General features: G+C 65.4%; 52 protein-coding genes (2 of these 52 cut by a window edge). 29 read left to right on the top strand and 23 right to left on the bottom strand.

Annotation, left to right across the window (positions count from 1 at the left end; all coding sequences use genetic code 11):
- Positions 1–527, bottom strand: partial view of a helix-turn-helix domain-containing protein gene (locus ACOOFO_RS15255; RefSeq protein WP_420427606.1) — the 5' portion only. It extends 292 nt beyond the left edge of the window; only the first 527 of its 819 coding nucleotides appear in the window; it begins with the start codon at positions 525–527; its stop codon lies beyond the left edge, outside the window.
- A 141-nt stretch (positions 528–668) separates the two neighbouring features.
- Between ACOOFO_RS15255 and ACOOFO_RS15250 the strand changes: the two genes are divergently transcribed.
- Complete coding sequence (locus ACOOFO_RS15250) at positions 669–1,088, top strand: DUF6713 family protein (protein WP_420427605.1); 420 nt, start codon at positions 669–671, stop codon at positions 1,086–1,088.
- Here ACOOFO_RS15250 and ACOOFO_RS15245 read toward each other — a convergent pair.
- Entirely contained in the window at positions 1,085–1,507 is a 423-nt protein-coding gene (locus ACOOFO_RS15245) for a PGPGW domain-containing protein (RefSeq protein ID WP_420427604.1), read from the bottom strand. The two genes, ACOOFO_RS15250 and ACOOFO_RS15245, sit on opposite strands and share 4 nt — an antisense overlap.
- A 181-nt stretch (positions 1,508–1,688) precedes the next feature.
- Here ACOOFO_RS15245 and ACOOFO_RS15240 point away from each other — a divergent pair, with 181 nt between their 5' ends.
- Complete coding sequence (locus ACOOFO_RS15240; protein ID WP_420427603.1) at positions 1,689–3,056, top strand: DUF445 family protein; 1,368 nt, start codon at positions 1,689–1,691, stop codon at positions 3,054–3,056.
- On the opposite strand, the gene ACOOFO_RS15235 is transcribed toward ACOOFO_RS15240, so the two are convergent.
- From ACOOFO_RS15235 to ACOOFO_RS15225, 3 genes are read right to left on the bottom strand one after another with little or no spacing between them, the layout of a single operon-like run.
- A complete protein-coding gene (locus tag ACOOFO_RS15235; protein ID WP_420427602.1) occupies positions 3,053–3,649 on the bottom strand; it encodes a DNA-3-methyladenine glycosylase I in 597 nt (198 codons plus the stop codon). The genes ACOOFO_RS15240 and ACOOFO_RS15235 overlap by 4 nt on opposite strands.
- A 53-nt stretch (positions 3,650–3,702) precedes the next feature.
- Positions 3,703–5,037 (bottom strand): dihydroorotase, encoded by a 1,335-nt coding sequence (locus tag ACOOFO_RS15230; protein ID WP_420427601.1) that lies wholly within the window; start codon positions 5,035–5,037, stop codon positions 3,703–3,705.
- Positions 5,038–5,061: 24 nt separating this feature from the next.
- Positions 5,062–5,664, bottom strand: a complete 603-nt coding sequence (locus ACOOFO_RS15225) for a pyridoxamine 5'-phosphate oxidase family protein (protein ID WP_420427600.1) — start codon at positions 5,662–5,664, stop codon at positions 5,062–5,064.
- Positions 5,665–5,703: 39 nt separating this feature from the next.
- Here ACOOFO_RS15225 and ACOOFO_RS15220 point away from each other — a divergent pair, with 39 nt between their 5' ends.
- Positions 5,704–7,251: an FAD-binding domain-containing protein gene (locus tag ACOOFO_RS15220; protein WP_420427599.1), complete on the top strand. Its 1,548-nt coding sequence runs from the start codon at positions 5,704–5,706 to the stop codon at positions 7,249–7,251.
- A gap of 29 nt (positions 7,252–7,280) precedes the next feature.
- Here the strand turns inward: ACOOFO_RS15220 and ACOOFO_RS15215 are convergent, their stop codons facing one another.
- Positions 7,281–8,012 (bottom strand): DUF3047 domain-containing protein, encoded by a 732-nt coding sequence (locus ACOOFO_RS15215; RefSeq protein ID WP_420427598.1) that lies wholly within the window; start codon positions 8,010–8,012, stop codon positions 7,281–7,283.
- Between the two features lie 96 nt (positions 8,013–8,108).
- Positions 8,109–8,810 (bottom strand): ComF family protein, encoded by a 702-nt coding sequence (locus ACOOFO_RS15210; RefSeq protein ID WP_420427597.1) that lies wholly within the window; start codon positions 8,808–8,810, stop codon positions 8,109–8,111.
- A gap of 122 nt (positions 8,811–8,932) precedes the next feature.
- On the opposite strand from ACOOFO_RS15210, the gene bioB reads away from it, so the two are divergent.
- Genes bioB through bioD form a run of 3 tightly spaced genes read left to right on the top strand, consistent with a single transcriptional unit; the run spans position 8,933 to position 11,835 of the window.
- Positions 8,933–9,937, top strand: a complete 1,005-nt coding sequence (gene bioB / locus ACOOFO_RS15205; RefSeq protein ID WP_420427596.1) for a biotin synthase BioB — start codon at positions 8,933–8,935, stop codon at positions 9,935–9,937.
- A 6-nt stretch (positions 9,938–9,943) separates the two neighbouring features.
- Positions 9,944–11,146: an aminotransferase class I/II-fold pyridoxal phosphate-dependent enzyme gene (locus ACOOFO_RS15200; RefSeq protein WP_420427595.1), complete on the top strand. Its 1,203-nt coding sequence runs from the start codon at positions 9,944–9,946 to the stop codon at positions 11,144–11,146.
- The gene (gene bioD, locus ACOOFO_RS15195) at positions 11,143–11,835 is read left to right on the top strand and encodes a dethiobiotin synthase (protein WP_420427594.1); all 693 of its coding nucleotides are present in this window, start codon (positions 11,143–11,145) and stop codon (positions 11,833–11,835) included. Before ACOOFO_RS15200 ends, bioD begins: the two co-directional genes overlap by 4 nt.
- Here the strand turns inward: bioD and ACOOFO_RS15190 are convergent.
- Positions 11,826–12,797 carry a M56 family metallopeptidase gene (locus tag ACOOFO_RS15190; RefSeq protein WP_420427593.1) on the bottom strand — a complete coding sequence of 324 codons (972 nt, stop codon included), beginning with the start codon at positions 12,795–12,797 and terminating at the stop codon, positions 11,826–11,828. The two genes, bioD and ACOOFO_RS15190, sit on opposite strands and share 10 nt — an antisense overlap.
- Complete coding sequence (locus ACOOFO_RS15185) at positions 12,794–13,210, bottom strand: BlaI/MecI/CopY family transcriptional regulator (RefSeq protein WP_420427592.1); 417 nt, start codon at positions 13,208–13,210, stop codon at positions 12,794–12,796. Before ACOOFO_RS15185 ends, ACOOFO_RS15190 begins: the two co-directional genes overlap by 4 nt.
- An 86-nt stretch (positions 13,211–13,296) precedes the next feature.
- Between ACOOFO_RS15185 and ACOOFO_RS15180 the strand changes: the two genes are divergently transcribed.
- From ACOOFO_RS15180 to ACOOFO_RS15150, 7 genes are all read left to right on the top strand, one after another.
- Complete coding sequence (locus ACOOFO_RS15180; RefSeq protein WP_420427591.1) at positions 13,297–15,309, top strand: TonB-dependent hemoglobin/transferrin/lactoferrin family receptor; 2,013 nt, start codon at positions 13,297–13,299, stop codon at positions 15,307–15,309.
- Between the two features lie 8 nt (positions 15,310–15,317).
- A complete protein-coding gene (locus ACOOFO_RS15175) occupies positions 15,318–16,049 on the top strand; it encodes a DUF4198 domain-containing protein (RefSeq protein ID WP_420427590.1) in 732 nt (243 codons plus the stop codon).
- Positions 16,050–16,137: 88 nt separating this feature from the next.
- Positions 16,138–16,668, top strand: coding sequence for a DUF2244 domain-containing protein (locus tag ACOOFO_RS15170; protein ID WP_420427589.1), 531 nt, complete (start codon positions 16,138–16,140; stop codon positions 16,666–16,668).
- 7 nt (positions 16,669–16,675) lie between these two features.
- Positions 16,676–17,890 carry a cytochrome c oxidase subunit II gene (coxB, locus tag ACOOFO_RS15165; protein ID WP_420427588.1) on the top strand — a complete coding sequence of 405 codons (1,215 nt, stop codon included), beginning with the start codon at positions 16,676–16,678 and terminating at the stop codon, positions 17,888–17,890.
- 22 nt (positions 17,891–17,912) lie between these two features.
- Positions 17,913–19,541, top strand: a complete 1,629-nt coding sequence (ctaD, locus tag ACOOFO_RS15160; protein ID WP_420427587.1) for a cytochrome c oxidase subunit I — start codon at positions 17,913–17,915, stop codon at positions 19,539–19,541.
- 116 nt (positions 19,542–19,657) lie between these two features.
- A complete protein-coding gene (locus ACOOFO_RS15155; protein ID WP_420427586.1) occupies positions 19,658–20,224 on the top strand; it encodes a cytochrome c oxidase assembly protein in 567 nt (188 codons plus the stop codon).
- A gap of 15 nt (positions 20,225–20,239) precedes the next feature.
- The gene (locus ACOOFO_RS15150; protein WP_420427585.1) at positions 20,240–21,118 is read left to right on the top strand and encodes a cytochrome c oxidase subunit 3; all 879 of its coding nucleotides are present in this window, start codon (positions 20,240–20,242) and stop codon (positions 21,116–21,118) included.
- Positions 21,119–21,187: 69 nt separating this feature from the next.
- Here the strand turns inward: ACOOFO_RS15150 and ACOOFO_RS15145 are convergent, their stop codons facing one another.
- Entirely contained in the window at positions 21,188–21,391 is a 204-nt protein-coding gene (locus ACOOFO_RS15145) for a DUF2909 domain-containing protein (protein ID WP_420427584.1), read from the bottom strand.
- A 32-nt stretch (positions 21,392–21,423) separates the two neighbouring features.
- Here ACOOFO_RS15145 and ACOOFO_RS15140 point away from each other — a divergent pair, with 32 nt between their 5' ends.
- The 5 genes from ACOOFO_RS15140 to ACOOFO_RS15120 are packed head-to-tail and all read left to right on the top strand — an operon-like array spanning position 21,424 to position 25,312.
- Positions 21,424–22,152, top strand: a complete 729-nt coding sequence (locus ACOOFO_RS15140; protein ID WP_420427583.1) for an SURF1 family protein — start codon at positions 21,424–21,426, stop codon at positions 22,150–22,152.
- Positions 22,149–22,754, top strand: a complete 606-nt coding sequence (locus tag ACOOFO_RS15135; RefSeq protein WP_420427582.1) for a hypothetical protein — start codon at positions 22,149–22,151, stop codon at positions 22,752–22,754. Before ACOOFO_RS15140 ends, ACOOFO_RS15135 begins: the two co-directional genes overlap by 4 nt.
- Before the next feature lie 2 nt (positions 22,755–22,756).
- Positions 22,757–23,779 (top strand): COX15/CtaA family protein, encoded by a 1,023-nt coding sequence (locus ACOOFO_RS15130; RefSeq protein WP_420427581.1) that lies wholly within the window; start codon positions 22,757–22,759, stop codon positions 23,777–23,779.
- The gene (gene cyoE / locus ACOOFO_RS15125) at positions 23,776–24,696 is read left to right on the top strand and encodes a heme o synthase (protein WP_420427580.1); all 921 of its coding nucleotides are present in this window, start codon (positions 23,776–23,778) and stop codon (positions 24,694–24,696) included. Before ACOOFO_RS15130 ends, cyoE begins: the two co-directional genes overlap by 4 nt.
- Positions 24,683–25,312, top strand: coding sequence for a GNAT family N-acetyltransferase (locus ACOOFO_RS15120; protein ID WP_420427579.1), 630 nt, complete (start codon positions 24,683–24,685; stop codon positions 25,310–25,312). Before cyoE ends, ACOOFO_RS15120 begins: the two co-directional genes overlap by 14 nt.
- Positions 25,313–25,322: 10 nt before the next feature.
- On the opposite strand, the gene ACOOFO_RS15115 is transcribed toward ACOOFO_RS15120, so the two are convergent.
- The 10 genes from ACOOFO_RS15115 to thiD all read right to left on the bottom strand — a co-directional run bounded on the left by ACOOFO_RS15115 (position 25,323) and on the right by thiD (position 36,430).
- A complete protein-coding gene (locus ACOOFO_RS15115; RefSeq protein WP_420427578.1) occupies positions 25,323–26,294 on the bottom strand; it encodes a universal stress protein in 972 nt (323 codons plus the stop codon).
- Positions 26,291–27,958: a cation:proton antiporter gene (locus ACOOFO_RS15110; protein ID WP_420427577.1), complete on the bottom strand. Its 1,668-nt coding sequence runs from the start codon at positions 27,956–27,958 to the stop codon at positions 26,291–26,293. Before ACOOFO_RS15110 ends, ACOOFO_RS15115 begins: the two co-directional genes overlap by 4 nt.
- 187 nt (positions 27,959–28,145) lie before the next feature.
- Positions 28,146–29,021, bottom strand: coding sequence for an RNA polymerase sigma factor RpoH (rpoH, locus tag ACOOFO_RS15105; protein WP_420427576.1), 876 nt, complete (start codon positions 29,019–29,021; stop codon positions 28,146–28,148).
- Positions 29,022–29,107: 86 nt separating this feature from the next.
- Entirely contained in the window at positions 29,108–30,055 is a 948-nt protein-coding gene (gene ftsX / locus ACOOFO_RS15100) for a permease-like cell division protein FtsX (RefSeq protein WP_420427575.1), read from the bottom strand.
- Entirely contained in the window at positions 30,052–30,723 is a 672-nt protein-coding gene (gene ftsE, locus ACOOFO_RS15095; RefSeq protein ID WP_420429802.1) for a cell division ATP-binding protein FtsE, read from the bottom strand. Before ftsE ends, ftsX begins: the two co-directional genes overlap by 4 nt.
- Before the next feature lie 28 nt (positions 30,724–30,751).
- Entirely contained in the window at positions 30,752–31,696 is a 945-nt protein-coding gene (ftsY, locus tag ACOOFO_RS15090; protein WP_420427574.1) for a signal recognition particle-docking protein FtsY, read from the bottom strand.
- Positions 31,693–33,684 (bottom strand): DedA family protein, encoded by a 1,992-nt coding sequence (locus ACOOFO_RS15085; RefSeq protein ID WP_420427573.1) that lies wholly within the window; start codon positions 33,682–33,684, stop codon positions 31,693–31,695. The genes ftsY and ACOOFO_RS15085 overlap by 4 nt, the downstream gene beginning before the upstream one ends.
- Before the next feature lie 21 nt (positions 33,685–33,705).
- Positions 33,706–34,983, bottom strand: a complete 1,278-nt coding sequence (gene hemL, locus ACOOFO_RS15080) for a glutamate-1-semialdehyde 2,1-aminomutase (protein ID WP_420427572.1) — start codon at positions 34,981–34,983, stop codon at positions 33,706–33,708.
- On the bottom strand, positions 34,980–35,639 hold the full coding sequence (gene thiE / locus ACOOFO_RS15075) for a thiamine phosphate synthase (protein WP_420427571.1): 660 nt from the start codon (positions 35,637–35,639) through the stop codon (positions 34,980–34,982). Before thiE ends, hemL begins: the two co-directional genes overlap by 4 nt.
- Complete coding sequence (gene thiD, locus ACOOFO_RS15070) at positions 35,636–36,430, bottom strand: bifunctional hydroxymethylpyrimidine kinase/phosphomethylpyrimidine kinase (protein ID WP_420427570.1); 795 nt, start codon at positions 36,428–36,430, stop codon at positions 35,636–35,638. The genes thiE and thiD overlap by 4 nt, the downstream gene beginning before the upstream one ends.
- A 471-nt stretch (positions 36,431–36,901) precedes the next feature.
- On the opposite strand from thiD, the gene ACOOFO_RS15065 reads away from it, so the two are divergent.
- From ACOOFO_RS15065 to ACOOFO_RS15015, 11 genes are all read left to right on the top strand, one after another.
- The gene (locus ACOOFO_RS15065) at positions 36,902–37,675 is read left to right on the top strand and encodes a DUF3450 domain-containing protein (RefSeq protein WP_420427569.1); all 774 of its coding nucleotides are present in this window, start codon (positions 36,902–36,904) and stop codon (positions 37,673–37,675) included.
- On the top strand, positions 37,672–39,054 hold the full coding sequence (locus tag ACOOFO_RS15060; protein WP_420427568.1) for a MotA/TolQ/ExbB proton channel family protein: 1,383 nt from the start codon (positions 37,672–37,674) through the stop codon (positions 39,052–39,054). The genes ACOOFO_RS15065 and ACOOFO_RS15060 overlap by 4 nt, the downstream gene beginning before the upstream one ends.
- On the top strand, positions 39,051–39,587 hold the full coding sequence (locus tag ACOOFO_RS15055) for a MotA/TolQ/ExbB proton channel family protein (protein ID WP_420427567.1): 537 nt from the start codon (positions 39,051–39,053) through the stop codon (positions 39,585–39,587). The genes ACOOFO_RS15060 and ACOOFO_RS15055 overlap by 4 nt, the downstream gene beginning before the upstream one ends.
- Positions 39,584–40,003 carry a biopolymer transporter ExbD gene (locus ACOOFO_RS15050; RefSeq protein ID WP_350204852.1) on the top strand — a complete coding sequence of 140 codons (420 nt, stop codon included), beginning with the start codon at positions 39,584–39,586 and terminating at the stop codon, positions 40,001–40,003. The genes ACOOFO_RS15055 and ACOOFO_RS15050 overlap by 4 nt, the downstream gene beginning before the upstream one ends.
- Entirely contained in the window at positions 40,003–40,626 is a 624-nt protein-coding gene (locus ACOOFO_RS15045) for an energy transducer TonB (protein ID WP_420427566.1), read from the top strand. Before ACOOFO_RS15050 ends, ACOOFO_RS15045 begins: the two co-directional genes overlap by 1 nt.
- Positions 40,623–41,864 (top strand): tetratricopeptide repeat protein, encoded by a 1,242-nt coding sequence (locus ACOOFO_RS15040; protein WP_420427565.1) that lies wholly within the window; start codon positions 40,623–40,625, stop codon positions 41,862–41,864. Before ACOOFO_RS15045 ends, ACOOFO_RS15040 begins: the two co-directional genes overlap by 4 nt.
- Positions 41,825–43,444, top strand: coding sequence for a peptide ABC transporter substrate-binding protein (locus tag ACOOFO_RS15035; RefSeq protein ID WP_420427564.1), 1,620 nt, complete (start codon positions 41,825–41,827; stop codon positions 43,442–43,444). Before ACOOFO_RS15040 ends, ACOOFO_RS15035 begins: the two co-directional genes overlap by 40 nt.
- Positions 43,441–44,367, top strand: a complete 927-nt coding sequence (gene oppB, locus ACOOFO_RS15030) for an oligopeptide ABC transporter permease OppB (RefSeq protein ID WP_420427563.1) — start codon at positions 43,441–43,443, stop codon at positions 44,365–44,367. The genes ACOOFO_RS15035 and oppB overlap by 4 nt, the downstream gene beginning before the upstream one ends.
- Positions 44,364–45,230, top strand: coding sequence for an ABC transporter permease subunit (locus ACOOFO_RS15025; RefSeq protein ID WP_420427562.1), 867 nt, complete (start codon positions 44,364–44,366; stop codon positions 45,228–45,230). Before oppB ends, ACOOFO_RS15025 begins: the two co-directional genes overlap by 4 nt.
- A complete protein-coding gene (locus ACOOFO_RS15020; RefSeq protein WP_420427561.1) occupies positions 45,223–46,194 on the top strand; it encodes an ABC transporter ATP-binding protein in 972 nt (323 codons plus the stop codon). The genes ACOOFO_RS15025 and ACOOFO_RS15020 overlap by 8 nt, the downstream gene beginning before the upstream one ends.
- Positions 46,195–46,424: 230 nt before the next feature.
- The gene (locus tag ACOOFO_RS15015) at positions 46,425–49,427 is read left to right on the top strand and encodes an EAL and GGDEF domain-containing protein (RefSeq protein ID WP_420427560.1); all 3,003 of its coding nucleotides are present in this window, start codon (positions 46,425–46,427) and stop codon (positions 49,425–49,427) included.
- A 93-nt stretch (positions 49,428–49,520) separates the two neighbouring features.
- On the opposite strand, the gene ACOOFO_RS15010 is transcribed toward ACOOFO_RS15015, so the two are convergent.
- The 3 genes from ACOOFO_RS15010 to uvrA all read right to left on the bottom strand — a co-directional run.
- A complete protein-coding gene (locus tag ACOOFO_RS15010; protein ID WP_420427559.1) occupies positions 49,521–52,118 on the bottom strand; it encodes a DUF1302 domain-containing protein in 2,598 nt (865 codons plus the stop codon).
- A 201-nt stretch (positions 52,119–52,319) separates the two neighbouring features.
- Positions 52,320–54,800: a DUF1302 domain-containing protein gene (locus ACOOFO_RS15005; protein ID WP_420427558.1), complete on the bottom strand. Its 2,481-nt coding sequence runs from the start codon at positions 54,798–54,800 to the stop codon at positions 52,320–52,322.
- Positions 54,801–54,939: 139 nt separating this feature from the next.
- Positions 54,940–56,630, bottom strand: the 3' portion of a protein-coding gene (uvrA, locus tag ACOOFO_RS15000) for an excinuclease ABC subunit UvrA (protein WP_420427557.1). Its footprint extends 1,144 nt past the window's final position; only the last 1,691 of its 2,835 coding nucleotides appear in the window; the start codon falls outside the window, past its right edge; the stop codon is at positions 54,940–54,942.

The following is a 56,630-nucleotide window of genomic DNA, read 5'->3' as shown; positions in this document are numbered from 1 at the left end:
GCCTCGGCCGCGTCGTCGCTGAGCTGACGCCAGATCCACGGGGCGATCTCCGACCAGTTGCGACAGCAGCGCCGCAGGCCCTCGGGTTGCCAGATCCATTGCATCAGATTGCGCGGCCCGGCGGCGGCTCCTCCCGCGAGCTCCGGGTCGAGGGCAGCGAACAAGCGGTGCATGGGCGTATTGGCCTGATACAGATTCCAGTGCCGGTCCGCCGCCAGCGCCGGATTGGGCGCCGTGTGGTCGAGCAGCAGTTGCACTGCGTCGCGCAGCGCAGCCATGTCCGCGCTGTCCAGCGCGTCGGCGCGAAAGCGCGGAGCAAAGCCCGCCGCCTCCAGCAGGTGATTGCGCCGACGCAGCGACAGATGCAGGGCCTGTGCAAGACGCAGCACCATGGCCTGGCTGGGGCGGACGTGGCCGCTTTCCAGGCGGCTGATGTGGCGCTGCGAGGTGCGCGCCTCCAGGGCCAGACGCAACTGGGGAAGCCCAGCGCGGGTGCGTTCGTGGCGCAGCGCATCGGCAAAGGTCATGGTCTGGCGCGTCGCCCAAAAAGCCGGAGATGGCCCAAGCATCGCCCAAGGGCGGGCTGAAGGCTATGACCTGACAGGACATTGCCACCATGATGCGTGCGGGAAAGACTGCCCGTTCACTCCCGATGAGGCGCACCCGCCATGTCGCAATCCTCCTCCGCTTCCTTCCTGTCCGACCTGGTCTGCTACACCGGCTTCTCGCTTATCCTCTGCCACGAACTCGACGCCGTCCTGCACGCGGAATGGCGGGTATTGCCGGTGACCAGCTTTCTGCCGGAATCGGTTGCCTATCCGGTCTTCGTGCTGATGCATGTGCCGATGTTTGTGTTGCTGTTCTTCGGCATCGCGGCGACTTCGGAGCAGGTGCGTCGCTACACCAAGGTCGGCGTCAGCGCCTTTCTGGTGGTGCACGCCGGCTTGCACGCCGCTTTCCAGGGGCATCCGCACTATCACTTCGCCGGCTGGCTCTCGAACGGCCTCATCGGCGGTGCTGCGCTCTGCGGTCTGCTCTACCTCGCGCTGATCTGGCGGCAGCGGCGGGTGCAGGCCATGGGCGCTTAGAGCCGCAGTGGTGGGACACCGCGTCGTGCCCGAAGCCAGTTCATCGCGCGCAGTACGCTGGAATAACTGACGATGCGGCGCTCCAACCGGAATTTGCCCGGAAAGTCGAGCAGCATGAGACCGATGAACAGGGTGATCAGCCCCTGCCCGGGCAGCACGAGCATGGCGATGCCCGCGGCGATGAGTACCGCGCCCACCACATTCTTGAGCAGCGCATAGGCCAGACGCAGCAGCAGCGGCCACTGCTGCCGCGGGCGTTCGGGACGCCGGCTGTGGGCGAAGTAGTCGTGCGGGATGCGCACGACGACCCAAGGCACCACGATCAGGGAGCCGACGAACATCAGCACGGAGGCCGCGGCCAGCCACCAGAGCAGGGTGGAGTGGGTATCCGCCCAGGCAACGAGCCACTCAACCATCATGGTGCTTGTCGCGGCTCGCAGGCCTTTGTGGTGATGAGGCCGAGTGCTTTGGCATGAAGGGCGTGTCGTGCATGCGCGGCAGTATGCCGCGCCAGAGATTAGGCTTGGCTTGATCACCGCCTGCGCCGCTGGTGTCCCACCATGCGAAGGCGAGCCAATTCATCGGGGAACAGGAGAGTGCATGACGCGCGACGTGACCGCCTGGGACCGCAATTTCCGCACGGTTCTGCTGCTCGCCACCTTGGTTTTCGGTGCCCTTGACTACTGGTATGCCGGCGCGCAGGGCTGGCTTCGCTCCGGCTTTGTTGTGTGCGTGGCCGGCTGTGTGGGCTACTTCACTAATTTCCTGGCCATCAAGATGCTGTTCCAGCCCAAGCGCGGTCAGGTGCTGGGCTGGCGCGGCCTGGTGCCGAAGAATCAGGCCAATATCGCGCGCAGTCTGGGCGAAAGCGTGCAGCAGCAATTGCTCTCGCCAGACATCGTGCTCGCCTATATCTCCGAGAAGCGCCTGATCGAAGTCAGTACGCAGGCGCTGGCGGACTGGGTGGATGCCAATCTGCAGAAGCCCGAGGTCCGGCGCGAAATCACGGCCCTGCTGGTGCGCCTGATGAACGAGCGCGGCCCGGAGTTGCTCACCGCTTCCTTTGATCTGGGCGAGGAAGCCGCGAAAGGGCTGGCGCGCAATCCGCAGGCGGTGGAGGCCTACTGGCAACGCATCCGTGCCGCGCTCAGCGAATTTGCCGAAGACAGCGAGAACCGCGAAATGGTGGCGCGGGTCATCCGCCAGATGCTCAGCGAACGGCTGCCCCATATCGCCACCTGGGTCGATCACGCCATCGAGCACTATCTGCATCAGCATCGCGGCGTCGGCCGCATCGGTCTCGGCCTGAAGAATCTGCTGTCGCTGGACGAAGAGGCCATCGAGAGCTGGCTTAAGCGCTTCGTCGAGGATCAGAGCCTGGCAACCGAGGGCTTGCGGTTGCTCGACGCCATCATGGCCTCGGTGCAGCTCGATCTCGCGTCCGAGGAAAAGCAGGCCCAGTTGCAGGCGGAATTGGAAAGCTGGATCGAAACGGTCAGCAATCTTTCGCGCCGTCACCTGCTGCCAGCGATGACCAGTCAGATCGGCGACTACCTCAACACGGCGGAGAACTGGCAGCAGATCGAAGACGTGCTCATCCGCATCCTGCAGTGGCTCAAGGCGCGCGCGCTGCTGATGCTGGATTCGCCCATCGGCCGCACCTACGTCCGCGCCGCCATCGAACGCGCGGTGCAGCAGCTCAATGTCACCGAGCTGGTGGAGCAGCAGGTCATGAAGCTCGACACCGACGAGCTCGAGAAGATGGTGCTCGACAATACCGGCGGCAATCTCACCATCATCCAGGTGCTGGGGGGCTGTCTCGGACTCATTGCCGGTGCTGTGCAGGTGCACATCCTGTTCGCCGTGCCCATCGGCCTCGGCGTCCTCGTTGTCTGGCTGGCGTACCGCATCAACGAATACCGCATGGACCGGCTGGAGTCGCGACGCGACGCGGCCTCGACGCGCTAGCGCGGCACCGTTGCCTCGTCCGCGCACAGCGGCGCGTGGCGAAAACAGTGCACGAGGTGGTCGTTGATCAGGCCGGCGGCCTGCAGATAGGCATAGACGATCGTGCTGCCTACAAAGCGGAAGCCGCGTTGCTTGAGGGCCTTGCTGATGCGGTCCGACAGCGCGGTCTGTGCGGGCACCTCCGCCATGTGCTGCCAGTGATTGATGATGGGCTTCCCGTCCACGAAATCCCACAGAAAGGGTGACAGGCCGCCCACGGCGGCGCGCAGCTCGAGATAGGCGCGGGCATTGCCGATGGCGGCGTCGATCTTCAGGCGGTTACGTACGATGCCCGCATCGGCCATCAGGCGCGCCCGGTCGCGGTCGTCATAGCGCGCCATGCGTTCCGCATCGAAGCCATCGAAGGCGGCCCGGAAGTGATCGCGCTTGGCGAGGATGGTGCGCCACGACAGCCCTGCCTGCGCCCCTTCCAGAATCAGGAATTCGAACAGGCTGTGCTCGTCCCGCTTGGGAACGCCCCACTCGTGATCGTGGTAGGCAGTCTCGATGGCGCTGTTCAGCGCCCAGTCGCAACGCGATACATCCCCAGACATACGCTGACTCCCTGATGCCATCCATGCACCGGCCGCACACGCGGCGATGCCGGCTAGGCACGGTGAAATTGCAGGCGCTGGCCTACGGCGCGCTCCGCGACATCCCGGCCATCCCAGACCTGGATGCCGTTGACGAAAGTGGCGTCGATGTGGTGACTGAAGCTGGTGCCCTCCAGCGGCGACCAGCCGCATTTGTAGACCAGATGATCGGCGCAGACATCGGTGTGATGGTCCGGGTTGACCAGCACGAGGTCGGCAAAGGCGCCTTCGCGGATATGGCCGCGGTCCACGATGCCGAAGCGGGCGGCCGGGGCGTGGCTCGCGCGGGCGACCGCGGTGGGCAGATCCATCACCCCCTCGCGCACCAGCTCAAGGATGACAAGCAGGGCGTGTTGCGCCATCGGCAGACCGGCGGCGGCCTTGCGATAGGGCTGGATCTTTTCCTCCAGGGTATGCGGTGCGTGACCGGTGGCGACGATGTCAATGCGGCCGTCGGCCAGGGCTGCGCGCAACGCGCTGCGATCGGCTTCGGTCTTGATGGCCGGGTTGCATTTGATGCGCGCCCCTTGGGCCTCGTAGTCCTGGTCGCTGAACCAGAGGTGGTGTACGCAGACCTCGGCCGTGATCTGCTTGCCCTCCACGGGGCCTGCGGCGAAGAGGTCGAGCTCTCGCGCGGTGCTGAGATGCAGCACATGCAGTCGGCTGCCGTGGCTGCGCGCCAAGGCCATCGCCTGCTCGGTGGCCTTGTAGCAGGCCTGTGCCGAACGGATCAGCGGATGCGCGTCGAAGGGGATGTCCTCGCCGTAGCGCTGCACAAAGTGCGCCTCGTGCTGCTGGATGGTAGGTCCGTGTTCGCAATGGGTGGCGATGACGCCGCCGTAGTGGGCGAACAGGGCCTCCAGGGCAGCGGGGTCGTCGATCACCATGCCGCTCGTCGACGGCCCCATGAAGGCCATGACGCCGCAGGCCTCGTCGGGCGCCAGCGCCTTGATCTCCTCGGTGTTGTCGTTGTCGGCGCCGAGGTAGAAGGCGTAGTTGGCGCGCGCCCGGCCGCTTGCGCGGTCGTACTTGTCCGCCAGCGCCGCGCGGTCGGTGGCATGCGGAACGGTGTTGGGCAGATCCATGAAGCTGGTGACACCGCCCGCCACGGCGGCGGCCGATTCGGTGATCAGATTGCCCTTGTGGGTCATGCCCGGCTCGCGGAAATGCACCTGATCGTCGATCATGCCGGGCAACAGCAGGCGTCCGTGGGCGTCGATCTCCCGGTTGACGCCTTCGCTGCCCAGCGCACCGCCCACACGCGCGATGCGTTCGCCATCGATCAGGACATCGCCTTCCTGAATGCGTCCATCAGTGACGATACGGGCATTGCGGATCAAGCTCTTCATGCGCCTCTCCCCAGGCCATGCGCATCACGGTGCAAGCCACTGTCCGGACCACTGCGCGCCTTGACGCGTCCATCGGGCCCGGCGATGACCCGCCGCGGCAAGATAGAGCCATTCCAGTTGCGTGATCTGCACCACGACTGCGCGAAACTGCGCGTAGCCAGCATCTGTTGCGCCAGGGGGTACGTCAACCTCACTGCCGGGCAGATAGGCATCCGGGGCATGCAAGAGCGTCCCTGGGCCGGGTTGCATGCGATAGCAGGTGCGGCTCATGGGGCGGGATTCAGCCCACGCCTGCTCGGTCAAGGCGTCACTGGCGTGCAACTGGGCCTCGCCCTTGATGCGGAGCTGCAATTTGGCGCGGGCGTCATAGGCGTGGAGCGCGACTGTGGGCTGCGCCTCCATTTCCGCGACCTTCTCGGCGCGCGCATCGGTATGGAAACGCAGGGTGGCGCCCTGCGGGTCCACCGCGCGCAGGATGACGGAGCGCAGCTGCGGTGTGCCATCGCGGCCCAGCGTGGCGACCTGGATGGTATGGAAGCCGTGACGCCGATCATTGACGCCGCGCACCAGCAGTTGCCAGGCGTGCGCCCAGCTCGCATCCAGATCGTTGTAGAACGAAGCTTCCACGACCCACTCTTGGTTGAAGACGGGCCGTAGTCTAGAACGATGTTGCAAGTCGTCTGGTTCAAGCGCGACCTCCGTGTCGAAGACCACGCTCCGCTTACACGGGCTGCGTCCTGCGGGCCGGTGCTGCCGCTCTATGTCGTGGAGCCCGAGCTCTGGCGCCAGCCCGATATGTCGGCACGGCACTGGTCCTTCATCGTCGACTGCCTGCGCAGCCTGGATCATGCGCTGCAGCAGCGCGGCCAGGGGCTCGTGGTGCATCGTGGCGATATCGTCTCCGTGCTCGGCGATCTGCATCGCGCGTGGGGTCGCTTCGCGCTGTGGAGCCATCAGGAAACCGGCAACGGCTGGACCTTCGCGCGGGATCGCGCGGTCGCGGCCTGGTGTCGGGACCACGCAGTTCCCTGGACCGAATGCCCCCTCCACGGCGTGCAGCGTGGGCTCACGCAGCGCACGGGCTGGTCGCGCGCCTGGGAAGCGCAGATGGCGCAAACGATCTCCACGCCGCCAGCGCAGCTCCCTGTGGTGGTCGCTACACCCGCCGAGCACACCCTGGATGCGGCGTGCGCGCAGATGCCGCCGGTGGCGCCAAATAGAGAACAGCGCGGCGGCCGCGCCCAGGCGGAAGCTTGCCTGCACAGCTTCCTCGAGACGCGCGGCCGCGACTATCACAGCAGCATGTCGAGCCCGATCAGCGCGGAGACCAGCTGTTCGCGGCTGTCGCCGCATCTGGCCTGGGGGGCGCTGTCGATGCGCGAAGTGGTACAGGCCACGCGTGCGGCGCGCAGCGCGCTGGACCCGGCGCAATGCGGTGGCCACCGTCGCGCCTTGCAGTCCTTTCTGGGGCGCCTGCACTGGCACTGCCACTTCATCCAGAAGCTGGAATCCGAGCCCCGCCTGGAATTCGACAATCTGCATTCCGCCTACGACGACCTGCGCCCCGAAGGCCACAATCCTGCGCTGCTGGAGGCGTGGCAGACGGGGCGTACGGGCTTGCCGTTCGTGGACGCCTGCATGCGCTATCTGCACAACACGGGCTGGCTGAACTTCCGCATGCGCGCCATGCTGGTTGCGGTATCGAGCTACCACCTGTGGCTGCATTGGCGCGCGCCTGCACTGTTTCTGGCGCGACAGTTCACCGACTACGAGCCCGGGATCCACTACAGCCAGATGCAGATGCAGTCGGGGACGACGGGCATCAACACGCCGCGCATCTACAACCCGGTGAAACAGGGGCGCGATCATGACCCCGACGGGCAGTTCATCCGGCAGTGGGTACCGGAACTGGCAGGCATACCCGGCGAGGCGGTGCATGAACCATGGACCTTGTCGGCGGCACTGCGCCGACGCCATGGCGCGGCAGAGTATCCGGACCCGGTCGTGGACCATCTGACAGCGGCGCGTCGGGCGCGGCAGCAGATCTGGCAGGTACGCAAGCAGGCCGGCTACCGCGAGGAGGCCGATGCCATCCAGGAACGGCATGGCAGCCGCCGCTCCGGGATGCGGCAGTGCGGCGGGCCCAGCCCGCGCAAGCGGGCCAGCGAGGCTCCGGCCACGCAGCAGGCCTTCGACTGGGGGCTGGAGTCCTAGGGCCTGTTCACACGCAGTCGGTCATGGCCTTAGTCGGCGGGCAGGAATCGGATCTCACCGTACCAGGCCTCGGCCTTCTGGCCGGCGTTGTCACAGTCGGTCATGATCGCCACCGCCGTGATCTCATCCAGGGAACGATCGAAGTAGCGCTCGAAGTCGCGCCGGATATTGCGCCGCACTGTCTGCCAGCCATCTTCGCCGGTGGCAGGCGCGCCCGAGTTCACCGCTACCATATGGGCCTTGTCGGTGAAAGGATTCGGCCAGTCGCTGCCGATCGTCTGGCGGTTCGCCCACACATAGTTGATGGCACGCGTGCGCCAGCGCAGGAAGCTGTGTTCGTCGACCACGTAGAGCCGCGCCGGGTAGTCGTCGCCGTCCTTGCGATGCGGGTCGAGGCCTTGGTAGACCTGATCGACGCGCCAGCGCCACTCCACGATGGGCGTCTCGGTGAGATCGATGGGCGTGCGCAGGGCCAGGCCCGAGCCACTCTGGCCATTGCAGTCGGCGTGCACGGCAGGTTGGCCGTCACGTTCCACCAGCCTGTAGTCGGTGGTGCCACTGAAACTCACTGTCTCCCATTGCAGGATCTGCTGCGGCGAATAGCGCGCGGCCGTTGGCTGCGCGGTGACCACATCGTTGCCGAAGAGCAACACCAGCAATGCGAGCAGCGTGGGCATGCGCCGCGAGGGCGCACGCTGTGCCCGCTGCGGGCACGCCGACGGCGGTCGACAGGGCTTGCGTGCGGTGCGGTTGGGGTTCATTGGGTCTCCTTGACGGCGTCGTGAAGGGGCCATTGCGGCGACGCAATCGCTGAGACTCCGGAGGGGAGAAAAAGCGCCGGACCGCAATGCATCCATTCACGGTGTACGTGCCACACACCATACGTCGATGCGGCGCGCACCGGCTTTGTGCAATGCCTGGCTGAGTGCATGGCAGCTGGCGCCGGTGGTGAGCACATCGTCAACAATGGCGACATGGCGGCCTGCCACCTGCTGCGGATCGGCATCGAAGGCGCCGCGCAGGTTGCGTCGGCGTTCCTTCGCCGAGAGTTCGGTCTGGTCGGCAGTGTCGCGCAGGCGTCGGGCGGCAGCGGGTGCGGCGCGCAGCATCAGTGCGCGCCCCAAGGTATCGGCGAGCAGCTGCGCCTGATTGAAGCCGCGCTGGCGCAGTCGTGCGGGGAACAGCGGCATCGGGATCAGCAGTTCCGGTGGCGGCGCACGATGTTGCTGGAGATAGAGGGCGTGCAGCAGCGCCAGTCGCCGCGCTGCGCTGAGGTCGGCGTGGTACTTGAGGGCATGAACCCAGCGCACGATCTGTGCCTCGAAGCGCAGGGCGCACCAGGCGCCGTGCCAGGGCGGAGGGCGCCGTAGGCAGCTGGGACAGCGTTGGGCCGCGTGATCGGAAAGGACTTCGGCGCAGTGCCAGCAGGCCGGCACGTTCCAAGGCAGGGCGGCCACGCAGCCCGCGCACAGGCCGGCGCTGGATACCGGCGCGTGGCACTGCAGGCAGCGGTCTGCGCCCACCCACCAGCCCGGCCGCAGGGCGCCCCCGTCAACCATTCACCCGTTCGCAGGTTGACAGCATGGGTTGCCGCGACAAGACTGCGTGCGAGCGCCGCGCGTCTTTACCGCGGCACCCATTCAGCCATTGGCGCGCTGCGCCACAGTGGGGGAGTTTTCGCATGTCGTCCGTCACCGTCCGTCACGATTGGAGCCGCGAGCAGATCGTCGCGCTCTTCGAGCAACCCTTCAACGATCTGCTGTTCGAAGCGCAGCGCGTGCACCGCCAGTTCTTCGACGCGAACACGGTGCAGCTGTCGCAGCTCCTGTCCATCAAGACCGGCGCCTGCCCGGAGGATTGCAAGTACTGCCCGCAGTCGATCCGCTACGAGACGGGCCTGGAGCGCGAAGCCCTGATGGAGGTGGAAGACGTACTGGCGGCGGCGCGCGCGGCCAAGAAGGATGGTGCGACCCGCTTCTGCATGGGCGCGGCCTGGCGTTCGCCGAAGGATCGCGACATCCCCAAGCTCAAGGCCATGATCGGCGGCGTACGCGAGATGGGGCTGGAAACCTGCCTCACGGCGGGCATGCTGACCACGCATCAGGCCCAGGAGCTCGCCGAAGGCGGCCTGGATTATTACAACCACAATCTTGATACCTCGCCGGAGTACTACGGCGAGGTAATCACCACCCGCACCTACGACGACCGCCTGCAGACGCTGGAGGCCGTGCGCCACGCCGGCATGAAGGTCTGCTGCGGCGGCATTGTCGGCATGGGAGAGACGCGCGATGACCGCGCCGGGCTGCTCGAACAGCTCGCCCGCCTGCAGCCGCATCCGGAGTCGGTACCGATCAACAATCTGGTGCAGGTGCCCGGAACCCCGGTGGACGGTCTGCCGCCGGTGGACCCCTTCGAATTCGTACGGACCATCGCGGTAGCCCGCATTCTCATGCCCGCATCCCACGTGCGCCTCTCTGCTGGTCGCGAAGCGATGAACGACGAATTGCAGGCGCTTTGCTTCCTGGCTGGCGCCAATTCCATCTTCTACGGCGAGCGTCTGCTGACCACCGAGAATCCGCAGAACGCGCACGATCGCGCGCTGTTTGCGCGACTGGGCATCACGGCCGAGGCGGGAGCCGAGGGAGCTGTGCATACCGCCAAGACCTGCCAACCCGAGGCAGCCTGATCGGCGATGAGCGCGTCGGCTCAGCTTGACGGGCGCCTGCAGGCCGAGATCGAGGCTTTGGAGGCGCGCGCGCTACGTCGCCGCAGGCGCGTCATTGCGGGCAGTCACGGCGCCCGCATCGAAGTCGAGGGCCGGCAGTGCGCCAATTTCTGTGCCAACGACTATCTCGGCCTGGCCGCGGACCCGCGCGTTGCCGAGGCGGCGCAGCGCGCACTGCGCGACAGTGGTACCGGCAGCGGCGCCGCGGCGCTGGTGTCTGGCTACAACCATGAGCATCGCGCTCTGGAGGAAGCCCTGGCCGACTTTCTCGGCGCCGAGGCTGCGCTGCTGTTCTCGTCGGGCTGGGCGGCCAATCTGGGCGCGTTGCGTGCGCTGGTGCCGCCCGATGCGCATCTCTGTGCCGACGCCCTCAATCACGCCTCGCTGATCGACGGCGTGCGCTTGACCAAGGCGGCGTATACCCGCGTGGCGCATGCCGATACTGCGGCCTTCGAATCCGCCGTGCGCCACGCGTCTGGCCCTGCATGGATGGTCACCGACGGCGTGTTTTCGATGGACGGCGACAGCGCCCCGCTCGCCGCCCTGGCCACCATCGGGGCGAATCACGGTGCCCTGCTCTACGTAGATGACGCGCATGGCTTTGGCGTCTGCGGGCCGGAGGGCCGTGGCAGTCTGGCGGCCGCGGGTCTCTCGCACGCCGAGGTGCCGGTCTATGTCGCCACGCTGGGCAAGGCGCTGGGTGCCAGCGGGGCCTTTGTAGCCGGTTCGCGGACCTTGATCGACTATCTGGTACAGAAGGCGCGGACCTGGGTCTTTTCCACGGCGCCGCCACCGGCGATGGCGGCCGCCGCGCGCGCCGCCCTTGCGATTCTGCGCTCGGAGCCGGAGCACCTTCAGTCTCTGCACGCCAATATCGCCCACTTCCGTCGCGGCGCGGCGCAACGCGGCATTCCGCTGGGTCCACCCGAGGGAACGGCCGCGGACCACGCCATCCAGCCTTTGGTGCTGGGCGACGCCGAGCGCACCATGGCTGCCTCTGCTGCGCTGTTCGAGCGCGGCTACTGGGTGGCGGGCATTCGCCCCCCGACGGTGCCGGAGGGCACCAGTCGCCTGCGCATTACCTTGTCGGCGGCCCATCGGCACGCCGAGATCGAGGGCCTGCTCGACGCGCTGCACAGCGTGTTGCTGCAACAGGCAGCCGCAGCATGAACCGCGCTATCGCCGTTACCGGCACCGATACGGGTGTCGGCAAGACACGCATCGCCAGCGCCCTGTTGCTGGCATTGCGTGCAACGGGCGCGCAGGTCGCCGGCTACAAGCCTGTGGCCAGCGGTAGCGATGCCACCGCGGAAGGGCTGCGCAACGAGGATGCGCTGGCGCTGCAGGCTGCCTCCTCGCCGGGCCTGCGCTACGACGAGGTCAACCCGGTCACGTTTGCACCGGCGATCGCGCCGCATATTGCCGCCCAGCGCGAGGGCCGACCGATCCCTCTGGCGACGCTGGATCAGGGTCTGGAGGCACTGCGCGCGCGCCACGCCTGGGTCGTGGTCGAGGGTGCGGGTGGCTGGCGTGTACCGCTGACCGACCGTGTCGACTTCGCGGACTGGGTCACGGGGCATCGGCTGCCAACGCTGCTCGTCGTCGGCATCCGTCTGGGCGCGATCAACCACAGCCTGCTGACCGCCGAAGCGCTCAAGGCCGCCGGCCTGTGGCTGGGATGGATCGGCAATGTGCTGCCCGAGGAGGACACGGGCACGGCCGAGGAGATGCTGCAGACGCTGCAAGCCCGCCTCGGTGCGCCGCTGGGCATCATGGCCTGCGGCGAGGCGCCCGAAGCCCTGGCACGTCGTCTGGATGTCGAGACGCTTTCCCAGGCCTGGGCATCCCTTCAGGGCTGAAGCCGGACCCACTCCTGTACGCGCTCGGCGCTGTGATGCAGCGTATCGAGGCCGACAAGCGCAGCGCCGAAGGCCAGCGCCGTCACGCCGATGACCAGCAGTGGCAGTGGCAGGCGTTCAGGCTGTGGCGGGGCAATCAAGGCAGCGATGCGCTCGCGCATGCCTTCTTCCGCCTCGATGGACACCGGGTGGTCAGGACGGTGCGCGCGACGTTGGGTGGTCAGCAGTGCGTCGGCCACATCCAGCCGGTCGCCGAGGGCAGCGGCAGCCTGCTGATCACAGGCCTGTTCGCAGGCGGCCAGCAGATCACGCTGCAGCGCGCGCCCCGGACCACTCAGCAGGCGTGGCGCCGCCAGAGCCGCCAGCCACTGGCGCAGGCTGTCTCGTCGCCGGGCATGGGCCTGTTCGTGCAGCAGCACGCCGGCCCGCTGGCGCGCTTCAAGCCGTTGCAGCAGAGCGCTGGAGACCACCACGCGTGGCCGAAGCAGACCGACGGTCAGTGTAAAGACGGTATCGGACTCGATCACCGCATAGCCCTGCCCACGGTCCTCCCGCGCCATGGCCAGCAGTTGGCGCGTACGCCGCGCCTGGCGTCGTAGTGGCGGAAGCACACGACCGAGTGCCGCCACAAGAATGCCTGCAGCCAGCAAGGGCAGCAGGCCGCTGAGCATGCCGCCTGAGATGGCCGGCGCATGCGCACCACAGCCGATGCCTTCGTGGCAGTGTTCCGCGACCCCAAGACCCTGTGTGGCGGGCAGATGCAGCAGCAGCGTGGCGCTCAGCGCGAGCAGAGCGGGTAATGCTGCGATGGCACTGAGCATGCGACAGCGGGAGCCGGTTGCGAGTCGTGCCACGACGCCGCGCAGCAGTGGATAGAGCATGGCGAGCAGGGCGCCTGCAAGCCACCAGATCGCGGCCGCCAGCAGCAACGCAAGGGCAAGACTGGTGGCGAGGGCGCTCATGCGCTGCCTCGGGCGCGACGCGAACGCCGCGTGTCCGCAACCCAGGCCTCCAACTGGCTGAGTGTCGCGTCGTCCACCCCCTCGGACAGGTCGACGATGCCGACGCCCGCGCGCGGTGCGGCCGCCGAGAAGTCCGTGACCAGTTCCGCCACCAGGCGCGCCAACAAGTGTTCGCGCGACAGCACGGCGCGGTAGCAGTAGGCGCGCCCCTGCTTTTCGCGGTGCACCAGCTGCTTGCGCGATAGCCGTTCGACCGTGCTCTGCACGGTGCTCAAGGTGAGTCCGCGGGTGTCCGCCAAGGCCGCGTGGATCGCCTGGGCAGTGCACGTGCCGGTATGCCAGAGCACTTCCATGACATCGCGTTCCAGATCCCCCAGCGGCGGGGTCTGCTTGTGATAGAGCCGTAGTGCCATCCCTTGTCCGCTATCCCCAATGCCGATCCATTCTCGGTATTACGCCGTGGCCACAGTATTGGAGGCACACCCACTGTGATGCCACCATGCGTATTGCTTTGCCGTTGCTTTCCGCCTTCGGGCTGCCGCTGCTGCTGAGCGCGGGTTACGCCCTCGCTGCGGATAATGCACCCGTCGAGGAAGCGGCCGCGCTGGACGATGTGGTGGTCACGATTAGTCGACGCGAGCAGCTGCAGAGCGAGGCTGTGGCGCCGATCAGCGTGGTGGACCGCCAGGCCATCGAGCAGGGCCAGACGCGTGATCTGGAAGATTTGTTCGAGGGGCTGCCCGGCGTGACCATCAGTGGCGGGCCGCGACGTGACGCGCTGATGCCCACCATTCGTGGCCTGACCGACGGTCGCGTGGTCGTGCGCATCGACGGCGCCCGCCAGAACCTGCAGATTCGTCATCGCGGTCAGACCTTTCTGGACCCCAACCTGCTGGAGCGGGTCGAAGTCTTGCGCGGGCCCGCATCCACGCTGTTCGGCAGTGGCGCCATCGGCGGCGTGGTCGATTTCCGCACCCGTGATCCGTTCCAGCTGCTGGATGGCGACGCCGCGTTTGGTGGGCGCGCCCTGCTGGGCTACCAGAGCAATGCGGACGAGGGTATCGGTGCCGTGACGCTGGCCGGCCGCAGCGGCGATGTCGGACTGCTGGGCAGTGTGACGCGCAGTCAGTCGGAGGATTTCGAGGATGGCGATGGTGTCGTCGAGCCCTTTTCGGCGACGGATACGGTATCCGGGCTCCTCAAGGCAAGCTGGCGACCCCAGGGACCGCACCAGGTCACCGCGAGCTATCTGGATTATGCGGATGACAGCCTCAGCCGCGTGACCGCCGATCGGCCTCGTGGTGATGCCGTGCGCCGGCTGACGCGGCAGCGTACCGGGACGGTGCAGTACGCCTTTGCCCCGGCCGCCAGTCGTCTGTGGGATCTCGATGCCACGATCTATCAGACCGATCTTTCGCTCGATGGCCGCGAACGTGACAGCGGGAACCGCAATGTATCCGAGCTGCGCACCACTGGACTGGACATCTTCAACGTCAGCAGCGCCGAATGGGTCGGGCTGCGTCACCAGCTGAGCTATGGCGTGGAACTCTATCGGGACGAGCAGATCGGACGTGAGAACGGTCAGCCGGATCCCGGCTTCGCCAGTTCGGAGCAACGAACCGTCGGGCTCTTTCTGCAGGACCGCATCCTGCTGAGCGAAGCCCTGGCCATTACGCTGGGCGCGCGTTTCGATCGCATCCGGCAGTCCGCCGAGCGGGACGGTACCGAGATCAGCCGTTTCAACGAATGGTCGCCACAGGCGACCGTGTCCTACCGCCTGCTGGATGGCCTGGGCGTCTACGCGAGCTATGCGGAGGCGTTCCGCGCACCGAATCTGCGCGAGCTCTTCGTCGCCGGCGAGCACTTTCCGGGCAATACCTATCTGCCCAACCCCGAGCTTGAGCCCGAACGGGCGCACAACGAGGAAATCGGTCTGAACTGGCTGCGTCACCGCCTGTGGACGGCCGACGACCGCATACGCGTCCAGCTCAGCATCTTCCAGAACGATATCGATGATTTTCTGGAGCAGGTCGTGCGCGGTGACGGCGCCGGCAGTCTGTCGAATACCACGCGCTTCGAGAATGTCGAGGATGCCCGCCTGCGCGGCGTCGAGGTGTCACTGCGCTATGACCAAAGCCGCTTCTACCTCGGCCTGAACGGTAGTCTGCTGCGTGGGGATGACCAGGGAGCGGACGAACCGCTGGAGGGCATTCCAGCCGATAGCATCCGGCTGTCTGGCGCCTGGAAGTGGCCGTCGCGGGCCTTGGAGGCGGGCATGCGGCTGGATCTGGTGGCGCGTCAGGACCGGCTGCCGCCGACGACGGATCCCGATGCGCCGGGCCCGGCGCCGGGTTACGTCGAAACCGATCTCTTCCTGTCGGCGGCCTTGTCTCCCGCTCTGCAGCTCGAGCTGGCCATGGACAATGTCTTCGACCGGCGCTTTCGCCAGGCCACCAATCTGATCAACAATCCGGGTCGCAATCTGCGCATGCAGTTGGCCTATCGCTTCTGAGAACGCCCATGGTTTCTTGTTTCCGCACCGGCATTGCTGCACGGATCACCCTGTTGTGGGCGGTCAGCGGCGCTGCGATCGCCCATTTCCCCTGGGTCGTCCCTGATACGGTGCCCGAGGCCGGCGTTACGGCGCAGGTGATGTTCGGTCATGGCCCCGAAGATGCGCGCCCGCTGGAGGCAGACCGCGTTGCCGAGCTGCACCGGCTTGACCGCGACGGCCGGGTGCAGGCCCTTGCACTGGTGGCGGAGGAGCACTGGCGCGCCGCGATGGAATCCGGGGAAGGGGCTCTGCTGGCAGGGCTGCAGACACCCGGTTACTGGAGCCGCACACCGGAAGGCGGGCAGCGTCAGTCGCGCGCATCGCTGGACAATGTGTCGCACTGCAGTCATTCCCACAACAGTTTCAAGGCCCTGGTTGGTGGTGTGAAAGCATTGGCGGAGGCGTGGACCGCCCCGGTGGGGCACCCTTTGGAGATCATGCCGACCCCCGGCACGACCGCCCCGCTGGCAGTCCGTTTGCAGCTGCGCGGGCAGCCGACCGAGGGCACGCTGACCGTCACCTCGATTGGCGACGGGGCCGTGCAGGAGTGGACCGTTGATCAAGCGGGCACGACGGAGATCTCCCTGGCCGGAAAAGGCCCGTGGTTGCTGCATTCCGAGCACAGAGAAGCCTATGGGGATCCGGCTGTTTGCGACGAGCGCGTCTTTCACGCAACCCTTTACATCAACGCTTCCTAGACCGCCCACCGCCCCTGTCCAAATTGTTTGCTGCTCTTGTCCTAGTCGCTTTTGAGTAGGGGGCAGGCGGCGGGCTATGATCCGTGCCATGGATACCTGGACTCCTCCTCCAGAAAGCACCACGGTGGTGGTTGCGCCCAACGCCAGTCTCACCAAGCGTCAGGCGATCTGGTTCATGGTGAGCATCAGTGCGGTGTCGCTGGGAATTGCGATCTACCTCGCGCTACGCGGCTTCTGGCCGGTGTTGCCCTTCGCCGGCATCGAATTGACCGCCTTGGCCGTGGCGATCTGGGTCAGCATGCGCGACAATAACTACCGTGAAGTCATCCGCGTGAAGGGCGACGAGGTCACCCTCGAGTTCGGCATGCTCGGAGACGGTGCACGCAGCCGCGTTTCGCTGCCACGCGCGATGGTCCGCGTGAGCAGCGAGCGTCGTTTCGCTGGCGAGGAGCACCTGATCCTGATGTGTGGTGCACAGCGTTTCGAGCTTGGGCGTTGCCTTGGGCCGCAGGATCGGCGCTCCCTTGTGCATCGCCTGCGGGAAGTTTTTCGTCCGGGATGGCAAAATACCGAGGCTGAGCCGCCGGCAACGGCTGCCCCCCTGCGTCATGGAGAGTAAAACCGCAATGTCGATGAGGAATTGGCTGGCAGCGCCGCTGCTCTGGGTCGTCGCCTTCGCTGCGCAAGCGCAAGAGGATTACGCCTACTGGAATATGCCGAAGGGCGTGACCGAAATCAGTCGGGACGTCTACGGTCTGCACATGCTGATCTTCTGGGTCGTGGTGGCAATCGGCGTCGGTGTGTTCGCCGCATTCTTCTATTCGATCTGGGCGCATCGCCGCAGCCGCAATCCCAAGCCGGCGACGTTTCACGAGTCCACGACGGTGGAAATCGTGTGGACGGTCATCCCCTTCCTGATCCTGATCGCGATGGCGATTCCGGCCACCGGGACACTGATCAAGATCGAGGATTCCAGTGACGCCGAAATGACCGTCAAGGTCACGGGCTATCAGTGGATGTGGGGCTACGAGTACGTGGGCGAGGACGTGTCTTTCATCAGCCGCCTGGACCGCGAGTCGGATCGTGCGCGCCAGGTGGGGTCAGGGATTGATCCGCGCAGCGTCGAGAACTATCTGCTCGAAGTCGACAACCGCCTGGTGATTCCGACCGACACCAAGGTACGCTTCCTGTTGACCTCGAATGACGTCATCCACTCCTGGTGGGTGCCGGAATTCGGCATGAAGCGCGACGCCATCCCTGGCTTCATCAACGAGATGTGGGCCAAGGTGGACGAGCCCGGCGTCTACCGCGGTCAGTGCACGGAGCTGTGCGGTCGCGACCACGGCTTCATGCCGGTGGTGGTGGAGGCGGTGCCTCCGGAGGAATTCCAGCGCTGGTTGGCTGAGCAGAAGGGCGAGACCGCAGCCGACGCGCAGCCCGAGGCCGCAACAGAAGTGGCTGCCGCAGAATCGGCGACCGCCACGGACGCCGCCGTCGATGCGGAGGCGGAGACATCCGATGCCGCCGCTGCCGACGCACCACTGGACAAGGCAGAGCTGATGGCGGCGGGCGAGAAAGCCTACAAAGCGAACTGCGCAGCCTGCCACCAGGCTTCTGGCCAGGGCATGCCGCCGGCATTCCCGTCGCTGGTGGGTTCTGCGGTGGTCAACGGCGATACCGCGCAGTACATCATGCAGGTGCTGAATGGTAAGAACGCCATGCCGCCGTTCGGGCATTTGTCCGATAAGGAAATCGCAGGAGTCGTGACCTACACGCGCAGCTCCTGGGGTAATGAATCAGGCCCCGTGCAGCCCGGCGATGTGGCTGCGCTGCGCCAGTAAGTAATTAGCGGAGTAAACAGAGATGGCCGAAGCACACGCACACGATCACGCACACGATCATCACGGTCCCGCCAAGCTGTCGGACGGTTTTGGCAAATGGGCCATGCGCTGGATCTCCACGACCAATCACAAAGACCTCGGCACGCTGTACCTGGTCTGGGCCTTTGCGATGTTCTTTGTCGGCGGCCTGATGTCGCTGGTGATTCGCGGCGAGCTCTTCGCCCCTGGTCTGCAATTCGTCGATCCGGAATTCTTCAACCAGATGACGACGATGCATGCCCTGATCATGATCTTCGGTGGCGTCATGCCGGCGTTCACGGGGCTGGCCAACTGGATGGTGCCGATGCAGATCGGCTGCTCGGATCTGGCGCTGCCGCGCGTGAACAACTGGGGCTTCTGGATTCTGCCCTTCGCTTTCGGCCTGCTGCTGTCCACCCTGTTCATGGAGGGTGGTGCGCCCGCCTCCGGCTGGACGATGTACCCGCCACTGGTGCTGCAGACCGGTGAAGCTTTCCCCTACCTGATCTTCTCGATCCACCTCATGGGCATCAGTTCCATCACCGGTGCCATCAATGTGGTCGTGACGATTCTGAACATGCGGGCGCCGGGCATGACCCTGCTCAAGATGCCGCTGTTCGTGTGGACCTGGCTGATTACGGCGTATCTGCTGATTGCCGTCATGCCAGTGCTCGCCGGTGCGGTGACCATGCTGCTGACGGACCGCTACTTCGGCACCAGCTTCTTCAACGCAGCCGGCGGCGGCGATCCGGTGATGTTCCAGCACATCTTCTGGTTCTTCGGCCATCCCGAGGTTTACATCCTGATTCTGCCGGCCTTCGGCATCGTCTCGACCATCATCCCGACCTTCGCGCGCAAGACGCTGTTTGGCTACGCATCGATGGTCTATGCCACCGCCTCCATCGCCTTCCTCAGCTTCATCGTCTGGGCGCACCACATGTTTACCGTGGGCATGCCACTGGCGGGTGAGCTGTTCTTCATGTTCAGCACGATGCTGATCGCCGTACCGACGGGCGTGAAGGTCTTCAACTGGATCGCCACCATGTGGCGGGGCTCGATGACTTTCGAGACGCCGATGCTGTTCGCCCTCGGTTTCGTCTTCCTGTTCACCATCGGCGGCTTCTCCGGTCTGATGCTCGCCATCGCCCCGGCCGACTTCCAGTATCACGACACCTACTTCGTGGTCGCGCACTTCCACTACGTGCTGGTGCCCGGCGCGGTCTTCGCGATTCTCGCGGCGATCTATTACTGGATTCCGAAGTGGACCGGCGTGATGTACAACGAGAAGCTGGGCCAGTTCCACTTCTGGTGGTCGGCCATCTGGATCAACGTCCTTTTCTTCCCGCAGCACTTCCTGGGTCTGGCCGGCATGCCGCGCCGTATTCCGGATTACGCGGTGCAGTTCACCGACTTCAACGTCATCTCCTCGATCGGCGCCTTCGCCTTCTTCATTGGCCAGTTCGTCTTCATCTACAACATGATCCAGTGCATGCGCGGTGTGGGTGAGCCAGCGCCGGCGCGTCCCTGGGAAGGTGCGCACGGTCTCGAGTGGACGGTGCCGAGCCCGGCGCCGTATCACACCTTCGAGAAGCCGCCAGTTGTCGATGACAAGGAAGTGGCTGCCCACGCTTGATGGCTCAGGATCCTGGCCAGCGCCGACGCAACATCCGCCTCGCACTGTTGCTGGTGGTTGTTGTGATCGGCGTCTATGGCGCATTCTTTGTGTCGATGTCCGTCCGTTGAGACCCGATGACCGATAAGGAACGTATCAAGGTGCAAAAGCGGTACCAGGTAGCGCGTCTGCTCGGTACCGTGGTGCTGATGTTCATCTTCGGTTTTGCCTTAGTGCCGCTGTACAACGTCCTGTGCGACATCACCGGGCTGAACGGACGCAGCAGCACCAACTTCGCCGCCGGCGAGGCGCAGGCCGCGCAGCGTGTAGACACTTCGCGCACGGTGAACGTGGAAATCGTGACCACGGTCAATGCCAGTGCGCCGTGGGCCTTTGAAGCCGTGACCCAGCGGCTGACTCTCCATCCGGGCGAGTTCGTGACGGCGCGCGTCATCGCGGAGAATATGGAAGCCAGCGCCAAGACGATTCAGGCCGTACCCTCGGTGCTGCCGTACAAGGCGGCACGCTACGTCCACAAGACCGCCTGCTTTTGTTTCGACCAGCAGCAGTTCGATGGCGGCCAGCAGCGGGAAATGCCCGTGGTCTTTACGGTCGACCCGGAGCTGCCTGCCGAAGTCGAGACCATCACGATGTCCTACACCTTATTTGAGTTGACCGATACGGCCTCCGCGCAGGGTCGATAACCAAGGGGAAACACGATGTCCAGCAACACCGCCTCCTCCGAGGAGCAATATTTCGTACCGGCGCCGAGCGCGCTGCCGTTTGCGCTCACCATCGGTCTGACACTCTTCGTGCTCGGTCTGATTCAGGTGATGGAAGGGGGCGCATCGATGCCGCCCACGCTGTTCCTCGGCATTGCCGTCTCCACGGTCTTCATCTTCTGGTGGTTCTGGAAGATCATCGCCGAGTCCGAGGGAGGGCAGTACGGCACCAAGGTCGACATGACCTACCGTTGGGCGATGGGTTGGTTCATCTTTTCCGAAGTGATGTTCTTTGCCGCCTTCTTCGGTGCGCTCTATTACGCCCGTGCGCTGGCGCTGCCGTGGCTGTCGGGCGAAGGCAACAATCTCTCCACCAATCTCTTCATCTGGGAAGGCTTCGAGGCCAGCTGGCCGTCCAATGGGCCGGCCGATCTCGGCGGGCGCTTCGAGACGATCCCGGCCTGGGACATTCCATTCGTCAACACGCTGATCCTGCTCACCTCCGGTGTGACCCTGACGGTGGCGCATCACGCGCTGAAGGAAAACCACCGGCTCAAGTGCATCCTGGCCATGTGGGCCACGGTGGCGCTTGGCGCGATCTTCCTGTTCTTCCAGGTCGAGGAATATGTGCACGCCTATCGGGACCTCAACCTGACGCTGGAATCGGGCATCTACGGTGCCACCTTCTTCATGCTGACGGGCTTCCACGGCCTGCACGTGACGCTCGGCACCCTGATGTTGCTCGTCATTACCTTGCGTCTGATGAGAGGGCATTTCACGCCTGATCGGCATTTTGGCTTTGAGGGCGTGGCTTGGTACTGGCACTTCGTCGACGTCGTCTGGCTCGGACTTTTCGTCTTCGTCTACGTCGTCTGACGTAGCAGCCGCAAGCGCATCACAAGGGGGCGGGGCGCGACAGCGTCCCGCCCCTTCTCATGTCTGCCTTCAGAAAGCGTTGGGGCGCAACCACCCCATGAGAACGGAAACGGCAAACACCACGATGAGTGCAATGGACAAGGCCACACGAAGCTTCAGCGCATTCAAGGTGCGCCGTCGCGAACTGTCATCGCGCACCAGGAACACCATGCTGAAGCCCAGCGAGATCACGATGGCCACCAGCAGCGCAATGATGATGAAACGTGGATCCATGATGGACTCGGAAGCAATGAGCGGAGCAGTGTATGCCTGAGCGCCGCAGTTCGTCCGGATTGCGCGCCTTTCGTCCACCGCTGTGGGCATGGGTGCTGACGCCTGCCGTGATGGCCGTCATGGTTTCGCTGGGCTTCTGGCAACTCGACCGCGCTGCAGAAAAGCAGCAGTTGCAAGCGGACTTCCACGCGGCGATGCAGCAGGCGCCGCAAGCCATGCCGGTTCCGGCGCCGGCAGCAACGACCGCGCCCGCGCATGTTGTGGTGCGCGGGCGCTTTTTGCAGGAGAAGCAATTCCTTCTGGATAGCCAGATCCAGGACGGTCAGGCCGGTGTGCGTGTTTGGACGGCCCTGCAGCGCGACGAAGGCGGCATTATCCTTGTCGACCGTGGGTGGATTGAGGATCCGGGCAGGGACACAGCCACGCAATGGCCGATTGACGGCGCGGAACGCGATGTCCAGGGCTTGTGGCGTCCCTTGCCCGCGGCAGGCCTGAGCGTCTCCAATCGCGTTTGTGCCGAGAACGGTCCCCCGACACCGCGTGTGCAGTATCCAACGCATGCGCAATTGACCTGCGCTTTCGAGGGCCGCTTGGCTGATGGCTTGCTGCTTCTGCATCCCGCTGAACCGGATGGCTTCCAGCGCGACTGGGCACCGGATTATCTGCGTCCCGAAGTGCACTGGGGCTATGCCGTGCAGTGGTTCGCCTTTGCCATCGCCCTGCTCGTGATCTTTATCGTCGTCAACTGGAAAAAGCGATGAATGACTCTTTCGAACGAGCGGCCCAGAATCGCGGCCGCAAAAAATTCCTGCTCATCGCTGCGGTTTTCGCTCTTCCCGTTCTTGCGTCCTGGCTCCTGTTCTTCGCATTCCCGCACTGGATACCGGCGGACACGACGAATCGCGGGGACCTTGTGCAGCCGGGTCGGCCGACCATCGAGCTGCCGCTGGTGAATGAGGCCGGCGAGCCCGTCCGGCTGACGAACCGGTGGAGTCTCGTCCTCTTTGATGATGGGGATTGCGGCCGCGTCTGCGCCCAGCGCCTGCTGATGACTCGTCAGCTTCGTCTGACCCTCAACAACCGCATGACGCGTCTCGACCGAGTCCTCATCGTACCGCAAGGCACTGATGTCACGGCGCTGCATGCGCTGCTGGATGCCGCCCATCCGGATCTGCGCATTGTGCTCGACCAGGGAGGTGAAGCCAGCGCGCTCTTTGGTCCGCGCGGTGCCCCACCGGCAACAGGGTCGCTCCATCTCGTGGATCCCATTGGTAACTACATGATGCGGTACGCGCCCGGCTTCGAAGCAGAGCCGCTGCGCAAGGATATCGTGCGCCTGCTGCGCGCCTCACAGATCGGATAAACATGAACCAGAACGGAAGGCTGTCATTGTGGTTCCGGCGTGTCGCCGGTGCGTCTGCCCTTTTTGCACTTTGCGTTGTTGTCTTCGGCGCCTTCGTGCGCCTCTCCGATGCCGGTCTCGGTTGTCCAGACTGGCCCGGCTGCTATGGCCATTTCGGTGTACCCGAGACCGAGGAACATATTCAACGCGCGGAGGCCACCTTTCCTGAACGCCCGGTCGATGCCACCAAGGCGTGGATCGAGATGGCCCATCGCTATATCGCCAGTCTTCTTGGTGTGATGATTATCGGTCTCGTCATCATGGCCTGGCGCGGGCGGCGCGAGGGGCTCCCGCTGCGCGTCAGCGTCGGCTTGCTGGCCCTGGTCATCTTCCAGGGCATCCTTGGCATGTGGACGGTGACCCTGATGCTGAAGCCGGCAGTGGTGACCGCGCATCTCATCGGAGGCATGACGACCTTGTCGATGCTGTTCTGGTTGTGGCTGACACAACGACCCCAGTCGCGACACCCCGCGCCACCCGGTCTGCGTAGCTTGGCGGTAGCTGCACTCCTCGTGGTGGCTGTCCAGATCATCCTGGGCGGCTGGACATCGACCAACTACGCCGCGCTGGCGTGCACCGAGTTCCCCACCTGTCACGATGGCGAGTACTTCCCCGCGATGGATTTCAAGGAAGGCTTCGTAATCTGGCGCGGGATCGGGCAAAATTACGAATATGGTGTGCTTGAGCACCCGGCGCGCACGGCCATTCACACGGTCCACCGGCTGTGGGCCATTGCGGTGACGCTCGTTGTCGGTACCCTGGCGGCTCTGTTGCTGTTGCGCGGTCAGGGTGGGCAACGCGCACTGGGGCTGATGGTCGGTGCGGCGCTGGCGCTGCAATTGCTCATCGGGATCAGTATTGTCGTGCTGCATCTGCCGCTCGGCCTGGCCACCATGCACAACGCAGGTGCGGCGCTGCTGCTACTCAGCCTCGTCGCCACGTTACATACACTTTGGAGTGCACCGAGAGGCAGGGAACGCGCATGAGGACGGCGACCTTGACCGACAAGCTACCGGCCGCGACGCGGCATCGCATCAGCGACTACTACGCGCTGTGCAAGCCGCGTGTGGTCATGCTGATCACCTTCACCGCGATGGTGGGCATGCTCCTGGCCAGTCCGGGCATGGTCGATCTCGGTGTATTGGTGTGGGGCTCCGTCGGCATCACCTTGATGGCGGCAGCTGCCGCAGCCTTCAACCAGATCCTGGACCGCCAGGTCGACGCGCGCATGGCGCGTACCCGCCGGCGCCCATTGGTGACGGGCCAATTGGGCATGCTCGAGTCCGGTGCCTTTGCCGTTGCCATCGGGGCACTCGGCTTCGCCTTGCTCTATGCGCTGATCAACCCCCTGACGGCGTGGCTGACGCTTGTCACCCTCATCGGCTATGCGGGTGTGTATACCCTCTACCTGAAGCGTGCCACGCCGCAGAACATCGTCATTGGCGGCGCCGCTGGCGCTGCACCGCCGGTGCTTGGCTGGGCCGCAGTCACCGGCACCATCGATCCGCACGCACTGCTGCTCTTCCTCATCATCTTCGTATGGACGCCGCCGCACTTCTGGGCGCTGGCCATCGAGCGTCGCGACGAGTACGCCGAGGTCGACATCCCGATGCTGCCGGTCACCCACGGCATTGAGTACACCCGCACGCAGGTGCTGCTGTACACCATCCTGCTGGTGGCGGTGACGATGCTGCCCTTCGCAACCGGCATGTCGGGCATCATCTACCTGTGCTCCGCGCTCGTGCTTGGCGGTGTGTTTCTGGTCTATGCGCTGCGCATGCGTTTCGCGCCGGTACCGGGGCTGCCGATGCGCACCTTCGGCTATTCCATCGTTTACCTGATGGCATTGTTCACTGCGCTGCTGGTCGATCACTACGTCGCGGTCTGGCATGGAGTCGCCTGAACTCAGTACCCACATACTGAATGGCGAAGGCGCGCGCGCCCATCTGGAAGATCTTGCGCGGCTGCGCATCGCTGTCTTCTCGGAATGGCCGTACCTCTACGACGGCAGTCTGCAGTACGAGCAGGACTATCTGGAGCAGTACCTCCGGGAGCCGCGCAGCATGATCGTGCTGGTGCGAGACGGCGAGCAGGCCGTGGGCGCGTCCACGGCACTGCCGCTGGAGTCTGCCGAAGCGGAAATGCAGGCACCCTGGCGAGATCAGGGGGTCCCGCTGGAAGAGGTTCTCTACTTCGGTGAATCCGTGGTGCTGCCGGCCTATCGCGGCCTGGGGCTGGGCCGCCGCTTCTTCGCGCTGCGCGAAGGTCATGCCAGCACCCTCGGCCGCAGTCGCTGCACTTTCTGCGCGGTCCAGCGGCCGGAGAGTCACCCGGCGAGGCCACCAGATTACGTGCCCAACGACGGCTTCTGGCAACGCCTCGGCTACGTGCGCCGGGACGATATGGTCTGCCATTTCCCGTGGGTGGATATCGGTGACAGCCAGGAGAGCAGCAAGGCGCTGGTGTTCTGGGAACGACGAATCGCGCCGCCCGTCAACTCCACCGGGCAATCTTCCTAGCGGGAAGCAATCACGCTCCGTCCAGCCGAACCGGTGTTTCGAAGCCATTCGGCTTGATCGCAAGAACGGCGCAGCGCAGCCGGTCGATCACGTTCTCAGCAGTGTTGCCAATGAACAGGCCGGCGATGCCCGTGCGTGCCACTGTGCCCATGACAACCAGGTCCGCATCGACGTTCTCGACCACCGCAGGAATCTCCTTGTGCGGGGGGCCCATTGGCATGTGGACGCGCGGAGACAGGTAGGCATAGGCCTCCTCGCCGACCAGCTCGCGCAACTTGCGGCTGAGCAAATCCATGCCCAGCTGGTGACTGCGGCGGGTGCCCTCGATGATTTCGCGCTCCGCCCTGTCGTGATCGCTGGCCCACAGACTGACGAAGCCTGCCTGCGGCGCCTCCCAGGCATGGGCCAGATGCAGCGCCGCGAAATCCGAAAGGGCGAGTGAGCCGGCGATATGCAGGATATCCTCGTTCAGCCGTCCGGGGTCCGCGCTGGGGTCATCGGGATCGATATCGACGGCGGCAACGATCTGTGCGTAGTTCGTCTTGTCGCCAGCCTTCATGATCCACACCGGGCATGGGCATTTGCGCAACAGATGCATGTCATCGCTGCCAAAGAGCCGCTCCAGCCACGGCGGGTCTTCCGCCACTTTCATGACCAGATCGTGTCCATTGCGTAGCACGGCCCGTATCGCTTCGAGAAAGCGCGTGCCAGCTAGACTCTCATAGCGAATGTCCACGCTCTCGCGGTGCGGATCGATCAAGGCTTCGAGGCGCCGGTGCCGCTCCTGCATGACTGCCTGCATCAGCGCCTCGGCGCGTGGTGCTTCCTTGGGGAGCCCCGCCATGGAACTGATCGCCGGGAAGACGTCCAGCACCAGCAACTGCGCCTGATTGTTCTGCGCCAGCGACACCGCACGCGCGATGCCCTGATCCTCCTCGTCGAGTGACTGGCACAGGTAGAGAATGTTCTTGAACGGCTTCATGGTGCGATTCCGCTTGCTTCGAACTGGGTCTGGGAGGATTCCATCAAGCGCTGTGCGGCGCGTTCGGCGGCATCCGAATACGGCAGCAGCACCAGATGGACGCCTTCGGCTTGGAGACGTTCGGCATCGTGCTTTGATGCCGCGGCCATTGCTGTACGGCCCTGGAAGTTCTGTGCGCGCAGATCGCGCAACAGCGTCGTGTTGATGCCGCGGTCGCGCACCGTGCTGACGATCCAGCGTGTCTTTGCCAAGGGCAGGCTGGCCAGAAATTCCGGATCGGCGGCATCGCCGTAGTGCACGCGGTAGCCATCGCGGACGTGACCGGCCACTGCGTCCGGGTCGAAGTCGACCGCGAGCAAGCGACATCCCTGTGCTCGGAGGCTGGAGGCCATGGTGGCACCGTAGCGGCCGAGGCCAATCAGCAGGATATCGATGTCCTTCAGGTCGTCCATTGGTTCATCGAGTTCGCGGAAAGGAACACGGCGCTCGAAGACCGAGAGCCAGGGTGCCAGACGCCGGTAGAGGGCGTGCGAGTAGAGAATCATGTAGGCAGAGACGCTGATGGTCACGAGCCCCACCAGCGTGATCAGACTGACCGTCTCCTCGTCCAGGTGCCCCAGGCTGAGCCCCAGCGCGGCCAGGATCAGCGAGAATTCGCTGATCTGCGCGACCGTCAAGCCCGCCAGAAAGCCGGTCCGCTTGCGGTATCCCATGGCGCCCATGATGATCATCACGATCACGGGGTTGCCAATCAGAACGAACAGGGAAAACACAGCAGCCGCACCGATCTGGGACCCGACCATGCTCAGATCAAGTACGGCGCCGAGTTCGATGAAGAAGAACAGCAGCAGGAAGTCGCGCAGGCTGACCAAGCGTGCGGCGACCTGTTCCCGGTAGGGCGTGGAGGCGATGGAAATCCCGGCGAGGAAGGCTCCGACCTCCTTGCTGAAGCCAAGCCAGTCCCCGACAGCGGCACCAAGGACCGCCCATGCCACGGCGAAGAGCATCAGCAGTTCGGAGGAATGCGCCAAGCGGTGCAGTAGCGGCGGCAGTACGTAACGCATCAGCAGCGCCACGGTGAGCAGCATGGCCGCACCCTTGAGGGCAATCAGCATGGCTTCCCGTCCAAGGCTGGTGTCCTCTCCGGCGGGTTGGCCGAAGGCCGTCAGGCCGATCATCACCAGCACGACGACAATGTCCTGCACGATGAGAAAGCCGATTGCGATGCGGCCATGCAGCGAGTCGACCTCGCGCTTGTCCGAGAGCAGCTTGACGATGATGATGGTGCTGGAAAAGGTCAGTGCCACCGCCACATAAATTGCGCTGATGTGGGACATTCCCAGACCGAGCGCGATCAGATAGCCCACGACCGACGTGAAAAGCACCTGGCCCAGTCCAGAGACCAGGGCCACCGGCCCCACCGTGCGGATGACGTGGAGGTCGAGTTTCAGGCCGACGATGAAGAGCAGCAGAGCAATGCCGAGCTTGGCGAAGAGTTCGATCTCGCTGCTCGGATCGACCATGCCGGTCACGGAGGGCCCAAGCAGAATGCCGACGACGATGAAGGCGACAATCAGCGGCTGGCGCAATACCTGTGCCAGCGCACCGCCAATGACCGCCAAGCAAAGAATGACGCTGATCTGAACGAAGACGCTTTCGAACATGGCGTAGAACCCGGGACCAGCTCCTATCCTAACCGCGCTCTTCGGCCGACGCCTGCATGCGCGCCAGGGCGGAAGTCGCAACCTGCTTGCAGGCCGTCACCATCGGTGGCGGAAGTGGCCGGACGCCAGGCCGGCCAATAAAAAAGCCGCCAGTAGGCGGCTTTTGGGAGCAGCTTTCGGCTGAGGACTAGGCTTCAGCGATGGCGCCGCGCAACTTCTTCATCGAGGCGGATTCGATCTGACGGATGCGCTCGGCCGAGACGCCGTACTTGTCAGCCAGGGTCTGAAGGCCCTGCTTTTCCTGGTCGTCGCCGTGCAGCCATCGGCTGTTGATGATGTCGCGGGCGCGGTCGTCCAGGCTTTCGATGGCCTTGCGCAGGCGGCTCTCCTGGCGGTTCTGCCACTCGCCCTCGGCTAGATCGTCGATCGGATCGGCGCTGTGGTCCGTGAGCCACTGCTCGGGCGCGTAGCTGTCCTCGTCGTCCGCCGACTGCAGGTTGAAGGAGACATCGGCACCGGACAGCCGCGATTCCATGGCCAGCACATCCTCGGGTCGCACGTCGAGGTCATGAGCGACATTCTCGACTTCCTCGCGGTTCATCCAGCCCAGACGCTTCTTGGCGCGGCGCAGATTGAAGAAGAGCTTGCGCTGGGCCTTGGTCGTCGCCACCTTGACGATGCGCCAGTTGCGCAGAATGAATTCGTGGATTTCGGCCTTGATCCAGTGTACAGCGAAGGAAATCAGGCGCACGCCCACCTGCGGGTCAAAGCGCTTGACGGCCTTCATCAGGCCGACATTGCCTTCCTGGATGAGGTCGGCCATCGGCAGGCCGTAACCCAGATAGCCGCGGGCAATATGAACGACGTGGCGAAGATTGGAAAGCACCAGTGCCTGCGCGGCCTGCAGGTCGTTCTGGGCCTGCAGCCGTTCGGCCAGCTCGCGTTCCTGCTCGGCTTCGAGCACAGGAATCTCGCGCACGGCTGCGATATAGCTGTCGAGGCTGCTCGCCTGCAACGCGGGCAGACGGTTGCCATAAACGGTCAGAGCGTTGGCTGTGGACATCGTTTGATCCCCTTGCACGGACGCAATATTAGCAGTCGCGTCAGTAGACTGCTAATGTCGCGAATAGTTCCCTCGACCCTGGCGCCTCACGCCGGCTCGACCACGCGCAGCTGTCGCAACACGGCACCCCAGGCACCCAGGAGCCCCAATGTACACCCTCCGAGCAGCACCGCAACCACCGCGGACGCGCTCGGTCCGGTGAGTACGAAATCGCTGCCGTAGCTGCTCGCCAGGCGTTGCACGGGCGTCTGTAGCAATAGCAGGGCGACGCCGACCAGCACCAGCGCCACCAGGCCGCCGATCAGACCGTGCCAGAAGCCGCTGTACAAGAAGGGACGCTGGATGAAGCGGTCGGGCGCACCGATCAGCTTCATCACTTCGATTTCCTCCCGACGCGCGGCCACATCAAGCCGAATCGTGTTGCCAATAATGACCAGTACCGCGGCTGCCAGGGTGAGGGCGAACAGGCCGACGGCCTTCTCCAGCAGAGTGAGTAACGCGGAGAGACGCTCCAGCCATTGCATGTCGAGCAGTACATCCTCGACTGACTCGTGCTGCGCCAAGGCGCTGCGCAGTGCTTCCACCTCCTGCGTGTCGAGTCGCGCGGCGGGCGTGACGATCAAGGTCGCCGGCAGCGGGTTGTCGGGCAGCATGGCCACGGCCTCGCCCAACCCGGAATAGGCCTTGAATTCGGCCAGCGCCTGCTCGCGGGTCAGCGTTTCGACTTGGTGCACATCCGGACGTGACTGCAGCTCCGCCGCCAGTGCACGCAATGCCGGCTCGGAGACGCCGTCGCGCACGAAGACGGTGATGCGCGCGCCGTGCTGCCAATCCGATCCGACGGCGCCAAGATTGCTCACCAGAACGTGCAGCGCCGTGGGCAATGCCAGGGTGACCCCGAGGACGGCGGTCGATAGCAGGCTGGCCAGTGGCTGCCGCCACAGCCGGCCGAGGGCGTCGAAGCAGGCGCGGCCGTGGGCACTCAGCCAGCGTCGGTGCGGTGGGGGGCGATCACTGCCACGCAGTCCGCTCATGGCGTCTCCGGAGCCGGGCTCACGATGCGGCCGTGGTCCAGCGCAATCTCGCGGCACGGCATGCGGCGCACCAGATCGAGCTGATGCGATGCAATCAATACCGAGACCCCGACCTCATTGAAACGCCGGAAGAGATGCATGATCTCTGCCGAAAGGGCAGGGTCGAGATTGCCCGTCGGCTCGTCCGCCAGCAGCAGCTCCGGCTTGGCGACGATGGCCCGCGCAATCGCGACACGCTGCTGCTCGCCCCCGGAGAGCGTCAGGGGATAGGCACGTTCGGCCCGCAGCAGGTCGACCGCGTCCAGTGCCGCGCGCACGCGTCGGGCGATGTCCGCTGGATAGAGGCCGCGAATCACGAGTGGCAAGGCCACATTGTCGAACACCCGTCGGTCGCTGAGCAGGCTGAAGCTCTGGAAGACGATGCCGATGCGTTGACGGAAGGTGGCGACGCGGCGACGCGGGAGGGTGCGCAGATTGACGCCACCCACCTGGAGCTGGCCCTTGTCGGCGCGGTCCAGGCCGGCGATCAGCTTTAGTAGCGTGGACTTGCCTGCGCCGGAGGGCCCAGTCAGAAAGGCCATTTCGCCGCGTGCCAAAGTGAAATCGATCCCGCTCAGTACCTCGCCGCTGCCGGGGTAGCTGTGGCAGAGCTGCTCCATGCGGATCATGCTGTGCGAGGTCGTGGACATGGCGCGCTCAGCGGTCGTGGCTGGCACTGGCACCGTCCACCAGTGCGCGCGAGAAGGCGGCAGCATTGAAAGGGATAAGGTCGTCCACACTCTCGCCAATGCCGATGTAACGTACCGGCAGGCTCAGTTGCTTGGCCAAGGCCAGCAGGATGCCGCCGCGCGCGGTGCCATCGAGCTTGGTCACGGCCACACCGGTCAGGCCGAGGGCCTCGTGGAACTGCTTGGCCTGCACCAGTCCATTGCCGCCCTGGGTGCCGTCAAGGACCAGCAGGCTCTCATGCGGCGCATAGGGATCGTGCTTCTGGATCACGCGCTTGACCTTGCGCAGTTCCTCCATCAGATGCGCCTGCGTATGCAGACGTCCAGCAGTATCGGCGATGATCAGGTCGGCGCCACGCTGCGTCGCCGAGGTCACCGCGTCGAAGATGACGCTGGCCGGGTCGGCGCCCTCCTGCTGCGCGACGATGGGAACGTCAATGCGCTGTGCCCATTGCCGCAGCTGATCGGTGGCGGCGGCGCGGAAGGTATCGCCTGCGGCCAGCAGGACCTTGCGGCCCTGCGCCTTGTAGTGGGCCGCCAGCTTGCCGATGGTGGTGGTCTTGCCGGAGCCGTTGATGCCCACCACGAAGAGGATGTACGGCCGGATGAAATCGGGAATCTCCAGCGGCTGTTCGACCGGCTGCAGCCACTCCGTCAGCAGTGCGCACAGGCGGTCGCGCAGCTGCTCGGCCGTCTTGACCCGGCTGGAAAGGACATCGGCACGCAGCTTGTCCACGAGCCACTCGGTGGCCTCGATGCCGGCATCGGCCCCCAGCAGTCGCATCTCGATTTCCTCAAGCGCTGAATCATCGAGTTTGTCGCGCGTGAACAGACGATTGAGATCGTAGGTCAGCCAGGAGTCACCCCGATTGAGTTGCGCACGCATGCGCTTGACTAGGCTTTCGTTGCTCATGGTTCCAAGGTTGTGGTGTGCAGCAGCAATGCACCGGGCGCTTCCGATGCCCCATCGACATCGCGCGCGGCGCGGCGTAGCTGCGTGTTTGGAAGCCCGCCCAACCAGCGTTGCGCCTCCGGTGCATTGCCCTCAGTGTAGGGCACGCGCAGAACACCGAGTATTCGGCGCGTGGTCACGAACTGCAGTGTGCCCAGCCAGACCGGCTGTTGCTCGATGGTAGCGGGGGCGCGCCAAAGATAGAGCACGGCGAGTCGATCCGCCTGCGCGGTCTCCTGCTGGAACATGGCCTCGGGCAGCTGCAGGCCGCGTTGCCGAGGAGGCAGGGGGAGCTGCGTGATGGGCGTGCGCATGGACAGCGTGCGTAGCGCCGACGTCCAGCTCCAGGGCGTGGTGGCTTCCCAACCTGCCGCCGTCAGCACGCGGTCACGCGCCGCCGAGGTGGCCCGCCACTGGATCTGGACCGGTGGGCCGTCAAAGGGGCTGCGGGGTGCCGCGTCGAGCAATTCCGCCGGCAGCCCCGACCACCACCATTGCTCGTGCGCGATGGCTTGCGGGTCCGGTAGTGGAGTCGACCGTCGGAGATCGTCGGGCCAGAGCACGGTCGCTGCCGCGATGAAGCTCATCGCCACGGGAGGCAGCAGACGTCGTGCCAGCACGGGTTGTCGCCGATGGCGGCGATAGCCGATACCCAGGGCCAGCATCCATAGCGCCCCGAGCGCAAGGCACGCCAGTGCCACGGAAGCCCATTGACGGCCAACGTAGAGCTGCGCCGCAGCGATGAGCGCCGGCATGGTGAAGGCGACGCGATAGTAGAACAGGCTCAGGGGGGTGCCGCCTGGTCGCGCCAGCAGCAGCGGCAGTAGGCCGAAGAGGGCGCAGGTCAGGATCAGGTCGGCCCCGCTATAGGCTCGCGTGGTGGCGCCCGCGAAGAAATCGGCCGGATCCGCCGCCTGCAGGCCGCGCGAGAGGCCCAGACTGATGATGCTGGCAAAGCCCAGGGCAGCCAGAACGTGGGCGGCTGCGCGTCCGCGGCGCAGGGCGAACAGCGTGATCACCAAGGCGGTACTCGTAGTCAGCACCACGGTGACATCACCGAGATGGGCAATGCCTTCGGCAATGGTGACTGCCCAGGGCGTCTGCAGGGCGGCCATTTGTCGATAAACCGCCACATCGATCGCCATCGGAACATCGCGCGCAGGACCCCAGCTCAGCTGCAGGGCGGTCCAGCCCACTGCCAGCAACAGGAAGGCAATGAGCAGCAGGGCGGGCGTCTCCGGATAGCGCGGGTCCGCCAGCCAGCGCGGCAGCAGCCCGAGACGGCGATGATGCGCCGACCAGGCCATCAGATCGTGCAGCCAGCGCTCGGCGTGGAAGGTCGAAAAGCGCACCAACACCGTGGTGACCCAGGCAATGCCACCGATCAGCGCGATCAGGCCGATGAGGACCAGCACCAGACGTGTGGCCACTTCGGCCGCCAGCTGCAGCGAGGCGCCCAGGGCCACGCCAGGGAGAATGAAAACCAGCGCCCACAGCAGACAGGAGAAGACAGTCCAGGCGGCAAAGCGCAGCGGGGGCATTGGGGTGGCACCGGCAATCATCGGCCCCACTGGACGCGTCGGGCCAAACAACCGCGAGGCGACCAGCGCGAGCCCGCCACGCCGGTGAAAGAAGGTACGCGTACGCATCACGGTGTGACGGAAGCGCGCCATGCGGCGATGGGCCGTCAAGCGGTCCAGATAACGCTTGCCGAGCCAGTAGTTGAAGGCGTCGCCCAGTGCAGCGCCTGCGGCGGTAGCGAGCACCGCTGGCCACAGGCTGAGGGCATCCAGCGCGATCAGCGCCCCGATGCCGAGCAGGACCAGATAGCTCGGCAGCAGAAATCCCACCAGCAACAGCGCATCGAAGAAGGCGGCAAAGGCAAGCAGGCCCAATGCCGCTTCGGGATGGGCCGCGATCCAGTCGAACAGCGGCTGAAAGCGCTCCATGGAACGGCGGTCGGGCCGTTCCTAGAGGCGGGCGAAGACCGCGTCTGCCGCTTCCAGTACGACCTCCAGCTCCTGCGCGCCGTGCGCGGCTGAGGCAAAGCCGGCCTCGAAGGTCGAAGGGGCGAAGTAGACGCCGCGTTCGAGCATGCCGTGAAAGAAGCGCTTGAAGGCTTCGCCATCGCAGTGCGTGACCTGCGCATAGCTGCGCACGGGGGCCTCGGCGGTGAAGTAGAGGCCGAACATGGCACCCAGATGCTGGGCTGTGAAGGCCACTCCATGCCGCTCAGCCGATGCCTGCAGGCCCTCACACAGTGCCTGGGTATGGCGGCTGGCGCGGGCATGCACTTCGTCGGTGATCGCGCGCAAGGTGGCCAATCCGGCTGCCGTTGCCAAGGGGCTGCCGGACAGGGTACCGGCCTGATAGACCGGGCCATCCGGAGAGAGCTGATCCATCAGCTCGGCGCGACCGCCAAAGGCACCCACCGGCATGCCGCCGCCGACGATCTTGCCAAGCGCGGTGAGATCCGGCTTCACGCCGTAGAGTGCCTGCGCGCCGCCGGGGTGCACGCGGAAGCCGGTCATCACCTCATCGAAGATGAGCAGGGCGCCGTACTGGTCACACAAGGCGCGCAGGCCCGGCAGGAAATCCGCATCGGGCGGCACCAGGTTCATGTTGCCGGCCACCGGCTCGACGATGACGCAGGCAATGGTCTCCGGCTGCGCCTCGAACAGCGCACGCACGCTGTCGAGGTCGTTGTAGGTGGCGGTGAAGGTATGGGCCGCCAAGTCCGCCGGTACGCCGGGCGACGACGGTACGCCGTGGGTGAGCATGCCCGAGCCCGCCTTCACCAACAGGCTGTCGCTGTGGCCGTGGTAGCAGCCTTCGAATTTGATGATGCCGTCGCGTCCCGCCGCGGCGCGCGCCAGCCGCACGGCCGACATGGTCGCCTCGGTGCCGGAACTGTTGAGGCGTAGCTTCTCCATGCTGGGTACGCGCTCTCGAATGGCTTCGGCCATCTCGATCTCGGCGCGGGTTGGAGCGCCAAAGCTGATGCCCGCCTCGGCCTGTGTCTGCACGGCTGCGACCACGTCGGGATGCGAATGGCCAAGCAGCATCGGCCCCCAGGACCCGATGTAGTCCACATAGCGGTTGCCGTCGACGTCGGTCATCCAGGCGCCCTGCGCGCGCTCGATGAAGCGCGGCGTACCGCCCACCGAGCGGAAGGCACGGACGGGGGAGTTCACGCCACCGGGAATGGATTGCTGGGCACGTGCGTAGAGCGCTTCGGATTGCGTCATGGCTCCTGCGTCTTTCCTGTCGATGTCTGGAAGGCGGCAGTGTAGGCCGCCGCGGCGCTGGCCACATCCTGTGTGTCGAAGACACCGGCCACCACGGCCAGCAGATCGGCCCCGGCGGCGACCACCGTGGGGGCATGGGCGGGTGTAATGCCGCCGATGGCGCACAGGCGGATGCGGAGAGCGGCCCGCGCTGCGCGCAGATCATCCAGCCGCGCCGCCGGTGCACTCGGTTTGGTCTGGGAGGGAAACAGTCTGCCGATTGCGGCATAGCTGGCCCCTTCGGCCTCGGCCTGCATCGCGCGTTCGGGCATCGGTCCACAACTGATGCCGACGATGGCGTGCGCACCCAGCGCCTGGCGCGCCGCATCCACGGTGCCGTCGCTGCGGCCGAGGTGGACGCCGTCGGCACCGATCACGCGCGCCAGGTCGATGTCGTCGTTGACGATCAACGGAACGCCGTGGTCTCGGCACAGCGCGCAGAGCGCCTCGGCGCGGGCCAGGCGTTGGCTGGCTGTGGCCTGCTTGTCACGATACTGAATCATTACGGCGCCGCCCCGCAGTGCGTCGCGCACGCCTTGCTTCAGGACTGTGGCGTCGCGGCAGAGCGCGTCGGAGGTGATGGCATAGAGGCCGCGCGGGGTGGGCGCGGCAGTCATGGCGTGACCGGCCCCTGGCGCAGCGGACTGGGCCGACCACCGCCGATGACCTTGGGGCTGCCCAACCAGCGATGCACCTGCGCGCTGGCCTGATCGATGGCGGCTTCGGCGGGCAGGCCGCGCGCCAGCAGCGCGGCGATGCTGGCGGCCAGCGTGCAACCCGCGCCGTGGTAGCTCTGTGCCCAGCGCGGGCGATGGAGCGCGCGCATGGTGCCGTCATGCCAGTGCCAGTCGGTGCGCGGCGCCGTACCGGCTTCGTCGCCACCGGTGACCAGCACATGGGCCGGGCCGCGCGCGCCGAGGGTTGCAGCCGCCTCGGGCAGTGCCTGAACACCACTGAGCAGGCGTGCCTCGGCGGCATTCGGGGTGACGACAGTGGCCAGCGGCAGCAAGGTATCGAGCAGTGCGCGCGCGATCGGCTGCCCGGCCAGTTCGGCGCCCCCGCCGGCCTGCAAGACGGGGTCGAGCACCGTTGGCAACTGCCAGCGGCGCACCCATCGGGCGGCGATCTCGACCTGCTCAACGCTGCCCAGCACACCGAACTTGACTGCATGGATTTCGCAATCAGCATCCAGGCGCTGCAGCTGGGCTTCAAACCATTCGGGGTCGAGGGCGCGCACGGCGTGGACGTTGCGGGTGTCCTGGATGGTCAGCGCGGTCAGTGCCCCCATGGCGTGCGCCCCCCAGGCGTGGCACGCCTCGATGTCGGCGTGCAAACCGGCGCCGCCGCTGGGATCGTGGCCGCTGATACAGAGGACGATGGGCGGATGTTGCGGTGCAGTATGTTCCACGGCTTATGCACAAACTCGGAGCAGGGGGATCTGTCAAGCTTTTTCTCGGCCGGTCCGGATCGCGGCGTGCCGAGTGGATTTGCGTTAACCAATTGATTCTAAAGCATAGTGTCAAAGTGGTTACGATTTGACCGCGACCGGGAGCTTCCTTGTCTCATGGAGGCTTTCGCCGACTTGACCAGCCCTTGTCAACATATTTATCCACAAGGACTGTGAGAAAACGCGCTTTTTCCTTTGTGGGCGTGCGTTTAGACGGATTTCCAAGATTCTTCTTTTAGGCTTTCCGCTAAGGCCACATCGGTCAGAAAGCCCGTGATTGCGGGCCTTGTTGGCGCATACTGTGACATCGCTGTGCGCCCAATGGATGGTGTAGGCTAACGGCAATTGAGTCTCGTTACGGCGCGGGCGTCGCCGCCGGGTCGCACCCTCCATTCTCGACCGGCTCCACAATGGACCGGAAGCGGAGTCTGTATGTACCGAAGTACCGCCCTGGCATCCTGGCTGCTGCTGGGCCTTCTTGCTGTGCTACCGGGCGCGCAGGCGCAGAGCGATACCGTCGAGCAGAGCCTGGATACGCAGGAAGCCGCCGAGCGCGCTGCGGCTGCGTCGCAGCGTCGCATCGACGCGCTGGACGATGAAACGCGGGCCCTGCTGCAGCGCTATCGCGAAACCTTGCGCGAAGCCGAAACCCTCGAACGCTACAACCGCCGCATTGAAAAGTTGGTCGCTTCGCAGGAGGAGGAGATCAGCAGCAAGCGCGACCAGTTGACGCGCATCGACGAGACTAACCGCCAGATCTATCCGCACCTGGAGGATCTGCTCGAGACCCTGGAGCGTTTCGTGGCCCTCGACGTGCCCTTCCTGCCGCGGGAGCGGCGCCAGCGGCTGCAGAGTCTCCAGGCCATGATGGACCGCGCCGATGTCACTGTGTCGGAAAAGTATCGGCGCCTGTTGGAGGCCTATCAGATCGAACTGGAGTACGGGCGGACCATCGGCAGCTACGAAGGCACGCTTGGTGAGGGCGAGGAAGGGCGCAGCGTGACCTTCCTCCGCGTGGGCCGCGTGGCCTTGCTGTACCAGACCCGCGACGGCAAGGAGGCTGGTTACTGGGATCGCCAGCGCGCTGCCTTCGTCGAGGATGACGACTACCGTGACGCGGTCCGTCGCGGTTTGCGCGTGGCCGAAAAGCGCGCCGCGCCGGAACTGCTGCGCGCGCCGGTCTACGCCCCGGAGGTGACCCCATGAAATCCTCCCGCACGCATCGGATGCTGTGGATCGCCTTGCTGGGGGTCGCACTCGGTACCGGGCCGCAGTCGGTGCTGGCGCAGACCAGCGACTCCGAGGCCTCGGCGAACACCCTGCAGCAGTTGCTGGAAGAAACGCGCGCCGCCCGACAGCGCGAGCAGGCGCTGCATCGCGAGCGCGAGGCTGCCTTCCTCGAGGAACGCGATCAGCAGCAACAGAAGCTGCGCCAGGCGGAGCAGCGGCTGGACGCCGCGCAGCAGCGCGCGGATGCCTTATCCGCACAGTTCGACGACAACGAAGCCACGCTGAGCGAACTCGAAACCGAAATACAGAACAAGGCCGGCGCGGTTGGCGAACTCTTCGGGGTCTACCGTCAGGTCGCGGGCGATACCGCTGGCCTGCTCGAAGCCTCGCTGATCTCTGCCCAGTACCCGGAGCGCCGCGCCTTTCTCGAGGAGGCTGCCCAGCGCGAGGCCCTGCCGTCGATCGACACCCTGGAGGCGCTGCGTTTTGAAATTCTGCGCGAGATGACCGCCGCCGGCGAAGTCGTACGCTTCGAGGCCCCGGTGGTGGCTGCGGACGGCGAGGTACGCCGGTCCGAGGTACTGCGCATTGGACCGTTTTCGGCAGTCGACGCGGCCGGATTTCTGGGGTACCTGCCCGAATCACAACGTTACTTCGAGCTGTCGCGTCAGCCCGGCGGCGGCGCTGCGGCTACCGCGCGGGCGCTGTACGCGGCGGATGGCGGCCTGCAGACCGCGGTCATCGACCCGACCCGCGGCGCGCTGCTTACCACGCTGGTGAAGCGACCGAGCATCGGTGAGTACGTCGACGCCGGTGGGCTGGTCGGGCGCATCATCATCGGTCTCGCCCTCATCGGATTTGCCATCGCGCTGTGGCGCGCGCTGGCGCTGGTACGCGTCACCGGCGCGGTACGCCGCCAGGCGCAGCGCATCGACCAGCCCGCGGACGACAATCCGCTGGGGCGCGTGCTGGCCAGCTATCGGCCGGATGCCGATACCGAAACTCTGCAGCTGCAGCTCGATGACGCCGTGCTGCGCGAGCTGCCGGGCATTGAGCGTGGCCTGGGCGCGATCAAGGTCCTGGCTGCGGTCGGCCCGCTTCTGGGGCTGCTCGGCACTGTGACCGGCATGATTCTGACCTTCCAGCAGATCACCCTGTTCGGTACCGGCGATCCGAAACTGATGGCCGATGGCATTTCGCAGGCGCTGGTGACCACCGTGCTCGGCCTCATCATGGCGATTCCGCTGGTGCTGCTGCACAGCGCCCTGCGCGCGCGCGCCGATGGCGTCATCCAGGTGCTGGAAGAGCAGAGCGCCGGCATGGTGGCGGAACTCGCGGAGCAGCGCCGGTCATGATGGCGCCGCTGCAGGATGCGCTGTCCTTGACCGGCATCCGTCTCTTCATTGAGGCGGGCGGACCGGTGGTCATGCTCCTTCTGGCGGTGGCGCTGCTGATGTGGACGCTGATCTTCGAGCGCACCTTCTTTGTGATCTTCACCCGGCGTCGCCTGCTGCAGCAGGTACAGGCGCGCTGGGACGCGCGCAGCGATCACAGCTCCTGGTACGCACAGCGCGTCAAGGAACGCCTGATTTCGGAAGCCCGACTGCAGCTACGCGGCAGCTTGCCGGTGATCAAGGCCATTGTCGCCACCTGCCCCATGATCGGTCTGCTCGGTACCGTGACCGGCATGATCCAGGTCTTCGAGGTGATGGCGGTGCAGGGCACCGGCAATGCGCGGGCGATGGCAAGCGGCGTGTCCGCGGCCACACTGCCGACCTTGTCGGGCATGGTGCTGGCGCTGTCCGGTATCTACCCGGTGTCCCGTTTTGAACATCTGATGCAGCACAGCACGCGCGCGCTGCACGACCACATGGTGACGCACCGATGAGCCGTCGCAGCCACCGCAGCCGCGAGGAAGAGGCCGGCATCGACCTGACGCCGATGCTGGACATCGTCTTTATCATGCTGATCTTCTTCATTGTCACCACCTCCTTCGTCAAGGAGGCGGGGGTGGATGTCACCCGGCCTTCGGCCGAAACGGCCGAGCGGCGCGAGCGGGGCAACATCCTCGTCGCCATCCGCGATAACGGCGAGGTCTGGATCGACCGTCGACAGGTCGATCTGCGCGCGGTGCGCGCCAACATCGAGCGATTGCACGCCGAGAATCCGGAAGGGGCGGTGGTCATTCAGGCCGATACCGACTCCCGCACCGGTCTGCTGGTGCGGGTCATGGATCAGATCCGGCTGGCCGGCGTGAGCAATATCTCGATCGCGGCTGAGCAGGGCGGTGGCAGCGGCTCCTGATGCGCGCCGCCCTTGCCTTGCTGGCTGCCCTCGGCGTGGTGCTCGCGCTGTTCTGGGTGATGCAGTACCTAGTGCTTTCGGGCGACCAGGACGCGCCTGAGCTGGAGTCCTACCAGGCGGTCGACTTCGTGCGCGTGGAACGCGAGGAGCAGACCCGGACCCGGGATCGCGCCAAGCCCGAACCCCCGGAGCCGCCGGATACGCCGCCGCCTCCGCCGCAGCCACAGGTGGATGTCGAGCAGGCCCCGGATGCGCCGGCGCCACGCATCGAGGCGCCGCGCCTGGATCTGGCAGCCGATGTCAGCGGCGGCCCCTTCATCGGCCAGGCCCAGCCCGGGACCGGCAACCAGGGTGATTCGCAGCTGATACCGCTGGTGCGGCTGACGCCGCGCTATCCGCGTAACGCCGCGCGCGACGGCGTCGAGGGACGGGTACGGCTGGAGGTCACGGTGCGCCCCGACGGCACGGTGAAGGATGCGCGGGTACTGGAAGCGCAGCCACGAGGCTACTTCGAGGCGGCCGCGGTCTCCGCCGCCATGCGCGGGCGTTTCAAGCCACGGACCGTGGCCGGGGAGCCGGTGGAATCCACTGGTCAATACACCATGATCTTCCGTCTCGAATGAATCGCCGATCCGGCCAGGCGCTGATCGCACAGTGCGCCCTGATCGTGCTGCTGACGCTGCCATCGCCGGCGCAGGCGCAGCGTGACTGCGCGGCCGAGGACAACACGCAGACGCTGCGCGAGCCGGTGTATCGCCGGCTTGAGTCGGCCTCGCGCGCGATCCAGGAGGGCGATGCCGCCCAGGCCGCGGACAAGCTCGCCACGCTGGCGGACAACGTCGAAGGCTATGAGCGCGCCGTGGTGCTGCAGACCCTGGGCTATGCCTATGTCGAGAGTGGCCGCGACGCGCAGGCGCTGGATGCCTTCGCCGAGGCACTGGCAATGGAGGCGCTGCCGCGCACGCCGCAGCAGCAGCTGCGCTACAACACGGCGCAGCTGCAGATCGCGCTCGGACGCACCGACATCGGCATCGACACGCTGCGTCGCTACCTTGCCGAGGCCTGCGAGGCGCCGCCGGCACGCGCCCACATGCTGCTGGCATCCGCACTGGCTGAGCAGGAACGCTATCGCGAGAGCCTGGTGCAGGTGGAAGCAGCCTTTGCCAAGGCAGAGGCGCCCATTGAGACGAGTTGGTTGCGCTTCAAGCTCGGCCTGCATTTCGAGACGGGCGGCTATGACGCTGCTGCCGAGGTGCTGCTGGTGCTGATCGGCCGGGCGCCGCTGGATGTCAGCGCCTGGAAGCAGTTGGTCGGCGCCTATTTCGAGGCTGGTGACCGGCGACGTGCGCTCGCGGCGCAGGCCCTCAGCCGACGCCTTGGGTTGCTCGAATCACCCGAGGCCGTGCGCAATCTCGCCAATCTGTATCGCGCCCTGGATATTCCCTACAAGGCCGGGGTGGTGCTGCGCGACGCCATGGCGCAGGGCCGCTTGCCGCGATCGGCCGAGACCTTGGAGGCGCTGGCCAATGCCTGGATCGGCGCACGCGAGTGGCTGCGCGCCGACGAGGCGCTGCTGGCTGCCGCCGATGCCGGCGGCAGGGCCAAGCTGCTGGTGCGCCTCGGCCAGGTCCGCGTCGAACGCGGCAACTGGCAGGCGGCCGTGCAGGCTTTCTCCGACGCGCTGCAGCGCGGCGTCGAGACACCTGCCAAAGTACGCTATCAGATGGGCATCGCCGCCTGGCGCGCCGGCGATGTCGACACTGCGCGCTCAGCGCTGCAGGCAGCGCGCGACGATCCGCAGCAGAGGCAGGCAGCCCAGCAATGGCTCGACTTCATCGAACGCAGCGTCGAGGCTGGCTGAGCGGGCTTCTGGCCGCTGGTCTGTGTCTGGCGAGCGCGGCGCTGCCGCTCCAGGCGCAGACGCTGCATCGTGGCAACGGCGCCGAACCCGAGACCCTGGACCCACACCGCGCCACCAGCGTGGCCTCTTCGCACATCCTGCGCGATCTCTTCGAGGGCCTGGTCACCCTCGATCGCGCTGGCCGCCCCGCACCCGGTGCAGCGTCTCGCTGGACGGTGAGCGAAGATGGCCTGCGCTGGGACTTCACGCTGCGCGAAACAGCGCGCTGGTCCAATGGCGACCCGGTGACGGCCGAGGACTTCGTGGCCGGGCTGCAGCGCAGCATCGCGCCCGCGACCGGCTCCTACTACGCGCAGATGCTGGAGATCATCGCCGGCGCCGATGCCATTCTGGCCGGCAAGGCCGCCCCCGACACCCTGGGCGTGACCGCGTTAGGGCCACACCGGCTGCGCATCGAGCTCGCCACACCGGCCCCCTACCTGCCGGGTCTGCTGAGCCACCCGGCCAGCTTTCCGATCCATCGCCCGAGCCTTGCCGAGCACGGCAAGGCCTTCGACCGTCCCGGCCGCCTGGTCAGCAACGGCGCCTACCGACTCGCCGACCGCGTGCTGCAGTCCTACGTCACGCTGGAGCGCAATCCGCATTTTCACGCCGCGGATTCGGTGGCCATCGAACGCGTGGTCTATCACAGCACGGAGGACATCGACGCCGAGCTGGCGCGCTTTCGCGCCGGTGAAATCGACTGGACGGCGGATGTGCCAGTCACCCGCATGCCTTGGGTGCGCGAGCATCTGGCGCAGGCCTTCCACGCCCATCCCTACCTCGGCATCTACTACTACGGCTACAACCTGACGCGGCCGCCCTTTGCCGGATCCCCCGAACTGCGCAAGGCACTGGCCATGGTGATCGACCGGCGTCGCATCACCGAGCGCATCCTGGGCACCGGCGAACAGCCGGCATACGGCTTTGTGCCACCCGGTATTCCCGACTACAGCGGGCAGCGGCCTGAGTGGGCCGATTGGTCAATGGAGCAACGGCGGGAGGCGGCGCGCGCCCTGTATCGCGCCGCTGGCTATTCCGAGGATCAACCGCTGGAGCTGGAACTGCGTTACAACACGCAGGAAAACCATCGCAAGATCGCGATCGCCATCGCCTGGATGTGGAAGGAAGCACTGGGCGTGCGCACGCGACTGATCAACGAGGAGTTCAAGGTCTTCCTGACCACGCGTCGTCTCAAGCAGGACACACAGGTCTTCCGTGCGGGCTGGATCGGTGACTACAACGACGCCTTCACCTTTGTCGAGATCCTGCACAGCGACCATGGTCTGAACGATACCGGCTATGCCAGTGAGCACTATGATCGCTTGCTCGAGCGCGCCGCAGCCGAGCCGGACGCTGCGCAGCGCCGCAGCTATCTCGAGTCCGCGGAAGCGCAGATGCTGTCGGACATGCCGGTGCTGCCGATCTACTTCTACACCAGCCGACGGCTGGTCAAAGACCATGTACGCGGCTGGGAGGGCAACATCATGGATGTGCACCTGACGCGCTACATGCATCTGCAGCAAGGCAATACACCATGACGCGCTTCGCCTTCCGGCGGCTGGCGATGGCGCTGCCCACCCTGCTGGTGCTGATCACGGTGGCCTTCTTCCTGATGCGCGCCGCGCCGGGCGGCCCCTTCGATGACGAGCGCGTCATGCCGGAGACCATCCGCGCCCAGATCGAGGCGGCCTATCATCTGGATGAACCGCTCTGGCGGCAGTATCTGATCTACATGGGCAATCTCGCCCAGGGAGATCTCGGCCCCTCCTTCCGCTATGAGGGGCGCACGGTGAACGAATTGATCGCCGCGGGCTTGCCAGTCTCCCTGACCATCGGCGGACTGGCCTTACTGCTGGCGCTGGCACTGGGCACAGCAGCCGGCGTGACCGCGGCACTGCGGCGGGGCAGGGCGACCGACCACATCGTCATGGGGATCTCGATGACCGGCATTTCGATTCCCAATTTCGTGATCGCGCCCCTGCTCATCCTTGCCTTTGCGGTGCATCTCGGCTGGCTGCCCGCCGGCGGCTGGGAGAACGCCGGCTGGCGGCACCTGGTGCTTCCGGTGATAGCGCTGGCGCTGCCGCAGGTGGCCTACGTCGCGCGCCTGCTGCGCGGCAGCCTGATCGAGGTCCTGTCCAGCGACTACATCCGCACCGCCTATGCCAAGGGCCTGCCCACACGCACCGTCATCCTACGCCACGCCCTGCGGCCTGCGCTGGTGCCGGTGGTCTCCTATCTGGGGCCGGCCGCGGCCGCGCTGATCACGGGTTCGGTGGTGATGGAGCAGATTTTCGGCATCCCCGGCCTCGGCCGGCATTTCGTACAGGGCGCGCTCAACCGCGACTACACGCTGGTGCTGGGCCTGGTGCTGTTCTACGGCGGGCTGATCATCGCCTTCAATTTTGTGGTCGATCTGCTCTACGGCGTGCTCGACCCGCGTCTTCGGCAGCGCGCATGAACAACGCTGATATCGAGTTCACGGCACCCCCTTCGCGCTGGCGGCAAGCCCTGCGCGCCCAGCCGGCAGCGGTCGTGGCGGGCTGCCTGCTGCTGGTCATCGCACTGGCCTGCATGGTGGGGCCATGGCTGCTGCCGCACGGACCGGATGCCCTGGACTGGGATCACTTCGCCGAGCCGCCCGGCATCGCGCACGGCCACTATCTCGGTACCGATTCACTGGGTCGCGACATCCTGGCGCGGACATTGTCAGGTGGACAGATCAGCCTGGCGGTAGGGCTGGTTGCGACCCTGGTATCGCTGGTGATCGGCGTGACCTGGGGGGCCGTGGCCGGCTATGTGGGCGGCCGGGTCGACAGCATCATGATGCGTATCGTGGATGTGCTCTATGCACTGCCTTTCATGTTCTTCGTGATCCTGCTGATGGTCTTCTTCGGACGACAGCTCATCCTGATCTTCGTCGCCATCGGTGCCATCAACTGGCTGGACATGGCGCGCATCGTGCGGGGTCAGACCCTGGCCTTGAAGCAGCAGGCCTTCGTCGACGCCGCGCGCGTTGGCGGCAGTTCGGGGGCGCGCATCCTGCTGCGCCACATCGTGCCCAATCTGCTCGGCGTGGTGGCGGTCTACGTCACGCTGACCATTCCGCAGGTGATGCTGTTCGAATCCTTCCTGAGCTTCCTCGGCCTTGGCGTGCAGGAGCCGCAGTCCAGCTGGGGCAGTCTGGTCAACGAGGGCGCGCGCGAAATGCAACTGGCGCCCTGGGCGCTGCTGGCGCCAGCGTCCATGCTCGCGCTGACGCTGTTCTGCTTCAACTTCATGGGCGATGGCCTGCGCGATGCGCTGGACCCGCGCGATGACTGAGACCCAGGCCGAGCCGCTATTGAAGGTGCGCGATCTGGGTGTGCGCATCATGGATGCGCGTGGGTCGGTGGCGGCCGTCAATGGCGTCGATCTGGATCTTGCGGCCGGCGACAGTCTGGGTATCGTCGGCGAGTCCGGCGCCGGCAAATCGCAACTGGCGCTGGCGCTGATGGGGCTTAGCGCGCCAGGCGCCCGGCTCTCCGGCAGCATCCGCTTCGATGGCCAGGAGTTGGTGGGGATGCGCGCGCTGCAGCGGCGGCGCCTCAACGGCCCGCAGATGGCGATGGTCTTTCAGGACCCGATGCGCGCCCTCAACCCCTTTCTGCGCATCGGAACACAGCTGACCGAAGGCATGCGATACCACGGCATTGCGCGCGGCAGTGCCGCCCAGGCCGAGGCGCGCCGCCTGCTCGACCGCGTGCGCATCGCTCAGCCTGCCCGCCGCCTGCAGCAGTATCCGCATGAGCTATCCGGCGGCATGCGCCAGCGGGTCGTGCTCGCCATGGCGCTGGCCTGCCGGCCGCGCCTGCTCATTGCTGACGAGGCCACCACGGCGCTGGATGTGACAGTGCAGGCCAGCATCCTCGCACTGCTCAACGACATCCGTGCCGAGCAGAACCTGGCGTTGATCATGGTGTCGCATGACCTGGGCGTGATTGCGCAGAGTTGCCGCACCACTGCGGTTCTGTATGCCGGGCGCATCGTCGAAAGCGCGCCGACCGAAGCCTTGCTGATGCATCCGCAGCACCCGTATGCTCAAGGTCTGTTGCGGGCGCGGCCACAGCTCGAAGGGCCGCGTGGGGAAGCGCTCCCTGCCATACCCGGCACGCCGCCCGACCCGCGCGCGTTGCCAGCCGGCTGTGCCTTCGCGCCACGCTGCCCCCGCGCGGACGCGATTTGCAGCGAGCGCCCGCTTCCTACCGCGGTGGCAAACGCGCACGTAGCCTGTCACCACCCGGGCTGAAGTCTGTGTGGGACGTCGTGCTGCAGCTCGCGTGCACGGAGCGCGAGCGCGCAAGCAACGGCTTCTGCGCCTTGTGACCGACAAGGTGCGCAAGGTCCGCATGCGAGCGCCGATTGTCGGGCATCGTAATCCGTCGGACGCGTCGGACATGGCACGAGGCCCACAGTCACGCACCCTTTCGCGCTATGGAAAGCGGTGCCTCTAAACAGGTCTCATCAATGGTGTCGAAGGTGCGTGCAAGTCACGCACTGCCGCGCCCTGAGCGGCGTTCTTCGCCCGACCGCTACCGCCATTTCTTCGAGGCCCTGTGCGAGGGCATCCTCATCCTGGACAGCGATTCGGGGGATGTGGTCGAGGCCAACCCCTTCATTGCCCAGATGCTTGGCTACACCGCGGATGACCTTGCCTCGCTGTCGATCTGGAATCTCCTCGCGCCCGCCAGCGCTGTCGTCTTTCGACCGGTCTTCACGCGTCTGCGGCGCGAGGGCGGCATGCATCGCAGCGATCTCTGCTTCCGCCGCAACGACGGCGGCACCATCGACGTCGAGCTGATCAGCAGTCGATCATGCCTGGGCGAGGCCGAGGTCATCCAATGCAGCGTGCGCGATATCGGTGAGCGCAAGCGGATGGAAGAGGCGCTGGGAGAACGCATAAAGGAGCTGCACTGCATCAGTCGCGTCACGGCCATTCTGCATCGCCAGCAGGTACCGTTGGCCACGCTGCTCGACGAAGTGGCGCACGCGCTGGCCGAGGCATGGCGATTCCCTGGCCTGGCGATGACCCGCATCGTGCTCGACGGCGGCACACACCAGAGCGACGCTTTCGAGGAAACGCCCTGGGCCATGTCCGAGCTGATCGAGGTTGATGGCCACGCCGCGGGACGCATCGATATCTGCTATCGCCAGGAGCCGCCCGGCCCGGGCGAGTACTTCTTGGACGAGGAGTACGCGCTGCTCGCCTGGCTCGCCGGCGAGATCGGGCGTGCGCGAGAGCACCGCCGACAGGCGCTGCGCTTTCGCAGCGCCATTGAGGGTGCACCCGATGCCATGGTCATTGTCGATGACCAGGGCTGCATCAATCTGGTCAACGCCCAGACCGAGCGGCTGTTCGGGTATGCGCGCGAGGAGTTGATCGGCCAGCAGATCGAGATCCTGCTCCCGGAGGCCTTGCGCGAAGGACACCGCGGCCGCCGACGCGACTACGCGGCCGAGCCCAGCGCGCGTCCGATGGGCAGCGACCTGGACCTGCGTGCACGCCGACGCGACGGCAGCGAGTTCCCCGTCGAAGTCAGCCTCAGCCCGCTTGAATCCAGTGACGGCTCGCTGGTGGTGAGCGCGATTCGCGACATCAGTGAACGGCGTCGTGCCGAGCTGGCGCTGAAGCGACTGCACCGGATGCGCGTGATGATGTCCGAGGTCAGTGCGATGATCGTACGCGCCACCGACGCCCAGGAACTGCTGCTCGATGCCTGCCGCACCGCGGTCGAGGGCGGGGGGTTCCTGATGGCCTGGGTCGCCTTGGTGGACGAGGCCGGCGAGGTGCGTACGGCCGCGGCCTTCGGTGCGCACGACGACTACGCTACCACGGCATCCGTGTCGCTGGACCCCAATGAGAAACGCGGTCAGGGGCCGACGGGGCGGGCGCTGCGCGATGCGTGTTCGGTGGTAGTCAACGACATCGCCCAGGACCCATGCATGGAGCCGTGGCGTGAGGCGGCGCTCGCGCGTGGATTCCGATCCAGCGCTGCTGTCCCTTTGCTGCGGGATGACGGGGTAGTCGGCAGCATCAATTTCTATGCCGGCGACGTGGAGGTCTTCGATGCTGAGGAAGTGCGGCTACTGGAGGAATTGGCTGGGGACGTCGCCTTTGCACTGACTTCCATCGAACAACGCCAGCGCATCGATTTTCTTGCCCTGCACGATTCGCTCACCGGCCTCGCCAACCGCACACTTTTCGTCGAGCGCCTGCGTCAGATGATGCAGAGCGCGGAAACCGAAGGCGGTCAGATGGCCTTGCTGGTGCTCGATATGGAGCGCTTCAAGTCGGTCAACGACGCACTGGGCATGGTGGCCGGCGACGACGTGCTGCGCATCGTCAGCGAGCGTCTGGTCCGACTCGCCGGCGACCACGAGCATGTCGCACGGCTGGAGGGCGACCGCTTTGCCATGGTGATCCCGCATATCCACAGTGCGTCGGATCTGTCGGCGCTGGTCGAGGAACGCATGTGGGCCACCCTGGGCGAGCCGCTCATTCGTTCCGGCATCGAGCTGCGTCCGACGGCGCGCACCGGCATTGCGCTGTATCCGGATGACGGCTGTGATGCCCAGAGTCTGCTCGGCAACGCCGAGGCGGCACTGAAGAAGGCCAAGAACGGCAACGAACACTATGTCTTCTACGCACCGCAGATGAACCGCGCCGTGCATCAGCGGCTATCCCTGGAGGGGCGGCTGCGTAGCGCGGTCGAGGCGCGGGAGTTCGAGTTGCACTATCAGCCCAAGCTGAACCTGCGCACAGGCTGCATCTGTGGCGCCGAAGCCCTGTTGCGTTGGCCGACGGCAGACGAAGGTCTCAACGTCACCCATATCGTGCGCCTGCTGGAGGATACCGGTCTGATCCAGCAGGTCGGCCGCTGGGCGATCGAACAAGCGCTGCGCGATCGGCGATCCTGGATCAGGCAGGGCCTCGATGCCCCTCCGGTGGCGGTCAATGTGTCGGTCATGCAGTTCCGCCAGGCCAGCTTTGTCGACGATGTCGCCGCCATGCTGAGCGTGCCGGAATGGGGGGATGGCCGCGGCATCGAACTCGAGATCACCGAATCCACCCTCATGCGGGATCTGGCCAGCAATCAGGCGCAGCTGCAGCGGCTATGCGCTCTCGGTATTCCGATCGCGATCGATGACTTCGGAACCGGTTATTCGTCGCTCAGCTACCTGTCGCGTCTGCCGCTCAGTGCCCTCAAGGTGGATCGATCCTTCGTCGTGGAGTCCTCCGTCAATCCATCGGCAATGAATATCGTGTCCGCGATTGTTTCGCTCGCGAAGTCCCTGCATTTGCGGGTCATTGCCGAAGGCGTCGACACGCCAGAACAGGTCAGCATGCTGCGCGAACTGGGTTGCGACGAGATGCAGGGCTTTCTGTTCAGCCGCGCCGTGAGTGCCGAGGCCTTTGCCGGCCTCGTCCGCGACAACTGCCGCTTGAGCCATGACGGCAAGATCGTGCGCGACAGCGCCTGACGCTGTCACCTGCGGCAGCGGACACGCTCATCGTCCATAAGAAAGCCCCGGCGATTGGTCGCCGGGGCCCAGGGTGTCGTCTCCGGCGTCGTCCTAGAACTGCACGCGGAAGAAGAAGCCGAGATTGTCGCGGTCACGCAGCACGTGGTTGGCGCCGCCGCCGGTGAACAGCTGGTAGGAGATGTTGAAGGAATAGGCTGTCTTGTAGCGGAACTGGAAAGTCGAGTTCAGCGTCTTGCGGCCTTCAACGAAGTTGCCGCCCGGTCCCGGTGCGTTGCCGTTGATGTCGTGCCCCCAGATCAGGGTAGGCTCGATCGACAGCCCCGGCAGCACCGAGTCGTAGCGGATGATGGAGACGATGCGGTAACCCCAGGAGAAGCTATGCGCGAATTCGCTGCGCTTGGCCTGGAAGGGGTTGAAGCGTAGGCCGTCGACCCCTACCGAACAGGCCGGGTTGGTCGAGCAGGCCAGGCGCGAGCCATCGGCACCGCTGCCATCCGCACCGGCACTGGCGTGGGTGGTCTGCCGGTCCGGGCCCTGAATCTGCAGCTGATCGAAGTCCGGGAAGTCTGGGATATGGGTCGCGCCCACCTCATAGATCATGATGATCTGATCCGCACCCAGGATGGACTCCGACTGGCCGTAGACGCGGGTGGCGCCCAGGTTGTACTGCAACACGTCGAAGGGCTCCCAACCCTGGATGAAGCTGCCCGCCTCGTTGGTGCCGATGTCCTGGCCGCGATAGGGCAGGATGAAGTTCGGGAAGGCACGCGCCACGCCGGGCAGCGCACCCACCGCCAGATTGATGGTGTCCGGATAGGGATTCTCGCCGTCGGCGTTGACGAAATTGTTCTGATCGTAGATCACACGCTCGCCTTCGGCGTTGAAGCCTTCTGCGGCGGTAGCGCCGGCGCAGCCCACTTCCTCGCGGTGACACTCGGACAGTGACGGACCCAGCGCGGCGAAGGCGACGTCGGTGAAGGAGACCTGTAGCGGCAGATTGGGTCGGTAGGCAATCTCACCCTGCAGCGAGTAGTCCGAGCCCGCCGGCGTGTTGAAGCTGATGCCGAACATCTTTCGGTCTTCGGGATAATCGAGCTGGAAGCGGATATCGTCGAAGCTGACGATGCTGTCCACGGGTTGGTTGGGGTCGCCCGCCAGCAAATTGGCAAGTCCCTGCACCGCCCCAAGATTGGTGAGCCCCAATTCGGCAAGAACGCCCGGCCGTTGCGTGGCAAGGCTGACCAAATCGGTCGCGAGCTGAACAGAGCCTCGGGTGCTGAAGGCGAGCGGCACGTTGTCACAGGCCTGCAGGAACTCGGTCGTCGTGGTGGGGGACAGTCCCTGTGGATTGCCCGCCGGCCGCGCGCAGCTGGCCGAGGTCGAATAGGCATTCAGATACGGCAGCTTCGAGTGGTAGTTCATGAAGAAGAAACCGAACTCGGTGCCGAAGTTGAGATTGGGCAGGAACCACTTCAGGCCCACGCCCCATTGCCCCTGATCGCGCGCCTTGTCGTCTGGCAGACGCGGGATGCTGGCCGTGGTCGGTGTCAGCGTGCTGAGGGCGTTGTCCAGGTTGGCCCCCAGGAAGAAGGGGTCCTCGGCCGCACCGCCAAAACTGGAGTTGAAGGAGCCCACCACGACTTCATCCGAAGGGAAGCGGGTCTGTCCGTCGAAGGCGCCCGGCGCCAGACGGTCGGATTGCGGCTGCTGGCCGATGTTGGGCGTGCCGAAATCGAGGAAGCTGAAGAAGCTCCCCTGCGGAGGAATCTCCACGCTATCCCATTCGTACTGATAGTAGGCTTCCAGCGACAGCGTGTTGGTCAGGTTGATGCTGGCGAAGGCCATGCCCACCGGCGTGAAAACCTCGTCGAGGGTGAAGCCGGTACGGAACAGGTTGTTCACGTTGGCCGGATTCGCCTGGTTGACGCTGTTGATCACCAGAACCGTGGATTCGCCCCAGTTCACTGTCTGCCGACCAAGCCGGAAGATCAGGTCCTTCTCGCCGATGAAGGGCAGGTCGAGCGGAATGCGGCCGAAAAAGTTGAGATCGAGCAGCTGGAAGTTGGTGCCGATCTGCTCCAGCGTGCGGCCCTGGGTGCGCTTGCTGCGCACTTCGCCGCCCGGACCGAAGACCGCGTCGAGATAGCGATTGGAGATGCGCGGGTCGTCGGTGATGACGACATCATCCAGGTTGTCCGGCGTGATGCGGTTGGGCGCGAATTCGGTGAAATCGTTGTTCTCGAAGTCGTAGAACCACAGCCAGCGGCCGAAGACCCCGAAGTTGCCGAAGCTCAGGGTGAAATCCTGATTGATGCGGAACGGCGCCTGGACGATGTCCCATTGATCGTAGTTCAGGTTGCCGTCGTCGCCGTTGACGCTGGGCGCGCCTGGAGCATTGGCCAGCCGTTCCGCAGGATAGGACTGCTCGCGCGACAGGCCCTGACAGGACTGGAACTGGCGAGCGCAGACACCCGGGTCGAGATTGGACTTGCCGACCAGGTCGGTCGAGCGTCCATTGATGCGCCAACCCGCGCCCGCAATGATGTTGGTATTGATCTGCAGATCGATGTCGTCACTCAGCCGGAAGTTGGCACCCCAGGCCGGGCTGGCTGCCACCAGGCAGCCGAGTGCGAGGCACGCGCGTCGCAAGGACGTGCGGCGGCGGGCTTCTGCGTCACCCTGAGTCATGTGTCTCCCCCTTCTACAAGGTTGTTGGGGCCGCCCAACGCGGCACCCGCTCCGTTTCGCAAGGCGCGCCGGCTCCATGGCCGGCGCTATCTCTATGGTGTCGAGTCTGGTGACCGAACGACCGGTCAATCAGACATGCTGAACGAATGCTTACACAACCCTGCGCCCGTGTGAAGGGCTTTTCCCATTGAGGGAGACAACTTAGAACTGATAGCGGAAGAAGAAGCCGAGATTGTCGCGGTCACGCAGCAGGTGGTTGGCGCCGCCGCCGGTGAACAGCTGGTACGAGATGTTGAAGGAATAGGCCGTCTTGTAGCGGAACTGGAAGGTGGAGTTCAGGGTCTTGCGGCCTTCGACGAAGTTGCCGCCCGGTCCCGGCGCATTGCCGTTGATGTCGTGCCCCCAGATCAGGGTCGGCTCGATCGACAGCCCGGGCAGTACCGAGTCATAGCGGATGATCGAGACGATGCGGTAGCCCCAGGAGAAGGCGTGCGCAAACTGGTCGCGCGATGCCTGGTAGGGGTTGAAGCGCAGGCCATCCGGCCCGATCGAGCAGGTTGGGTTGGTGGAACAGGCCAGGCGCGAGCCGTCCGCCCCGCTGCCGTCGGCGCCGGCGCTGGCGTGCGTCGTGCCTGACAGCGGTCCTTCGATCTGCAGGCGGTCGAAGCTGGGCAGGTTGGGGATATGGGTGGCACCCAGCTCATAGATCATGATGATCTGGTCCGCGCCGAGGAAGGCTTCGGACTGGCCGTAGACGCGGGTGGCGCCCAGGTTGTACTGCAGCACGTCGAAGGGTTCCCAGCCGCGGATGTAGCCGTTGGGCGCATTTTCGCCGATGGCCTGACCGCGATAGGGCAGCACGAAGTTCGGGAAGGAGCGTGCCGAGCCTGGCGCCGCGCCCACAATCAGATTGACCGTGTCTGGGAAGGGGTTGTTGCCGTTCTCATCGACGAAGTCGTTGTCGTCGAAGATGACGCGATCGCCGTTCTCATCGAAGCTGACGCCGGCGGTCGAGCCGTTGCAGCCGAGTTCCTCACGATGACAGGCGGTCAGCGACGGCCCGAAAGCCGCAAAAGCAAGGTCCACCACCGAAATCTGCAACGGCAGATTGGGCCGATAGGCGATCTCGCCCTGCAGCGAATAGTCCGCACCGGCCGGCGTATTGAAGCTGAAGCCGAACATCTTGCGGTCTTCCGGATAGGTCAGCTGGACGCGGGCAGTGTCGAAGCCCACGGCGTCCGACAGCGGCGCATCCGGGTCCGGAGTCAGCAGATTGCTGAGCGCCGGCAGCAGCGCCCCCAGACTTCCGACGCCGTAGTCGGCCAGCGTGCCCGGCCGGCGCGCGGTCAGGGCAAGCAGATCCGCCACCAGCGGCGCCGATGCCTGGGCGGCGGGCAGATTCGGACAGGCCTGCAGGAACTCCAGGGTGTTGGTGGCATCCATGCCCATGGTGTTGCCTTCTGCGCGGGCGCAGCTGGCGTCCACCGCATAGAAGTCCGCATAAGGCAGCTTCGAGTGGTAGTTCATGAAGAAGAAGCCAAACTCGGTGCCGAAGTTCAGGTCCGGCAGGAACCACTTGATGCCGACGCCGTACTGACCCTGATCCCGCGGCTTGTTGTCGGGCAGCTTCGGAATCGTGGCGGAGGTCGGCGTGATCAGCGCCAGCGGGCTGTTCAGCGGGGAGCCGATCGCCTGCGGGTCCTCGGCGGAGCCGCCGAAGCTGGCGTTGACCGAGGGGCCGATGTTCGGCGTCCCCAGATCGAGGAAGGAGAAGAAACCACCCGGCGGTGGGATTTCCACCGCATCCCACTCGTACTGGTAATAGGCTTCCAGCGACAGCGTATTGGTGATGTTGGTGCTGAGGAAGGCCATGCCTACCGGGGTGAAGACTTCGTCCAAGGTGAAGCCGGTCCGGAACAGGTTGTTCACGTTGGCCGGGTTCGCCTGATTGACGCTGTTGACCACCAGGACGGTCGATTCGCCCCAGTTCACCGTCTGCCGGCCGATGCGGAAGCGCAGGTCACGGTCGCCGAAGAAGGGCAGGCTGCCGTAGAAATTGAAGTCCAGCAGCTGAAAGTCGGTGCCGATCTGTTCGAGTGTCCGGCCCTGCTGGCGCTTGTCGCGTACCACGCCGCCCGGGCCGAAAACCTGATCAAAGAAGCGGTTGGCAGCGGGGTCACCGCGTTGGCCCACGGCGTCGATGTTGTCCGGCGTGATGCGGTTGGGGCTGAACTGGGTGAAATCGTTGTTCTCGAAATCGTAGAAGTACAGCCAGCGCGCGAAGAAGCCGAATTCGCCGTTCTGAATGTTGACGTCCTGATTGATGCGGAAGGGCGCCTGCACGATGTCGCCGCGGTTGTAATTCAGGTTGCCGTCGTCAAAGTTGACGCTCGGCATGCCCGGCGCATTGCGCAGCGCCTCGGCCGGGTCTGTCTCCAGGCGGAACAGGCCCTGACAGGACTGCAGCGCTCCGCTGCAGACATTCGGATCCAGATTCGATTTGCCGACCAGGTCCGCGGACCGGCCGCTGATGCGCCAGGCGGCACCAGCCACGATATTGGTGTTGATCACCACCGAGGTGTTGTCGCCGTACTGGAAGTTCAGGCCCAGTGCCGGGGCAGTCCACAGGGCAGGGGACGCCGCCAGGGCGACGGCAGTCATCAGGCGCGCGCGGCTACGCATCGTCGAAGTCCTTTTCTAGCGTGAGAAGACACGATGGCGTCGCGCGCCGGGCGCGCTGACCAATCGTTCAATTGTGGGGTTCACCATTGTACCCAAGCCCCGTAGCCGGCGTCCCGACAGCGCCGACGGGCGGAACCGATCAGGCCGTCTCGCGGAGCTTGAGCATGGGCGCCAGAAAGCGGCCCGTGTGCGAACGCTCCACCGTGGCCACCGCCTCCGGGCTGCCCGAAGCGACGATCTCGCCGCCGCCGTCACCGCCTTCGGGGCCCAGATCGATGAGCCAGTCGGCGCGCTTGATCACATCGAGGTTGTGTTCGATGACCACTACCGTATTGCCCGCGTCACGCAGGGTTTCGATCACCTTGAGCAGTTGCGCCACATCGTGGAAATGCAGGCCAGTGGTGGGTTCGTCCAGGATATAGAGCGTCTGCCCGGTGCTGCGCTTGGCCAGCTCCCGCGCCAGCTTGACGCGCTGCGCCTCGCCACCGGACAGGGTGGTGGCGCGCTGCCCGAGGGTGACGTAGGACAACCCGACTTCCATCAAGGTCTGCAGCTTGCGGTGCAGCGAGGGCACGGGGGCGAAGAAGTCCGTGGCTTCCTCCACTGTCATGTCCAGTACCTGATTGATGGACTTGCCCTTGTAGAGGATTTCCAGCGTCTCGCGGTTGTAGCGCCGTCCTTCGCAGACGTCGCATGTGACGTAGACATCCGGCAGGAAATGCATCTCCACCTTGATGACGCCGTCACCCTGGCACGACTCGCAGCGCCCGCCCTTGACATTGAAGGAAAAACGGCCGGGTGTGTAGCCGCGGGCGCGGGCCTCCGGCACACCGGCAAAGAGCTCGCGAATGATGGTGAACAGGCCCGTATAGGTCGCCGGATTCGAGCGCGGCGTGCGGCCGATCGGCGCCTGGTTGATGTCGATGACTTTGTCCAGATGCTGCATCCCCTCGATGGCACGGAAGGGCGCCGGTTGTAGCGCGGCGCCATTGAGTTCGCGCGCGGTGGCGGCATAGAGGGTGTCGTTGATGAGCGTCGACTTCCCGGAGCCGGACACGCCCGTGACGCAGGTGAACAGTCCGAGCGGAATCTCGGCGTCCACTTGCTTGAGGTTGTGGCCGCGACAGCCGCGCAGATTCAGCCAGCGGTCGTTCTTTGGTTTATGACGCCGGCTCGGCACCGCGATCGCCTCGGTGCCGGCGAGATATTTGCCGGTCCAGGAATCCGCGTTCTTGGCGATGTCTTCCGGTGTGCCTTCCGCCACTACGGCGCCGCCATGCACGCCGGCGCCGGGGCCGATGTCGAGCACGTGATCGGCGCTGCGGATGGCCTCTTCGTCATGCTCGACGACCAGTACGGTGTTGCCCAGATCGCGTAGCCGGAACAGGGTGTTGAGCAGGCGCTGATTGTCGCGCTGGTGCAGGCCGATGCTGGGTTCGTCCAGGACATACATCACGCCCACCAGGCCGGCGCCGATCTGGCTGGCGAGACGGATGCGCTGCGCCTCACCGCCCGACAGGGTGTCGGCACTGCGCGCCAGGTTCAGATAGTCGAGGCCGACATTGTTGAGAAAGCCGAGGCGGTCGACGATCTCCTTGACGATCTTGTCGGCGATGCGGCCGCGATGGCCGGGCAGGTCGAGATCGGTGAACCAGGCCTCGGCGTCGCGGATGGACATCTGCGTCAGCTCGGGCAGCCGCCGTCCGGCGACAAAGACGTGGCGCGCCGCGCGATTCAGCCGCTCGCCGTTGCAGGCCGGACAGGGCTTGTCCGACAGAAAGCGCGCCAGTTCCTCGCGCACGGCTTCGGACTCGGTCTCGCGGTAGCGGC

The organism is Algiphilus sp., from assembly GCF_965216485.1.
Lineage (GTDB): Bacteria > Pseudomonadota > Gammaproteobacteria > Nevskiales > Nevskiaceae > Algiphilus.
The sequence above is the reverse complement of the archived record's forward strand: the minus strand, read 5'-3'. Positions and strand labels throughout refer to the sequence as shown.

Coding starts and splice junctions, on each gene's coding strand:
- ACOOFO_RS15065 (WP_420427569.1), top strand. CDS start 36,902: ATGTACCGAAGTACCGCCCTGGCATCCTGGCTGCTGCTGGGCCTTCTT.
- thiE (WP_420427571.1), bottom strand. CDS start 35,639: ATGACTGCCGCGCCCACCCCGCGCGGCCTCTATGCCATCACCTCCGAC.
- ACOOFO_RS15230 (WP_420427601.1), bottom strand. CDS start 5,037: ATGAAGAGCTTGATCCGCAATGCCCGTATCGTCACTGATGGACGCATT.
- ACOOFO_RS15060 (WP_420427568.1), top strand. CDS start 37,672: ATGAAATCCTCCCGCACGCATCGGATGCTGTGGATCGCCTTGCTGGGG.
- ACOOFO_RS15035 (WP_420427564.1), top strand. CDS start 41,825: ATGGCTCGACTTCATCGAACGCAGCGTCGAGGCTGGCTGAGCGGGCTT.
- rpoH (WP_420427576.1), bottom strand. CDS start 29,021: ATGTCCACAGCCAACGCTCTGACCGTTTATGGCAACCGTCTGCCCGCG.
- ACOOFO_RS15145 (WP_420427584.1), bottom strand. CDS start 21,391: ATGGATCCACGTTTCATCATCATTGCGCTGCTGGTGGCCATCGTGATC.
- ACOOFO_RS15130 (WP_420427581.1), top strand. CDS start 22,757: ATGAACCAGAACGGAAGGCTGTCATTGTGGTTCCGGCGTGTCGCCGGT.
- hemL (WP_420427572.1), bottom strand. CDS start 34,983: ATGACGCAATCCGAAGCGCTCTACGCACGTGCCCAGCAATCCATTCCC.
- ftsX (WP_420427575.1), bottom strand. CDS start 30,055: ATGAGCGGACTGCGTGGCAGTGATCGCCCCCCACCGCACCGACGCTGG.
- ACOOFO_RS15045 (WP_420427566.1), top strand. CDS start 40,003: ATGCGCGCCGCCCTTGCCTTGCTGGCTGCCCTCGGCGTGGTGCTCGCG.
- ctaD (WP_420427587.1), top strand. CDS start 17,913: ATGGCCGAAGCACACGCACACGATCACGCACACGATCATCACGGTCCC.
- ACOOFO_RS15135 (WP_420427582.1), top strand. CDS start 22,149: ATGAATGACTCTTTCGAACGAGCGGCCCAGAATCGCGGCCGCAAAAAA.
- ACOOFO_RS15200 (WP_420427595.1), top strand. CDS start 9,944: ATGAGCGCGTCGGCTCAGCTTGACGGGCGCCTGCAGGCCGAGATCGAG.
- ACOOFO_RS15055 (WP_420427567.1), top strand. CDS start 39,051: ATGATGGCGCCGCTGCAGGATGCGCTGTCCTTGACCGGCATCCGTCTC.
- ACOOFO_RS15210 (WP_420427597.1), bottom strand. CDS start 8,810: ATGGTTGACGGGGGCGCCCTGCGGCCGGGCTGGTGGGTGGGCGCAGAC.
- ACOOFO_RS15155 (WP_420427586.1), top strand. CDS start 19,658: ATGACCGATAAGGAACGTATCAAGGTGCAAAAGCGGTACCAGGTAGCG.
- ACOOFO_RS15175 (WP_420427590.1), top strand. CDS start 15,318: ATGGTTTCTTGTTTCCGCACCGGCATTGCTGCACGGATCACCCTGTTG.
- cyoE (WP_420427580.1), top strand. CDS start 23,776: ATGAGGACGGCGACCTTGACCGACAAGCTACCGGCCGCGACGCGGCAT.
- ACOOFO_RS15040 (WP_420427565.1), top strand. CDS start 40,623: ATGAATCGCCGATCCGGCCAGGCGCTGATCGCACAGTGCGCCCTGATC.
- ACOOFO_RS15190 (WP_420427593.1), bottom strand. CDS start 12,797: ATGAGCGCCCTCGCCACCAGTCTTGCCCTTGCGTTGCTGCTGGCGGCC.
- ACOOFO_RS15025 (WP_420427562.1), top strand. CDS start 44,364: ATGAACAACGCTGATATCGAGTTCACGGCACCCCCTTCGCGCTGGCGG.
- coxB (WP_420427588.1), top strand. CDS start 16,676: ATGTCGATGAGGAATTGGCTGGCAGCGCCGCTGCTCTGGGTCGTCGCC.
- ACOOFO_RS15240 (WP_420427603.1), top strand. CDS start 1,689: ATGACGCGCGACGTGACCGCCTGGGACCGCAATTTCCGCACGGTTCTG.
- ACOOFO_RS15250 (WP_420427605.1), top strand. CDS start 669: ATGTCGCAATCCTCCTCCGCTTCCTTCCTGTCCGACCTGGTCTGCTAC.
- ftsE (WP_420429802.1), bottom strand. CDS start 30,723: ATGATCCGCATGGAGCAGCTCTGCCACAGCTACCCCGGCAGCGGCGAG.
- ACOOFO_RS15010 (WP_420427559.1), bottom strand. CDS start 52,118: ATGACTCAGGGTGACGCAGAAGCCCGCCGCCGCACGTCCTTGCGACGC.
- ACOOFO_RS15120 (WP_420427579.1), top strand. CDS start 24,683: ATGGAGTCGCCTGAACTCAGTACCCACATACTGAATGGCGAAGGCGCG.
- bioD (WP_420427594.1), top strand. CDS start 11,143: ATGAACCGCGCTATCGCCGTTACCGGCACCGATACGGGTGTCGGCAAG.
- ACOOFO_RS15235 (WP_420427602.1), bottom strand. CDS start 3,649: ATGTCTGGGGATGTATCGCGTTGCGACTGGGCGCTGAACAGCGCCATC.
- oppB (WP_420427563.1), top strand. CDS start 43,441: ATGACGCGCTTCGCCTTCCGGCGGCTGGCGATGGCGCTGCCCACCCTG.
- ACOOFO_RS15110 (WP_420427577.1), bottom strand. CDS start 27,958: ATGTTCGAAAGCGTCTTCGTTCAGATCAGCGTCATTCTTTGCTTGGCG.
- ftsY (WP_420427574.1), bottom strand. CDS start 31,696: ATGAGCAACGAAAGCCTAGTCAAGCGCATGCGTGCGCAACTCAATCGG.
- ACOOFO_RS15085 (WP_420427573.1), bottom strand. CDS start 33,684: ATGGAGCGCTTTCAGCCGCTGTTCGACTGGATCGCGGCCCATCCCGAA.
- ACOOFO_RS15020 (WP_420427561.1), top strand. CDS start 45,223: ATGACTGAGACCCAGGCCGAGCCGCTATTGAAGGTGCGCGATCTGGGT.
- ACOOFO_RS15180 (WP_420427591.1), top strand. CDS start 13,297: ATGCGTATTGCTTTGCCGTTGCTTTCCGCCTTCGGGCTGCCGCTGCTG.
- ACOOFO_RS15005 (WP_420427558.1), bottom strand. CDS start 54,800: ATGCGTAGCCGCGCGCGCCTGATGACTGCCGTCGCCCTGGCGGCGTCC.
- ACOOFO_RS15050 (WP_350204852.1), top strand. CDS start 39,584: ATGAGCCGTCGCAGCCACCGCAGCCGCGAGGAAGAGGCCGGCATCGAC.
- ACOOFO_RS15215 (WP_420427598.1), bottom strand. CDS start 8,012: ATGAACCCCAACCGCACCGCACGCAAGCCCTGTCGACCGCCGTCGGCG.
- ACOOFO_RS15220 (WP_420427599.1), top strand. CDS start 5,704: ATGTTGCAAGTCGTCTGGTTCAAGCGCGACCTCCGTGTCGAAGACCAC.
- ACOOFO_RS15115 (WP_420427578.1), bottom strand. CDS start 26,294: ATGAAGCCGTTCAAGAACATTCTCTACCTGTGCCAGTCACTCGACGAG.
- ACOOFO_RS15170 (WP_420427589.1), top strand. CDS start 16,138: ATGGATACCTGGACTCCTCCTCCAGAAAGCACCACGGTGGTGGTTGCG.
- bioB (WP_420427596.1), top strand. CDS start 8,933: ATGTCGTCCGTCACCGTCCGTCACGATTGGAGCCGCGAGCAGATCGTC.
- ACOOFO_RS15140 (WP_420427583.1), top strand. CDS start 21,424: ATGCCTGAGCGCCGCAGTTCGTCCGGATTGCGCGCCTTTCGTCCACCG.
- ACOOFO_RS15185 (WP_420427592.1), bottom strand. CDS start 13,210: ATGGCACTACGGCTCTATCACAAGCAGACCCCGCCGCTGGGGGATCTG.
- ACOOFO_RS15245 (WP_420427604.1), bottom strand. CDS start 1,507: ATGATGGTTGAGTGGCTCGTTGCCTGGGCGGATACCCACTCCACCCTG.
- ACOOFO_RS15150 (WP_420427585.1), top strand. CDS start 20,240: ATGTCCAGCAACACCGCCTCCTCCGAGGAGCAATATTTCGTACCGGCG.